This window comes from Streptomyces sp. NPDC040405 (assembly GCF_055595765.1).
The window spans coordinates 1004224-1059700 of record NZ_JBVIVI010000001.1; the positions used below are offsets into that span (position 1 = coordinate 1004224).

Annotated in this window: 54 protein-coding genes and 1 pseudogene (2 of these 55 running past the window's edge); 16 read left to right on the forward strand and 39 right to left on the reverse strand. The window is 70.1% G+C overall.

Going from position 1 to position 55477, the window contains the following annotated elements:
- Positions 1 to 1155 carry the 3' portion of an MFS transporter gene (locus tag ACZ59A_RS04470; RefSeq protein ID WP_470953377.1) on the forward strand. Its footprint begins 345 nt before the window's first position, so the window shows 1155 of its 1500 coding nt (coding positions 346-1500); its start codon lies off the left edge, out of view; the stop codon is at positions 1153 to 1155.
- Here ACZ59A_RS04470 and ACZ59A_RS04475 read toward each other — a convergent pair.
- A complete protein-coding gene (locus tag ACZ59A_RS04475; protein ID WP_468055010.1) occupies positions 1122 to 2003 on the reverse strand; it encodes a helix-turn-helix transcriptional regulator in 882 nt (293 codons plus the stop codon). The genes ACZ59A_RS04470 and ACZ59A_RS04475 overlap by 34 nt on opposite strands.
- A 101-nt stretch (positions 2004 to 2104) precedes the next feature.
- Here ACZ59A_RS04475 and ACZ59A_RS04480 point away from each other — a divergent pair, with 101 nt between their 5' ends.
- Positions 2105 to 3601: an MFS transporter gene (locus ACZ59A_RS04480; RefSeq protein ID WP_470953380.1), complete on the forward strand. Its 1497-nt coding sequence runs from the start codon at positions 2105 to 2107 to the stop codon at positions 3599 to 3601.
- A 95-nt stretch (positions 3602 to 3696) separates the two neighbouring features.
- Positions 3697 to 4716: an aldo/keto reductase gene (locus tag ACZ59A_RS04485; RefSeq protein ID WP_470953383.1), complete on the forward strand. Its 1020-nt coding sequence runs from the start codon at positions 3697 to 3699 to the stop codon at positions 4714 to 4716.
- Positions 4717 to 4729: 13 nt separating this feature from the next.
- On the opposite strand, the gene ACZ59A_RS04490 is transcribed toward ACZ59A_RS04485, so the two are convergent.
- The 3 genes from ACZ59A_RS04490 to ACZ59A_RS04500 all read right to left on the reverse strand — a co-directional run bounded on the left by ACZ59A_RS04490 (position 4730) and on the right by ACZ59A_RS04500 (position 8050).
- Positions 4730 to 5956, reverse strand: coding sequence for an RNA-guided endonuclease InsQ/TnpB family protein (locus tag ACZ59A_RS04490; protein ID WP_470953386.1), 1227 nt, complete (start codon positions 5954 to 5956; stop codon positions 4730 to 4732).
- A 247-nt stretch (positions 5957 to 6203) separates the two neighbouring features.
- Positions 6204 to 6848 (reverse strand): response regulator transcription factor, encoded by a 645-nt coding sequence (locus ACZ59A_RS04495; protein WP_470953389.1) that lies wholly within the window; start codon positions 6846 to 6848, stop codon positions 6204 to 6206.
- Positions 6836 to 8050 carry a sensor histidine kinase gene (locus tag ACZ59A_RS04500; protein ID WP_470953392.1) on the reverse strand — a complete coding sequence of 405 codons (1215 nt, stop codon included), beginning with the start codon at positions 8048 to 8050 and terminating at the stop codon, positions 6836 to 6838. Before ACZ59A_RS04500 ends, ACZ59A_RS04495 begins: the two co-directional genes overlap by 13 nt.
- Before the next feature lie 171 nt (positions 8051 to 8221).
- Between ACZ59A_RS04500 and ACZ59A_RS04505 the strand changes: the two genes are divergently transcribed.
- Positions 8222 to 8734, forward strand: a complete 513-nt coding sequence (locus tag ACZ59A_RS04505) for a hypothetical protein (protein WP_470953395.1) — start codon at positions 8222 to 8224, stop codon at positions 8732 to 8734.
- Here the strand turns inward: ACZ59A_RS04505 and ACZ59A_RS04510 are convergent.
- Together ACZ59A_RS04510 and ACZ59A_RS04515 are read right to left on the reverse strand one after the other, a co-directional pair.
- A complete protein-coding gene (locus ACZ59A_RS04510) occupies positions 8673 to 8975 on the reverse strand; it encodes a hypothetical protein (protein ID WP_470953398.1) in 303 nt (100 codons plus the stop codon). The genes ACZ59A_RS04505 and ACZ59A_RS04510 overlap by 62 nt on opposite strands.
- A 136-nt stretch (positions 8976 to 9111) precedes the next feature.
- On the reverse strand, positions 9112 to 10494 hold the full coding sequence (locus ACZ59A_RS04515; protein ID WP_468055019.1) for a glycine--tRNA ligase: 1383 nt from the start codon (positions 10492 to 10494) through the stop codon (positions 9112 to 9114).
- Between the two features lie 153 nt (positions 10495 to 10647).
- Here ACZ59A_RS04515 and ACZ59A_RS04520 point away from each other — a divergent pair, with 153 nt between their 5' ends.
- The 4 genes from ACZ59A_RS04520 (at position 10648) to ACZ59A_RS04535 (ending at position 13918) form a co-directional block, all read left to right on the forward strand.
- Positions 10648 to 11634 carry a metal ABC transporter substrate-binding protein gene (locus ACZ59A_RS04520; protein ID WP_470953400.1) on the forward strand — a complete coding sequence of 329 codons (987 nt, stop codon included), beginning with the start codon at positions 10648 to 10650 and terminating at the stop codon, positions 11632 to 11634.
- 23 nt (positions 11635 to 11657) lie between these two features.
- Positions 11658 to 12515 (forward strand): metal ABC transporter ATP-binding protein, encoded by an 858-nt coding sequence (locus ACZ59A_RS04525; RefSeq protein WP_470953402.1) that lies wholly within the window; start codon positions 11658 to 11660, stop codon positions 12513 to 12515.
- Position 12516: 1 nt separating this feature from the next.
- A complete protein-coding gene (locus ACZ59A_RS04530; RefSeq protein ID WP_470953405.1) occupies positions 12517 to 13404 on the forward strand; it encodes a metal ABC transporter permease in 888 nt (295 codons plus the stop codon).
- 91 nt (positions 13405 to 13495) lie between these two features.
- The gene (locus tag ACZ59A_RS04535; RefSeq protein ID WP_468055026.1) at positions 13496 to 13918 is read left to right on the forward strand and encodes a Fur family transcriptional regulator; all 423 of its coding nucleotides are present in this window, start codon (positions 13496 to 13498) and stop codon (positions 13916 to 13918) included.
- Here ACZ59A_RS04535 and ACZ59A_RS04540 read toward each other — a convergent pair.
- Together ACZ59A_RS04540 and ACZ59A_RS04545 are read right to left on the reverse strand one after the other, a co-directional pair.
- Positions 13915 to 14334 (reverse strand): VOC family protein, encoded by a 420-nt coding sequence (locus tag ACZ59A_RS04540; RefSeq protein ID WP_470953408.1) that lies wholly within the window; start codon positions 14332 to 14334, stop codon positions 13915 to 13917. The two genes, ACZ59A_RS04535 and ACZ59A_RS04540, sit on opposite strands and share 4 nt — an antisense overlap.
- A 10-nt stretch (positions 14335 to 14344) precedes the next feature.
- Complete coding sequence (locus tag ACZ59A_RS04545) at positions 14345 to 14731, reverse strand: helix-turn-helix transcriptional regulator (RefSeq protein WP_468055094.1); 387 nt, start codon at positions 14729 to 14731, stop codon at positions 14345 to 14347.
- A 166-nt stretch (positions 14732 to 14897) separates the two neighbouring features.
- On the opposite strand from ACZ59A_RS04545, the gene ACZ59A_RS04550 reads away from it, so the two are divergent.
- Positions 14898 to 15572 carry a hypothetical protein gene (locus tag ACZ59A_RS04550; RefSeq protein ID WP_470953411.1) on the forward strand — a complete coding sequence of 225 codons (675 nt, stop codon included), beginning with the start codon at positions 14898 to 14900 and terminating at the stop codon, positions 15570 to 15572.
- 16 nt (positions 15573 to 15588) lie between these two features.
- On the opposite strand, the gene ACZ59A_RS04555 is transcribed toward ACZ59A_RS04550, so the two are convergent.
- Complete coding sequence (locus ACZ59A_RS04555; RefSeq protein WP_470953414.1) at positions 15589 to 16035, reverse strand: DUF2000 family protein; 447 nt, start codon at positions 16033 to 16035, stop codon at positions 15589 to 15591.
- 49 nt (positions 16036 to 16084) lie between these two features.
- On the opposite strand from ACZ59A_RS04555, the gene ACZ59A_RS04560 reads away from it, so the two are divergent.
- Complete coding sequence (locus ACZ59A_RS04560; RefSeq protein WP_470953416.1) at positions 16085 to 16942, forward strand: helix-turn-helix transcriptional regulator; 858 nt, start codon at positions 16085 to 16087, stop codon at positions 16940 to 16942.
- Positions 16943 to 16962: 20 nt separating this feature from the next.
- On the opposite strand, the gene ACZ59A_RS04565 is transcribed toward ACZ59A_RS04560, so the two are convergent.
- From ACZ59A_RS04565 to ACZ59A_RS04630, 14 genes and pseudogenes are all read right to left on the reverse strand, one after another.
- Positions 16963 to 17427, reverse strand: a complete 465-nt coding sequence (locus ACZ59A_RS04565; RefSeq protein ID WP_470954643.1) for a barstar family protein — start codon at positions 17425 to 17427, stop codon at positions 16963 to 16965.
- Between the two features lie 162 nt (positions 17428 to 17589).
- Entirely contained in the window at positions 17590 to 18069 is a 480-nt protein-coding gene (locus tag ACZ59A_RS04570) for a hypothetical protein (protein WP_470953419.1), read from the reverse strand.
- Positions 18070 to 18077: 8 nt separating this feature from the next.
- Positions 18078 to 22367, reverse strand: a complete 4290-nt coding sequence (locus ACZ59A_RS04575) for a DUF6531 domain-containing protein (RefSeq protein WP_470953422.1) — start codon at positions 22365 to 22367, stop codon at positions 18078 to 18080.
- The gene (locus ACZ59A_RS04580; RefSeq protein WP_470953424.1) at positions 22364 to 22723 is read right to left on the reverse strand and encodes a hypothetical protein; all 360 of its coding nucleotides are present in this window, start codon (positions 22721 to 22723) and stop codon (positions 22364 to 22366) included. The genes ACZ59A_RS04575 and ACZ59A_RS04580 overlap by 4 nt, the downstream gene beginning before the upstream one ends.
- 110 nt (positions 22724 to 22833) lie before the next feature.
- The gene (locus ACZ59A_RS04585) at positions 22834 to 24201 is read right to left on the reverse strand and encodes a cytochrome P450 (protein ID WP_470953426.1); all 1368 of its coding nucleotides are present in this window, start codon (positions 24199 to 24201) and stop codon (positions 22834 to 22836) included.
- Between the two features lie 215 nt (positions 24202 to 24416).
- Positions 24417 to 24775: pseudogene (locus ACZ59A_RS04590) on the reverse strand (aminoglycoside phosphotransferase family protein); the annotation flags it as partial.
- Positions 24776 to 24845: 70 nt separating this feature from the next.
- A complete protein-coding gene (locus ACZ59A_RS04595; protein ID WP_470953428.1) occupies positions 24846 to 25364 on the reverse strand; it encodes a hypothetical protein in 519 nt (172 codons plus the stop codon).
- Complete coding sequence (locus ACZ59A_RS04600) at positions 25361 to 29800, reverse strand: DUF6531 domain-containing protein (protein ID WP_470953431.1); 4440 nt, start codon at positions 29798 to 29800, stop codon at positions 25361 to 25363. Before ACZ59A_RS04600 ends, ACZ59A_RS04595 begins: the two co-directional genes overlap by 4 nt.
- Entirely contained in the window at positions 29797 to 30381 is a 585-nt protein-coding gene (locus ACZ59A_RS04605) for a hypothetical protein (RefSeq protein WP_470953434.1), read from the reverse strand. The genes ACZ59A_RS04600 and ACZ59A_RS04605 overlap by 4 nt, the downstream gene beginning before the upstream one ends.
- The gene (locus ACZ59A_RS04610) at positions 30368 to 30718 is read right to left on the reverse strand and encodes an SseB family protein (protein WP_470953436.1); all 351 of its coding nucleotides are present in this window, start codon (positions 30716 to 30718) and stop codon (positions 30368 to 30370) included. The genes ACZ59A_RS04605 and ACZ59A_RS04610 overlap by 14 nt, the downstream gene beginning before the upstream one ends.
- 111 nt (positions 30719 to 30829) lie before the next feature.
- Positions 30830 to 31306 carry a YcxB family protein gene (locus tag ACZ59A_RS04615; RefSeq protein WP_470953440.1) on the reverse strand — a complete coding sequence of 159 codons (477 nt, stop codon included), beginning with the start codon at positions 31304 to 31306 and terminating at the stop codon, positions 30830 to 30832.
- A gap of 69 nt (positions 31307 to 31375) precedes the next feature.
- Complete coding sequence (locus ACZ59A_RS04620) at positions 31376 to 32212, reverse strand: isoprenyl transferase (RefSeq protein ID WP_470953443.1); 837 nt, start codon at positions 32210 to 32212, stop codon at positions 31376 to 31378.
- Positions 32213 to 32256: 44 nt separating this feature from the next.
- Entirely contained in the window at positions 32257 to 33003 is a 747-nt protein-coding gene (gene recO / locus ACZ59A_RS04625) for a DNA repair protein RecO (protein WP_470953446.1), read from the reverse strand.
- Between the two features lie 69 nt (positions 33004 to 33072).
- Positions 33073 to 33813, reverse strand: a complete 741-nt coding sequence (locus tag ACZ59A_RS04630) for a class I SAM-dependent methyltransferase (RefSeq protein WP_470953449.1) — start codon at positions 33811 to 33813, stop codon at positions 33073 to 33075.
- A gap of 451 nt (positions 33814 to 34264) precedes the next feature.
- Between ACZ59A_RS04630 and ACZ59A_RS04635 the strand changes: the two genes are divergently transcribed.
- The gene (locus ACZ59A_RS04635) at positions 34265 to 34468 is read left to right on the forward strand and encodes a hypothetical protein (protein ID WP_470953451.1); all 204 of its coding nucleotides are present in this window, start codon (positions 34265 to 34267) and stop codon (positions 34466 to 34468) included.
- A gap of 141 nt (positions 34469 to 34609) precedes the next feature.
- On the forward strand, positions 34610 to 35917 hold the full coding sequence (locus ACZ59A_RS04640; RefSeq protein ID WP_470953454.1) for a serine hydrolase domain-containing protein: 1308 nt from the start codon (positions 34610 to 34612) through the stop codon (positions 35915 to 35917).
- On the opposite strand, the gene ACZ59A_RS04645 is transcribed toward ACZ59A_RS04640, so the two are convergent.
- From ACZ59A_RS04645 to ACZ59A_RS04655, 3 genes are read right to left on the reverse strand one after another with little or no spacing between them, the layout of a single operon-like run.
- On the reverse strand, positions 35890 to 36405 hold the full coding sequence (locus ACZ59A_RS04645) for a GNAT family N-acetyltransferase (protein WP_470953457.1): 516 nt from the start codon (positions 36403 to 36405) through the stop codon (positions 35890 to 35892). The two genes, ACZ59A_RS04640 and ACZ59A_RS04645, sit on opposite strands and share 28 nt — an antisense overlap.
- Before the next feature lie 59 nt (positions 36406 to 36464).
- A complete protein-coding gene (locus ACZ59A_RS04650; protein WP_470953460.1) occupies positions 36465 to 37028 on the reverse strand; it encodes a Clp protease N-terminal domain-containing protein in 564 nt (187 codons plus the stop codon).
- Positions 37028 to 37237 (reverse strand): helix-turn-helix domain-containing protein, encoded by a 210-nt coding sequence (locus ACZ59A_RS04655; RefSeq protein ID WP_030081114.1) that lies wholly within the window; start codon positions 37235 to 37237, stop codon positions 37028 to 37030. Before ACZ59A_RS04655 ends, ACZ59A_RS04650 begins: the two co-directional genes overlap by 1 nt.
- 220 nt (positions 37238 to 37457) lie before the next feature.
- On the opposite strand from ACZ59A_RS04655, the gene ACZ59A_RS04660 reads away from it, so the two are divergent.
- The gene (locus ACZ59A_RS04660) at positions 37458 to 37649 is read left to right on the forward strand and encodes a YegP family protein (protein WP_468055069.1); all 192 of its coding nucleotides are present in this window, start codon (positions 37458 to 37460) and stop codon (positions 37647 to 37649) included.
- Positions 37650 to 37728: 79 nt separating this feature from the next.
- Positions 37729 to 38826, forward strand: a complete 1098-nt coding sequence (locus tag ACZ59A_RS04665) for a glycoside hydrolase family 18 protein (RefSeq protein ID WP_470953463.1) — start codon at positions 37729 to 37731, stop codon at positions 38824 to 38826.
- Here the strand turns inward: ACZ59A_RS04665 and ACZ59A_RS04670 are convergent.
- Together ACZ59A_RS04670 and leuA are read right to left on the reverse strand one after the other, a co-directional pair.
- Positions 38823 to 39536 carry a TerB family tellurite resistance protein gene (locus ACZ59A_RS04670; RefSeq protein ID WP_470953466.1) on the reverse strand — a complete coding sequence of 238 codons (714 nt, stop codon included), beginning with the start codon at positions 39534 to 39536 and terminating at the stop codon, positions 38823 to 38825. The genes ACZ59A_RS04665 and ACZ59A_RS04670 overlap by 4 nt on opposite strands.
- 166 nt (positions 39537 to 39702) lie before the next feature.
- A complete protein-coding gene (gene leuA, locus ACZ59A_RS04675) occupies positions 39703 to 41481 on the reverse strand; it encodes a 2-isopropylmalate synthase (RefSeq protein ID WP_470953468.1) in 1779 nt (592 codons plus the stop codon).
- A gap of 325 nt (positions 41482 to 41806) precedes the next feature.
- Here leuA and ACZ59A_RS04680 point away from each other — a divergent pair, with 325 nt between their 5' ends.
- Together ACZ59A_RS04680 and ACZ59A_RS04685 are read left to right on the forward strand one after the other, a co-directional pair.
- Positions 41807 to 42889, forward strand: a complete 1083-nt coding sequence (locus tag ACZ59A_RS04680; protein ID WP_470953470.1) for a M4 family metallopeptidase — start codon at positions 41807 to 41809, stop codon at positions 42887 to 42889.
- Between the two features lie 27 nt (positions 42890 to 42916).
- Positions 42917 to 43183 carry a protealysin inhibitor emfourin gene (locus ACZ59A_RS04685; protein WP_468055078.1) on the forward strand — a complete coding sequence of 89 codons (267 nt, stop codon included), beginning with the start codon at positions 42917 to 42919 and terminating at the stop codon, positions 43181 to 43183.
- Positions 43184 to 43253: 70 nt separating this feature from the next.
- On the opposite strand, the gene ACZ59A_RS04690 is transcribed toward ACZ59A_RS04685, so the two are convergent.
- The 11 genes from ACZ59A_RS04690 to ACZ59A_RS04740 all read right to left on the reverse strand — a co-directional run.
- Complete coding sequence (locus tag ACZ59A_RS04690) at positions 43254 to 44267, reverse strand: GTPase Era (RefSeq protein ID WP_470953473.1); 1014 nt, start codon at positions 44265 to 44267, stop codon at positions 43254 to 43256.
- 71 nt (positions 44268 to 44338) lie between these two features.
- Positions 44339 to 44701 carry a cytidine deaminase gene (locus ACZ59A_RS04695; protein WP_470953476.1) on the reverse strand — a complete coding sequence of 121 codons (363 nt, stop codon included), beginning with the start codon at positions 44699 to 44701 and terminating at the stop codon, positions 44339 to 44341.
- 106 nt (positions 44702 to 44807) lie between these two features.
- Positions 44808 to 47771, reverse strand: coding sequence for a beta strand repeat-containing protein (locus ACZ59A_RS04700; RefSeq protein ID WP_470953478.1), 2964 nt, complete (start codon positions 47769 to 47771; stop codon positions 44808 to 44810).
- Positions 47772 to 48084: 313 nt separating this feature from the next.
- Positions 48085 to 49392: a hemolysin family protein gene (locus ACZ59A_RS04705; protein ID WP_470953482.1), complete on the reverse strand. Its 1308-nt coding sequence runs from the start codon at positions 49390 to 49392 to the stop codon at positions 48085 to 48087.
- On the reverse strand, positions 49389 to 49886 hold the full coding sequence (gene ybeY, locus ACZ59A_RS04710) for an rRNA maturation RNase YbeY (RefSeq protein ID WP_123104078.1): 498 nt from the start codon (positions 49884 to 49886) through the stop codon (positions 49389 to 49391). Before ybeY ends, ACZ59A_RS04705 begins: the two co-directional genes overlap by 4 nt.
- A 59-nt stretch (positions 49887 to 49945) precedes the next feature.
- Complete coding sequence (locus ACZ59A_RS04715; RefSeq protein ID WP_470953485.1) at positions 49946 to 50950, reverse strand: PhoH family protein; 1005 nt, start codon at positions 50948 to 50950, stop codon at positions 49946 to 49948.
- A gap of 171 nt (positions 50951 to 51121) precedes the next feature.
- On the reverse strand, positions 51122 to 52234 hold the full coding sequence (locus tag ACZ59A_RS04720) for a PfkB family carbohydrate kinase (protein WP_470953487.1): 1113 nt from the start codon (positions 52232 to 52234) through the stop codon (positions 51122 to 51124).
- 177 nt (positions 52235 to 52411) lie between these two features.
- Positions 52412 to 53332, reverse strand: a complete 921-nt coding sequence (locus ACZ59A_RS04725) for a ribonuclease Z (protein ID WP_470953489.1) — start codon at positions 53330 to 53332, stop codon at positions 52412 to 52414.
- 5 nt (positions 53333 to 53337) lie between these two features.
- A complete protein-coding gene (locus tag ACZ59A_RS04730; protein WP_468050172.1) occupies positions 53338 to 53697 on the reverse strand; it encodes a histidine triad nucleotide-binding protein in 360 nt (119 codons plus the stop codon).
- A gap of 71 nt (positions 53698 to 53768) precedes the next feature.
- Positions 53769 to 54857, reverse strand: a complete 1089-nt coding sequence (locus ACZ59A_RS04735; protein WP_470953491.1) for a tetratricopeptide repeat protein — start codon at positions 54855 to 54857, stop codon at positions 53769 to 53771.
- Positions 54854 to 55477, reverse strand: partial view of an ATP-binding protein gene (locus tag ACZ59A_RS04740; RefSeq protein ID WP_470953493.1) — the final stretch only. The gene runs 726 nt beyond the window's last position; the window shows 624 of its 1350 coding nt (coding positions 727-1350); its start codon lies off the right edge, out of view; it ends in the stop codon at positions 54854 to 54856. The genes ACZ59A_RS04735 and ACZ59A_RS04740 overlap by 4 nt, the downstream gene beginning before the upstream one ends.

The window sequence follows — 55477 nt, forward strand, 5'->3', positions numbered from 1 at the left end:
CTCAACCCCGTGGCCATGTCGATCATCACCAACACCTTCACCGAGCCCCGGGAGCGGGCCCGGGCGATCGGGGTGTGGGGCGGGGTCGTCGGCATCAGCATGGCGGCCGGGCCGATCGTCGGCGGGGTGCTGGTGGAGTCGGTCGGCTGGCGGTCGATCTTCTGGATAAACCTTCCGGTCGGGCTCGCGGCGATGGCACTGACCGCCCGCTACGTACCGGAGTCGCGCGCTCCGAAGCCCCGCAGGCCCGACCCCATCGGCCAGCTGCTGGTCATCGCCGTGCTCGGCTCCCTGACGTACGCCATCATCGAGGCGCCGGAGTACGGCTGGGGCTCGCCGCTGATCGCCGTGTGCACGGCGGTCGCCGTCGCCGGGCTCGTCGCGCTGATCCGATACGAGCGGCGGCGCGACGAACCGCTCATCGATGTGCGCTTCTTCCACAGCGCCCCCTTCAGCGGGGCGACGGTCATCGCGGTGAGCGCGTTCGCGGCGCTCGGCGGCTTCCTCTTCATGAACACGCTCTATCTGCAGGACATCCGCGGGCTCACCGCCCTGCAGGCCGGGCTGTGGATGCTGCCGATGGCGTTCATGTGCTTCGTCTGCGCACCGCTGTCCGGGCGGCTGGTGGGCCACGGCGGGCCTCGGCTGCCGCTGCTGCTGGCCGGGGTGACGATAGGAGCCAGCGGGGTGCTGTTCGCGGTGTTCGACGCCGAGGCCAGCAATGCGCTGATGCTGACCGGCTATCTGCTGTTCGGCATCGGCTTCGGCCTGGTCAACGCGCCCATCACCAATACCGCGGTCTCCGGGATGCCCCGTTCGCAGGCCGGGGTCGCGTCCGCCGTCGCCTCCACCAGCCGCCAGGTGGGCCAGTCGCTGGGGGTCGCGGTGATCGGCGCGGTGCTGGCCGCGGGCGCGGCGGCCGGGGCGTCGGGTGCGGGGGCGGGCCACAAGGCCACGGCCGCGGCCACCGCCGCGTTCGTGGACGCCGCCCGCCCCGCCTGGTGGATCATCGCCGGTTGCGGTGCCGTCATCCTGCTGCTGGGCGCCCTGACCACCGGCCGCTGGGCGCTGGCCACCACGCGGCACGCCGCCGCGCTGTTCGAGGACGGCGGGCCGACGGGTCAGACCTCGGCCAGCTCGAGCGCGCGGGCGTGAAGCGTGTCCAGGCGCTCACGGGACTCCGCGTCCACCGGGGTGTAGGTGAGCAGCTTGGGCCCCTGGCTGGGGCCGGTCCACAGGCTGGTCGAGGTCAGCCGCAGCACGCCCACGCTCGACTGCCGGAAGACCTTGATCTTGTCTGTGGGCCGCAGCACCTCATGCCGCGCCCAGATCTCCCGGAACTCCGGTGACGCCTCCTCCAGCCGCCTCAGCAGCGCCTTCCAGGCGGGCTCGGCGACGTGCTCGGCCATCGCGGCGCGGAACTTGGCGGCCATCACCCGGATCGTCTCGTCCCGCTCGACCAGGCTCGCGCACCAGTCCTCGTTGGTGAAGGCCAGCCACATGCAGTTGCGGTCTTCCGGCGGGAGCGCGTCCAGATCGCACATCAGCAGCCGGTAGGTGCGGTTGTAGGCGAGGAGGTCGAACCGGGCGTTCTGCACGCACGCCGGGAACGGCTCCAGCTGCTCCAGCATCACCTGCAGCGACTGCGGCACCCCGGCGCACTCGTTCCCGGCGGTCGGATCGGCCTCTCCGGCGAGGATGAAGAGATGCGCGCGCTCGCTGCGGTCCAGGAGCAGCGCGCGGGCGATGGCGTCGAGGACCTGCACCGAGACATGGATGTCCCGGGCCTGCTCCAGCCAGGTGTACCAGGTGACGCCCACCGCGGAGAGCTGGGCGACCTCCTCGCGGCGCAGCCCGGGGGTCCGCCGACGGCGGCCGCGGGGCAGCCCCACCTGCTCGGGGGTGATCCGCTCCCGGCGGCTGCGCAGAAAGGCCGCCAGCTCGGTCCGTCTGATGTCGGCGCCGCCCGCGGTGGCCGTGGCACCCTGCACGGTGATGGTCATGGGTCCAGAGTGCCCGAGCGCTCAGCCGGTTGCCAGGTACTTCCAGTACCAGGATAAAGAGACTCTGGTACCCGTCTGAGCGGGGCGGCATCGTCTGAAGCGTGACCGAAACCGAAATTCCCACCAGAAGCCTCGCCCCGGCCGCCCGGGGCACCGCCGCGACCTCGTCCGGGGCGGCCTCGTCCGCCGCGGCCTCGTCCGGCGCGACGCCGCCCGGTGGGGCGCTGAGCGGAGCGGGGCTGTTCACCCTGCTGCTCGGGGCGGCCCTCCCTCTGATCGACTTCTTCATCGTCAACGTGGCCCTGCCCACCATGGAACGCGATCTGCACGCGGGCCCGGCCGTACTGGAGCTGATCGTCGCCGGGTACGGCGTGGCGTACGCGGTGCTGCTGGTCCTCGGCGGACGGCTGGGCGACTCCTTCGGGCGGCGTCGGCTCTTCCTCGCCGGAATGGCGGCCTTCGGGCTGACCTCGCTGGCCTGCGGCCTCGCCCCGGACGCGTGGAGCCTGGTCGCGGCGCGCATCGCCCAGGGCGCCTCGGCGGCGCTGATGCTGCCGCAGGTGCTCGCCACCATCCACTCCTCGACGAGCGGTTCGCGCCGCGCCCGCGCGCTCAGCATGTACGGCGCGACGGCCGGTCTCTCCATGGTGGCGGGGCAGATCCTGGGCGGGGTGCTGGTGGCCGCGGACATCGCGGGCACCGGATGGCGCGCGGTCTTCCTGGTCAACGTCCCGGTCGCGCTGATCGGCCTGGTCCTGGCCCTGCGTACGGTGCCCGAGACCCGCTCGGACCGGCCCGCCCCGGTGGACGTGCCGGGCACGGTGCTGCTGGCCGTCTCGCTGATCACGCTGATGGTGCCGCTGACGGAGGGGCGGGCGGCGGGCTGGCCGCTGTGGACCTGGCTGCTGCTGGGCGCGTTCCCCTTCGCGGCCGTGGCGTTCTACGTGATCGAGCGCCGCGCCGACCGGGCCGGTCGCACCCCGCTGCTGCCGCCGAGCCTGTTCGTGCTGCGCGGGCTGCGGCGCGGACTGCCGATGGTGGTGCCGTTCTCGATCGGCTTCGGCGGCTTCATGTTCGTCATCGCGGTCGCGCTCCAGCAGGGCCTGCGGTACGGGCCGGTCGCGGCCGGTCTGGCGCTGGCGCCGATGGCCACCACCTTCTTCGTGGCCTCGCTCATGGGTCCGCGCCTGGTCGGCCGGTACGGCGCCCGCGTGGTGACCGCCGGGGGGCTGTTCCAGGCGGTGGGCCTCGGGCTGCTGATACTGGCCGTGCTGCGCGACTGGCCGGACCTGTCCCTGGCCGGGCTGCTGCCGGGGGTCGCGCTGGCCGGTTTCGGGCAGGGGCTGCAGCTGCCGGTGCTGATCCGGATCGTGCTGGCCGAGGTGCCGAACGAGCGGGCCGGGGTGGGCAGCGGCGTGATGGTCACGACCCAGCAGTCCTCACTGGCCCTGGGCGTCGCCACGCTGGGCTCGCTGTTCCTCGCGCTGGCGCCGTCGGTGGGGATGGGCGACGCGCTGGTGATCACGCTTGCGGCGCAGCTCGCGGCGGTGGCGCTGACGGTGGTGCTGAGCCTGCGGCTGCCACGCGTGGTGGCGTGAGCGGCGGACAAGGAAGAGCGAGTAATCGCCTCTGCCACGCTGGTTAGCGCGTATCACCCGTCACGCCTCCGTCTCTCACCGCAAGGAGCACCCCCATGCAGATGCGCCAACTCGGCACCACCGGCCCCCACGTCTCCGCGGTCGGCCTCGGCTGTATGGGCATGTCCGCCCTGTACGGCCCCACCGACCGCGCCGAGTCCCTCGCCACCGTCCACGCCGCGCTCGACGCAGGGGTCACCCTGCTGGACACCGGCGACTTCTACGCCATGGGCCACAACGAGCTCCTCATCAACGAGGCCCTGCGCACCGCCCCCGCCGCCCACCGCGAAAGGGCGCTGCTCAGCGTGAAGTTCGGGGCACTGCGCGGCCCCGACGGCGGCTGGTCCGGCTACGACGGCCGCCCGGCTGCGGTCAAGAACTTCGCCGCCTACTCGCTCCAGCGCCTCGGCGTCGACCACATCGACGTCTACCGCATCGCCCGCGTCGACCCCGACGTCCCGATCGAGGAAACCGTGGGCGCCATCGCCGAGCTGGTCGAGGCCGGGTACGTACGGCACATCGGGCTCTCGGAGGCGGGCGCGGAGACCATCCGCCGGGCCGCCGCCGTCGCACTGATCAGCGATCTGCAGATCGAGTACTCCTTGGTCTCCCGCGGCATCGAGGACGAGATCCTGCCGGTCTGCCGTGAGCTGGGCGTCGGCATCACCGCGTACGGAGTGCTCTCCCGCGGGCTGATCAGCGGCCACTGGAGCCGGGACCGCAAGCTCGCCGACACCGACTTCCGCAGCTTCAGCCCGCGCTTCGGCGGCGAGAACATCGACCACAACCTCGGCCTGGTCGAGGCCCTGCGCAAGGTCGCCGACGGCAAGGGCATCAGCGTCGCGCAGACCGCCATCGCCTGGGTGCTCGCCCAGGGGCCCAAGCACGCCGCGGCCATCGTTCCGTTGATCGGCTCCCGCACGCGTGCACAGCTGACGGAGGCGCTGGGCTCGTTGGGCGCTACGCTCGACGCCGACGACCTGGCCGCGATCGAGGAGGCCGTTCCGGCTGGCGCCGCAGCGGGCGACCGCTACCCGGAGACCCAAACCACCTCCCTCGACAGCGAGAAGAATTGACGTGCTCCCCGGACTAATGACCGGGGATGCCTGCCACGGTCGGGTGACCGTCTGGGTGGCTTCCTGCTTCAACGCGCTGTGCCGGGACTGTCGTCCTGGTCTTACCCGCGCTCTGCGAGGCGTTTAGCCTGTCCGCCCGTCCGGCGGCCAGGGTGTTCCGGGAGGCGTTGTCGTCGCGGTCGTGGACGATCCCGCACCCTTTGCACGTCCATTGGCGGACGTGGAGGGGCTTAGGGCCGTCCTTGACGCCGCACACGGAGCACCTCTGCGAAGTCGGCTCGAACCGTCCGATCTTCCCGAAATACCGGCCGTGCTTCACCGCCTTGTACTCCAGCATGTTCACGAACGCCGACCATCCGGCGTCATGCACGGACTTGGCAAGCCGAGTCCGCGCGAGGCCGGACACCGCGAGGTCTTCCACATACACCGCTTGGTTGTCACGGATGATCTGTGTGGAAGCCTTGTGGTGCCAGTCCCGGCGCCGGTCAGCCACCCGGGCATGCTGCCGCGCGACCCGGGCACGGGCCTTGACCCGGTTCTTCGACCCTCTGGCCTTGCGGCTCAGGTCCTTTTGCAACCGTTTGAGCTTCTTCTCGGCGCGGCGCAGGAACTTCGGGGAGTGGATGCGGGTGCCGTCGGACAGGACAGCGAAGGTGGACAGCCCCAGATCGATGCCGACCTCGGTATCCAGCTCAGGGAGGATGTCCGGTTCGGTGTCCACCACGAAGCTCATGAAATACCGGCCCGTACAGTCCCTGGTGACCGTCACAGAGGTGGGTGCGGCCGGCAGCGGCCTGGACCAGGTGACCTTGATTGCGCCGACCTTGGCCACATAGACCGTGCCGTTGTCCTGGAGGGAGAAGGCGTTGGCATTGAGGCGGATGGACTGCCGGGTGTCCTTCTTCGACTTGTATCGGGGCGGTGCGACCTTGCGGCCTTTGCTTGTGCCCTTGAGAGAGTCGAAGAAGTTCTTGTAGGCACTATCCAGGTCGCGCAGTGACTGCTGGAGCACAACCGAGGACACCTCGGCCAGAAAGGCGCGCCCGGTGGTGCGCTTGGCCTGGGTGATGCGACGCCGGGACAGCTCGGCCGACGTCACATACGGCAGCCCCGCCGCATGTGCTTCTTTCCGGTCGCGCAGGCAGTCGTTCCACACCACACGGACGCACCCAAACGCACGCGCCAGTGCGACGCGCTGAGCCGTGTCCGGATGGGCCCTGTAGTTGTAGCGGAGCTGCACGAGCAGGATCGTACGTTGGTCTCATGCGTGGCGAGGACAGATGTCGCCGCGACAGGCGTGTGGTTTCGGCAATGAACGTTCACTTGATCTTTATGACCAATCCACGATCCTGTATGCGCGGCTGAGTGGTCGGCCCCGGGCGTGGAGCTGGCCTTCGCCGCCGTCTGCGACCTGCTGCTGAGCAGCCTCCGGGCGTAGCTGCCCCGCCTGCTGCCGGGCGGCGGTCTGCCCTCCGCCCACCCGGCGCTCAGCGCACGCCCAGGAACCGCAGCACCGCCAGCACCCGGCGGTGGTCCGCGTCGGCGACCGGCAGGTCCAGCTTAACGAAGATGCTGTTGATGTGCTTCGCCACCGCGGACTCGCTCACCACCAGCGCCGCGGCGATCCCCGCGTTCGACCGTCCGCCCGCCATCAGCTCCAGCACCTCCCGCTCCCGTCGCGTCAGCCGGTCCAGCGGGTCGCTGTGGCGGCGGACGAGGAGCTGGGAGACGACCTGCGGGTCCAGCGCGGTGCCACCGCCCGCCACCCGCCGCAGCGCGTCGATGAACTCCTCCACGTCCGCGACGCGTTGCTTCAGCAGATAGCCGATCCCGCTCGTGTGCGCGGTGAGCAGATCGGCCGCGTACCGCTCCTCCACGTACTGCGAGAGCAGCAGCACCGCCGTGTCCGGCCACTGCCGCCGGATCAGCAGCGCGGCCCGGACGCCCTCGTCCGAGAAGCCCGGCGGCATCCGTACGTCCACCACGGCGATGTCCGGGCGGTGCTCCTCCACCGCCGTCAGCAGACCCTCCGCGTCCGACGCCTCCGCGGTCACCTCGAAGCCCGCCATCTGGAGGACTTTGACGAGGCCGATCCGCAGCAGCACCGAGTCCTCGGCGATCACAGCACGCACGGCAGCTCCACGGTGACGACGGTCGGGCCCCCGCGGGGGCTGCTGATCTCGAACGTGCCGTCCACCGAGCCCGCCCGCTTGGCGAGCCCGGTGAGGCCCGTGCCCCGGGCGGCGTCGGCCCCGCCCGCCCCGTCGTCGGCGACGACGACCCGGAGCGTGTCCCCGGTGCGGACGACCGTGACGTCGGCCCGCTCCGCCCGGGCGTGCTTGGCGACGTTGGCGAGGGCCTCGGATACGACGAAGTACGCGACGGCCTCCACGGTCGGAGCGGCCCGCTCCGGCACATGGACGTGCAGCCGAACCGGCAGCGGGGCGCGCGCCGCGATGCCGGAGAGGGCGGCGTCCAGGCCGAGTTCGTCGAGGACGGCCGGGTGCAGCCCGCGCACCAGGCTGCTCAGCTCCTCGATGGCGCCTTTGGCCTCCCGGTGCGCCTCCTCGATCACCTGCCGGGCCTCGTCCGGCAGATCGGTCAGCGTGGCCTTGGCCAGGCCCAGGTTGACCGCCATGGAGACCAGTCGCTGCTGGGCGCCGTCGTGCAGATCGCGTTCGATGCGGCGGCGCTCGGCGTCGGCCGCGTCGACCGCGCCCGCCCGGCTCTCGGTCAGGTCCTCGACCCGGCGCTCCAGTTCCCTGGCCGGTACGGGGCCCAGCAGCGCGGTCGCGGCGCGCGTGTCGATCCGTACGAGGGCGCCGATGAGCGCGTAGGCGAGGACCAGCAGGATCATGCCGCCCGCCGTGACGTAGGCGGCCTGGGTCGAGTACCCGACGTGTTCGAGCCGCCAGGACAGCGGGACGCCCCAGACCCAGATGTACACGGTGGCGGCCACGAGACCGACGAGAGCCATCGTGACGGCCAGCACCCCTCCGAAGGCGACCGCCGGTCCGGCCAGCAGGTGGTACCAGAGCTGCCGCGGGGCCCGTCCGGGTCCGGTGATCCCGACGTCGAGCAGTTCCCTGAAGCGCCACCGCTGGACGTACGTCAGCACGGGCGTGGCCACGGCCGGGATCACGAGGGGGAGGGTGAGGGCGAGCATGACCTCCCCCAGGGTCGAGGTGTCCTCGTAGACCAGCCACGGAACGCTCATCGGTATCGCCCAGGCCACGAACTGCACCGCCGCGCCCGCGAGACCGAAACCGAGGTCGCGCCGCAGCCGGTGAAGCGTCCGCTCGAACGCGGGCCGCGGCACGGTGGGGAGTCTCATACGGCGACTCTAGAGCGGCTCGGTGCGGCCGCGCGCTGAAGCGCGGGCCCGGAAAAGGGGTGCAACCAGTGCCACCCCATATCGGCAACTGCCATGACCGACAGGGGCGGTGGCGCCGACAAGGCTGGGGGCAGGCCCGATCCCCGGGCCGTCCGGAAGGAGACCCACCCCATGACCGCCCTGTACGCCCCCGCCCGGACCGCGCGGCCCGGCCGGACCGCATCGCGCTTCCGCCCGGCGTGGATCGCCCGGGTACGCCCCGAGCCGGTGCTGCTCGCCTCGGGGGTGGCGCTGGTCCCCTGGCTGTACGTACTGGCGCGGACGCTCCCGTCCACCGCCCGGGTCACGCACTGGAACGCGGCCTGGGTGGGGCTGGACGCGCTCGAAGCGCTCGGGCTGCTGTCCATCGCCGTGCTGCGGACGCGCGGGGACGACCGCCACCGCCTCACCGCTGCCGCCACCGGCACACTGCTGGTGGTGGACGCGTGGTTCGACACGGTGACGGCCGCTACGGGCGGGGAACTGGCGGGCGCCGTCGCGATGGCGCTGGGCGCGGAACTGCCGCTGGCCGCGCTGTGCGCGGCGCTCGCGCTGGGCGGCACGCCGAAGGCCACCCGAGAGGTCAGCCCTGCGACGCCGCCCACCACAGCATCACCGCGGCCACCGCGAAGCACGCGAACATGATCAGCAGGGCCTGGCGGCGGGCCGCCGCGTCGGCCGTCATGCTCGGGGAGCCCAGGGCGCCGTGGGCCTGGGCGAGGTGGTCGAGGCCCTTGTGGCGGGCACCGCCGTAGGTGATCTGTTCCTGCCAGTCACAGTGCAGGCAGCCGAGGAGCCTCCGCTGCCCCCGGCCGTAGCCATAGCTGACCTCGAAGACGGTGCCGTCCTCGCCGGTGGCGGTGATGTGATGCGTCACGCCTCGCATGGTTGGTGAACCCCCGTTCCTGCCGAACCCCTGCCGAACCGAACCTGCCGAGCCGACGACGGGCTCCGGCGCCGCGGCATTCTATCCGCGGTGCCGGAGCCCGTCCTCGTGCTGTACGACCTGCCGTACGTGCTGGTCAGCAGCCGATCAGGCGGCCGCCCAGGTACGACTGGATCTGGTCGAGGGAGACCCGCTCCTGCTTCATCGTGTCGCGTTCGCGCACGGTCACCGCGTTGTCGTCGAGCGTGTCGAAGTCGACGGTGACGCAGAAGGGCGTGCCGATCTCGTCCTGGCGACGGTAGCGGCGGCCGATGGCGCCCGCGTCGTCGAACTCGATGTTCCAGTGCTTGCGCAGGTCCGTCGCGAGCCCCTTGGCCTTCGGGGAGAGCTGCGGGTTGCGGGACAGCGGCAGCACCGCGACCTTGACCGGGGCGAGCCGCGGGTCGAGCTGCATCACGGTGCGCTTCTCCAGCTTGCCCTTGGCGTTGGGCGCCTCGTCCTCGATGTACGCGTCGAGCATGAAGGCCAGCATGGCGCGGCCGACGCCCGCAGCGGGCTCGATGACGTACGGGGTCCAGCGCTCCCCGGCCTCCTGGTCGAAGTACGACAGGTCCTGGCCGGACGCCGCGGAGTGCGCCTTGAGGTCGTAGTCGGTGCGGTTGGCCACGCCCTCCAGCTCACCCCACTCGGAGCCGCCGAAGCTGAAGCGGTACTCGATGTCGGCGGTGCGCTTCGAGTAGTGGGAGAGCTTCTCCTTCGGGTGCTCGTACCAGCGGATGTTGCTCTCCTGGATGCCGAGGTCCCGGTACCAGTTGTAGCGCTGCTCCATCCAGTACTCGTGCCAGCTCTCGTCCTCACCCGGCTTGACGAAGAACTCCATCTCCATCTGCTCGAACTCACGGGTGCGGAAGATGAAGTTGCCCGGCGTGATCTCGTTCCGGAAGGACTTGCCGAGCTGCGCGATACCGAACGGCGGCTTGCGGCGCGAGGTCTGCTGCACGGCGAGGAAGTTGGTGAAGATGCCCTGGGCGGTCTCGGGGCGCAGGTACGCGACCGAGCCGGAGTCCTGGGTCGGGCCGAGGTGGGTGGAGAGCAGCCCGGAGAACTGCTTGGGCTCGGTGAAGCTGCCCTTGTTGCCGCAGTGCGGACAGTTGAGGTCGGCCATGCCGTTCTCGGGCAGCTTGCCGTGCTTGGCCTCGTAGGCCTCCTCCAGGTGGTCCGCGCGGAACCGCTTGTGGCAGGAGGTGCACTCGGTCAGCGGGTCGGTGAAGGTGGCGACGTGGCCGGACGCCTCCCAGACCTCGCGGGCGAGGATCACGGACGAGTCGAGTCCGACGACGTCGTCGCGCGAGGTGACCATGGAACGCCACCACTGGCGCTTGATGTTCTCCTTCAGCTCCACGCCGAGCGGTCCGTAGTCCCACGCGGCGCGCTGGCCGCCGTAGATCTCGCTGCACGGATAGACGAAGCCACGGCGCTTGCTCAGGCTGACGATGGTGTCGATCTTGTCGGCGGCCACGGTGCTCTCTTCATTGATGACGACATTGGAGGACGCGAAGCGAATGCTTCAGGTTACCGGCGGCGGCACCCCCCGGATCAAATCGATACCGGAACTGATCAAGAACAAGACCCTTGTTGACAACCGTTTCCATCTTTGTTGAAAATGAGAGTCATGAACATACGCCGCCTCTCGCCCGCGACAGCCCTTGTCGGGGCCGCCGCGATGGGCTTGACCACCCTCACAGCCTGCTCCTCCCACCCCGGAGACGGAAGGACGGACGGCAAGCTCGATGTGGTGGCGTCGTTCTACCCGATGCAGTTCCTCGCCCAGCGCATCGGGGGGAGCCATGTCAATGTCTCCTCTCTGACCAAGCCGGGCGTCGAACCGCACGACCTGGAGATCAGCCCCCGGCAGACGGCCCAGCTCAGCAAGGCCGGGCTGGTGGTCTACCTCAAGGGGCTCCAGCCCGCCGTCGACCGGGCCATCGGCCAGGCCGAACCGCGGCACACCGCCGACGCCGCCTCGTACACCTCCCTGGAGGACCACGGGACGGAGGTGGAGGGCGAGGAGGGCCACGAGCACGGGGACGGCCACGACCACGGACACGAGGCGCACAAGGCCCACGAGGGCGACGCCGCCGCCGATCCGCACATCTGGCTCGACCCGGTGCGCTACGCCCAGGTCGCCGAGGGCGTCGGCAAGGCCCTGCGGAAGGCGGACCCGGACCACGCGGCCGCGTACAAGAAGAACACCGCCGCCCTGGTGAAGCAGCTCGGCGTCCTCAACGACGACTTCGCGACCGGCCTGAAGGGCCGCGGTACGGACACCTTCATCACCACCCACGCCGCGTTCGGTTATCTCTCCGAGCGCTACGGGCTCCGCCAGGAGGCCATCTCCGGGCTCGACCCGGAATCCGAGCCGAGCCCGGCACGGATGCGGGAGCTGCACACGCTCGCCAAGAAGGACAAGGTCAGCACCGTCTTCTTCGAGACGCTGGTGAGCGACAAGACGGCGAAGACCATGGCGGGCGATCTCCATATGAAGACGGGCGTCCTCGACCCCATCGAGGGGATCGGGACGAAGTCCAAGGGCCGCGACTACTTCGAAGTCATGCGGTCGAACCTGACGGCCCTGCGCAAGGCGCTCGGGGCGGGCTGATGCGCGACACGACGGAGGAATCCATGGCGAAGGAACCCGAAGGCAGCGCACGGCCCGGCGAACCGGCGGAACGAGGGCGCGGCGCGGCGACCGCCCCCGCCTCCGGGGCCCCCGACGCCGACCCGGTCATATCCCTGCGCGGCGCCACCGCCTCGCTCGGCGGCCGCCCCATCCTGCGCGGCATCGACGTGACCGTGGGCCGCGGCGAGGTCGTCGCGCTGCTCGGCGCGAACGGCTCGGGCAAGTCGACCGCCGTGCGCGCCGTCGTCGGCCAGGTGCCGCTGACCGGCGGCGAGCTGGCGCTGTTCGGCACCCCCGGCCGCCGCTTCCGCGACTGGGGCCGCGTCGGCTACGTACCGCAGCGTACGACCGCGGCGAGCGGCGTCCCCGCGACCGTCCGCGAGGTCGTCTCGGCCGGGCGGCTCGCGCGCCGCCGGTTCGGACCGCCGCGCAAGGCGGACCGGGCGGCCGTGCACCGCGCCCTGGAGCTGGTCGGCATGGCCGACCGCACCCGCGACCCGGTCGGCTCGCTCTCCGGCGGCCAGCACCAGCGCGTGCTGATCGCCCGCGCGCTGGCCGGTGAACCCGAGCTGCTGATCATGGACGAGCCGATGGCCGGGGTCGACCTGGCCAGCCAGGAGATCCTCGCCGGGACGCTGCGCGAGCAGGTCGCCGCGGGGACCACCGTCCTCCTCGTCCTCCATGAGCTGGGCCCGCTGGAGCCGCTGATCGACCGGGCGGTGGTGCTCCGCGACGGCTGTGTCGTCCACGACGGCCCGCCGCCCAAGGCCGTCGGCCAGCATGCGCTGCCCGGCCACGATCACGTCCACCCCCATGCGGCGCCCGACGCCGAACCGATCCGGACAGGGTTGCTGACCTGACATGCTGGAAGTCCTCGACTACGCCTTTATGCAGCGGGCCCTGCTCGCCGCCGTCCTCGTCGGCATCACCGCCCCCGCCGTCGGCATCTACCTCGTCCAGCGCCGCCAGGCGATCATGGGCGACGGGATCGGCCACGTCGCGCTCACCGGCGTCGCGCTCGGCTTTCTGACCGGTACGAATCCGGTCTGGACCGCCGTCCTCGTCTCCGCCCTCGGCGCCATCCTGATGGAGCTGATCCGCTGGTACGGCAAGACCCGCGGCGACCTCGCGCTCGCGATGCTCTTCTACGGCGGCATGGCCGGTGGCGTCCTGCTGATCAACCTCTCGCCGACCGGCTCCAACGCCAACCTCACCACGTACCTCTTCGGCTCGATCACCACCGTCTCGCAGCAGGACGTGGTCGTGATCAGCCTCCTCGCGGCCTTCGTCGTACTGATCACCCTCGGGCTGCGGCGGCAGCTGTTCGCGGTCTGCCAGGACGAGGAGTTCGCCCGGGTGACCGGGCTGCCGGTCCGTACGCTCAACCTGCTGCTGGCCATCACCGCGGCCGTCACCGTCACCGTCGCCATGCGCGTCGTCGGCCTGCTGCTGGTCAGCGCCCTCATGGTGGTCCCGGTCGCCGCCGCCCAGCAGGCCACCCGCGGCTTCGCGATGACCCTCGCGCTGGCGGTCGCGATCGGGGTCGTGGTCACCCTGTCCGGCACGGTCTTCTCCTTCTACAAGAACGTGCCGCCCGGCGCGAGCATCGTCGTCCTCGCCATCGGCGTCTTCGCCGTCATCACCGCGCTCGCCGCGCCGCTGGCCCAGCGGCGTGCCAGACAACGCGCCGGGCGGCCGGCCGAGGCGGCCGAGGGGCAGTGCACCCTGAAGGACGACGTGCTCGTCTAGCGCACAGCTAGTCCGTAGCGGATCCGTTAGCTGGCACAATGGCCAGGCAGACGACAGACGCTTACGGGCAAGCGAGGTTGAGGAGGCAACTGTGGTGACCGCGGGTCCCCCAGTACGCGGCCGGTCCACCAGGCAGCGCGCCGCGGTGGCGGCGGCGCTGGACGAGGTGGACGAGTTCCGCAGTGCGCAGGAGCTTCACGACATGCTCAAGCACCGCGGCGACTCGGTCGGCCTAACCACCGTCTACCGCACCCTCCAGTCCCTCGCCGACGCCGGGGAGGTAGACGTCCTCCGCACCACCGAGGGCGAGGCCGTCTACCGCCGCTGCAACAGCGAAGAGCACCACCACCACCTGGTCTGCCGCTCCTGCGGCAAGGCGGTCGAGGTCGAGGGCCCGGCGGTCGAGAAGTGGGCCGACGCGATCGCCGCCGAGCACGGCTTCGTGGACGTCGCCCACACCATCGAGATCTTCGGCACCTGCGGCGACTGCGCCGCCCCGGCGACCGACGGCTAACGCCTCGGCTGGTTGAACCGCAGCAGATTCCCCGCCGGGTCGCGGAACGCGCAGTCGCGCACGCCGTACGGCTGGTCGATCGGCTCCTGCAACACCTCGCCGCCCGCCGCCCGGATGTGCTCGAACGTGGCGTCGACGTCGTCCGTCGCGAAGAGGACCCCGCGCAGCATGCCCTTGGCGAGCAGTTCCGCCATGGCCTGCTTGTCGGCGGGCGAGGCGTTGGGGTTCGCGGCGGGCGGTTCGAGGACGATGTTGACGTCCGGCTGCGACGGCGACCCCACGGTCACCCAGCGCATCCCCTCGAAACCGACGTCCTGGCGGACCTCCAGACCCAGGATGTCGCGGTAGAACTCAAGGGCCTTGTCATGGTCGTCGACGGCTATGAAGCAGGTCGAAAGCGTGATGTTGTTGTCCATGTCTGTCACGCTACGACCGGGCGGCGGGATCCGCTTCTCCATTCCTGACCGGATCCCTGACCGGTCGGGTAAAGACCTTGGCCACGCAGGCCGGAATGTCCGCGCCGTGCTCATGATCACGCGCCCGGTACGCGCTCGGGCTCTCGCCCACCAGCTCCGTGAACCGCGAGCTGAACGACCCCAGCGACGTACACCCGACCGCGAAGCAGACCTCCGTCACCGGCAGATCCCCCCGCCGCAGCAGCGCCTTGGCCCGCTCGATCCGGCGCGTCATCAGGTAGCTGTACGGCGTCTCCCCGAAGGCCGCCCGGAAGCTCCGCGCGAAGTGCCCCGTCGACATCAGCGCCCCACGCGCCAGCGCGGGCACGTCCAGCGGCTGCGCGTAGTCCCGATCCATCCGGTCCCGCGCCTTCCGCAACCGGACCAGGTCATCCAGATTCACCCCCTCAGCATCACACGCCGCCGCAGACGGCGGCCGGGCGCCGTACGGGCACGCTGTGAAGCCCCCGGGAAGATCGCGGCGAGCGCGGTTCGGCCGGGGCCCGCTGGGCAGGTCGGCCCTCGTGAAGATAAAGCGCATCGTCCAGCTCGCCCTTTTCGGCGCCCTGGTCGCCTACGTTTCCGTTCAGGCGACCCTCCTCATCGGCCCTTCCACCGAGGAGACGTCCGTCGGGAAGGCCCCCTCGCGAGGTAGGACCGCCGACGTGCCCGCGCTGAAGGATGGAAAGATCCTGCCCGCCGACGAGTGGCCGGACGCCTGCTCATTGGTGACCCAGGAGGACGTCGAGGCGATCCTTCCGGACGCCGAGGAAATCCAGCAGACCGAACGCCCGGTCCCGGCGCTCTCGATCAAGGACTTCGCCGCGGACTCCTCGTGGAAGGAGAGCAACCGGGCTCAGTTCGGCGAGTGCCAATACGTCATGCGGCTGCCGGGCGAGACACACAGCGCCACCCAGGCATGGATCCGCATCGACGCCGTGGCCGACCCCAAGCTGATAGCCGGCTACTTCGAGCGCGCCGCGGTGGGGTCCCCCGGCGGGAGCACGGACGGAGCGGACAAGTGCGTCATGGCCTTCCTCACCGACCAGAACTGGACCTGCCGCAAGGGCCCCCTCATGTACACGGTCGGCGGGCAGACCACCGCGACGTTCGAAGGCCAGCAGGGCCCGGCACCCTTCCAGTGGCGCGACAAGGTGACCCCGAAGCTCGTACGGACCATCGCCTCGAAGGTCCCGTAGCCCTCGCTGCCCTTGCTCAGTGGTGCATCCGCGCGCCCTTGAGGACCTTGTCCACCGCGTTCCGCGGCCCGTAGACAGCCAGCCCCACCAAGTCGAGCTGATCGGTGCCCACGGCCCGTACAGCGGCCCGGTTGTCCCGGTCGTTGCCCGTGCCGAACAGATCCGACGTGAACACGGCCCTCGGCAGCGCGCGGGACAGCGCGCGGCCGTGCGCGGTGGTCAGCGTCTCCTTCGCCCCCTCGAAGACCAGCACGGGCTGCCGGAACATCGACAGATACGCCGTGCCGTCGGCATCCGCGTACGGCTCGCCGATCACCTCGGGAGCCGCCGTGCCGAGCCCGCTGACGAGGAAGGCGGTCACATTGAGCCGCTGCCAGGTCTCCAGGTCGTCGCGCAGCAGTACGGCGATCTTCGTGTCGAAGCGGACGGGGGCGTGCTCGGTCGTCTCATCAATCGTGCTCATGCTGTGAGACTGCAGGCTGCACGCCCTCGCCGTCTTGTACGTTATTTGCATGGCGCCCCGACAGACCATCTCGGCCTGGCGCCCGTCGGTCCCGGGCGTCAGCGAGGTCTTCCACGCCCACTTCACCGAGCACGCCTACCCCATGCATGTCCACGACGCCTGGACCCTGCTGATCGTCGACGACGGCGCCGTCCGCTACGACCTGGACCGCCATGAGCGGGGCACCCCCAACGACACCGTCAGCCTGCTGCCGCCGCAGGTCCCGCACAACGGCTCCCCCGCCACCGCGCACGGCTTCCGCAAGCGTGTGATCTACCTCGACATGACGCAGCTGGACGCCAGCCTCATCGGCCCGGCGGTAGACGGCCCGGACCTCACCGATCCTGTGCTCCGCCGACGCATCGGCCAGTTGCACGCCGCCCTCGCCATCCCGGGGGACGAACTAGAGGCGGAAAGCCGCCTGGCCCTCATCAGCCAGCGCCTCCGCGAGCACCTGCGCCCCAGGCTCGCCATCGCCGCCGCGGCGCCCGACCGTGGCATCGCCCAGAACCTGCGCGACCTCCTCGACGAACGCTTCGTCGAAGCCCCCACCCTGGAAGAGGCCGCACGCCTCCTCCACGCCCACCCCGCCCATCTCGTACGCGCCTTCAGCACCGCGTACGGCATCGCACCCCACCAGTACGTGACGTCCCGCCGCATCGACCTCGCCCGCCGCCTCCTCCTGGACGGCCAACCCCCGGGAGAGGTCGCCCACGCGGTGGGCCTCTACGACCAGTCGCACCTGACGCGCCACTTCAAGCGGGTCGTGGGGATCGCCCCGGGACGGTACGCCCGCACGGGGGCCCATCAGCGGCCTGGTGATGGTCGACGCTCGCTCACGGTACGGTCGCCGGGCGGAGTCGGTTGACCATCGGCTCGGCCATCAAGTCAACACAGATGGGAAGTGGCTTCGTGTACGCGCGAGAGGCCATCCTCGCTGCATTCGAGGACGATCTGGAATCTCGCTCTCTCATTGGCCCCGGAATGCTTTGCGTAGGACCACTTCTCCCCAGCCCTTGCGAGAATTCCAAGGAACTCAAGGAGGTCTTCTGGTTGATCTCCGAGAACATCCTGCGCCTCTTCGATCAGAAGGAAGTACTGGTCCGCCGAGAGCCATGCGAGATCCCGGAGGCAGTCATTCAGCGCGGGAAGGTTCCATCCGAAATAATCCGGAAGCCTGAACTCGTCCCAGAAGCTTTGAAACACTCCATCGAGCGTCCCCATTCGAGCCCCGTCCAACCACGCCGTGAACGTCGACCCCGGCATGGGCAGCAAGCTTCGCACCGGAACATGTGTATCCGGCCCCACGAGGTGAAGCCAAGGCTTGACCTGAACCCAGGAGTTCTTGTCCATCACCACTTCGAACTCTCCACAACGATATAGGTTAGCCTGCGCAGCTGGCGATGGCGTCCTCCATGAAAGACCGTCCACAGATTCGGCCCTCCAGCAGCCGGAGCAGCCCTACCTCTTCCAGGTGCTGTTGGCAGCCATGGCTGCCAACAGCACCTGGATCCTTCACCAACCCGCGAAGGCGTCTAGAACTGCAACGTCTGGGCATGCTCGCTCCAAGGAGATTTTAAAGTCGCGCGCAAAGGCGACAAGCATTCCTTCCACCTCTCCTGGCGGCACCTCTTCAGTGTCCGGGCCGGGGGTCCACGCGGTATTGGACGTACACTTGATGATCACCGACTCCCTGCCAGGAGTGAACGTGACAAGTCGCTCGATTCCCTGCCCATAAAAGTCAATTTGCGCGGGCGCGCCACGCCGCAGAGCCTCCAGTGCCTCTGGCAGCTGCTCGATGACCGATGAAAGATCGTAAGAAATGTCTACCGGCCACGGGTCTTGACCAAATCCAGACACGTGAAATCGACAGTCCGTCTGCGACAAGAGTTGACAAGCATCCATAACCAGGGATTCATAGTCTTCGTCGAGTTCGAAGTCCGGGGTCAGCGTGACAGAGTCCGACGGAGGCGTCACGGACATCTGAAGCTTCATTGGCGCACTCACTTCACGATCGGAAATGCGGTCTTATAGGTCCCGTCGGGCTTGGGAACCAATCTAGCGTGGGTTGCTTCCACTATCTTGCCGTCAGGCATGATAACTTGCCCCATTCCCTTCGGGATCTCCACCTCGCGCACCCCGGCATTAGGGTCATGGTGCGACCTGAGGAGGTCCAGAGCCTTGTCATTGTCCAGCCACTGCCCCTGAGAATTGCCAGTACTGCGGGCGCGATCCGTCAAGCTTTGCGTATTCTTCGCACCGGCGCCATGCTCGCTGAAACTATGACCGAATGTCGGCCGACTCTTGGTGTTCCAGTTCAGTTCACTGGTGGGCTTTTTCTTGCAGGCCAGACCGAAAGGATCAAGCCAGGTGTACGGATTGGGGGTGTAAGAGTAGTGGTTGGGGTATGGCTCCAGCCCGAGGGGATCGGGGCTGACGTAGCGGGCCGTTTCGGGGTCGTAGTGGCGGAAGTAGTTGTAGTACAGGCCCGTTTCGGGGTCGGCGTATTGGCCCGGGAAGCGGAGGGGGCAGTCGGTCGCGCCTGGTGGGCTGGGGAGAGGGGTGCCCCAGAGGGTGGTGCGGGCTTGCCAGGCCAGGGTGCCGTCCGGGGTGACCAGTTCGGTGGGGGTGCCGACCAGGTCGGTGATGATGGCGTGGAAGCGGGGTTCGGTGTCGTAGGTGCCCGCGAATTTCGTGATGAGGGATGCGCCCGGTTGGTGGGTCGGGGCGTGGTGGTTGGTCTGAGTGAGAGGGCGGTGGGTGCCTGGGGTGTAGTCCCAGGTGGTGTGGGTGCCGTCCGGGGTGGACTGTTCCGCCAGGCGGGTGTCTTCCCAGGTGAAGTGGAGGGAGTCGGCAGCGGTGCCGTCCTCGGCCAAGCGCTGCTTGGATATGCGGCGGCCCAGAGGGTCGTACGTGTAGTGCCAGTGCTCGCCGCCGGGGGTGGTCGCGTCGGTGAGGCGGTCCTCGGCGTTCCAGGTGTAGGTCCAGGTGCGGGTCTGGCCGTTGAGGAGCTTGCGGGTGCGGCGGGTCAGGCGGCCCTGGGCGTCGTGTTCGTACGTGGTGCGGCCCGCGCGGTGCAGGATCGTGCCGGTGAAGGACCGGTCGCCGGGGGTTTCGTGGGCGGGCGCGGTGGCGTGGGTGAGGTTGCCCGCCGTGTCGTACGCGTACGTCTCCGTCCAGCCGTGGGCATGGACCGCGGTGACCCGGCCGAGCGGGTCCAGGTCGAAACGGCGGGTGCCGGAGGTGAGTTCGCGGATCTCGGTGAGGTAGCCGTCCGCGCGGTAGGCGTAGGAGCGGTGTTGGAGGAGGCGGTCCGTCGCGTCGGGCGAACTGCCGGTGAGGGACTGGGTGGTGAGGCGGTTTGCCTTGTCCCAGGTCTGGGTCAGGGATACGCCCTCGTTGCCCAGGTGGCGTTCGGTTTCTCGGCCGGAGGCGTCGTGGGTGAAGGAGAGCGAGCCCGCGCCGTTGTCGAGAGTGGTGGGGCGGCCTGCTGCGTCGTGGGTCCAGGTGGAGCGCAGGCCGCTGGGGGTGGTGCGTTCGGTGCGGCGGCCGATGGCGTCGTAGGCGTACGTCGTGGTGCGGCCGTTGACCGTTTCTGACAGGACGCGGCCCAAGGGGTCGCGTTCGATGGTCAGATCCGCGTCCGGGTTGGTCGCTTGGGTCAGGTGGCCGGTGGCGTTGTAGGTGTAGCGGGTGGAGTCGCCTGTGTCGGTGCGTTGTTCCACCGTGCGGCCCCGCGCGTCGCGGGTGAAGTGGAGGGTTTCGTCGGCGCCGTTGGTGCGGGTCAGGAGGTTTCCGGCCGCGTCGTGGGTGTAGGTGAGGGTGCGGCCGTTGAAGTCGGTCTCGGCGGTGAGGCGGCCCGCTGGGTCGTACGTGTACGTCCAGGTCAGGCCCTGGGGGTTGGTGACCTGGGTCAGGCGTACCTCGGTGTCGTACGCGAAGGCGTACGTGGCGCCGTCGGGGTCGGTGCGGGCCGCCGGGACGTCGAAGTGGGTGGCGGTGTGGTGGGTGGTGTTGCCCGCGGGGTCGGTGTGGCTGCGGAGGTTGCCTTCGCCGTCCCAGGTCCACGTCTCCCGCGTCCCGTCGGCGTCCTCCCGCCAGGCGGGCTTGCCCTCGGTCGTCCAGCCCATGCGGGTGGTGTGGCCGAGGGGGTCGGTCACCGCCACCACGCGGCCGAAGGGGTCGCGGCGGGCGGTGGTGGTGTGGCCCAGGGGGTCCACAATCTCGGTCGGCAGTCCGGCCGGATCGAGGGTGACGCGGGTGGTGTGATCCAGGGCGTCGGTGACCTCGGTGAGGTGGCCTTGGTCGTCGTACGCGTAGTGGGTGCTCGCACCGGTCGGGTCGGTGGTGGTGAGGAGGTTTCCGGCCTCGTCGTAAGCGTGGCGCCAGGTGGTGCCGCCCGGTTCGGTGACCGCCACGGGCAGGTGGAGGTCGTTGTACGTGGCCTGGGCCTCGCTGCCGTCGGGAAGGGTGACGGTGGTGAGGTTGCCCGCCTCGTCGTAGGAGTAGCTGGTGGTTTGGCCCAGGGGGTCGGTGACCGAGAGGCGGCGGTCGCCTCGGGGGTTCCACGTGGTGAGGGTGGTGTGGCCTAGCGGGTCGGTCTCCTCGGTGACCTGGCCGTCGGTGTTGTGGCGGTAGGTGGTGCGGTGGCCCAGGGAGTCGGTGTAGACCGTGGTGCGCGACTCGTCGTCGTATTCGAGGGTGCCGTTGTAGACGCCGTCGCTGCCCTCGGTGCGGATCACCCGGCCGTCCGGGTCGTAGACGTACGCGAACGACGTTCCGTTGCGGTCGGTCCAGGTGGTGACGCGGCCCTGCGCGTCGTAGGTGAAGCGCAGGGGCTCGTTGCTGGAGTTGATGACCTCGGCGAGGTTTCCGGCCTCGTCGTACGAGTAGCGCATGACGACCGTGCCAGCGCCCTCGCGGCCGTGCGGCTCGTAGATCGAGGGCGCCTCTTCGAGCAGGCGCAGGGCGGTGACCCGCCGGTGCTCGTCGGTGTCGATGGCCACGTAGTACCCGCCGGAGTGGCGGATCGCGAGGGGGCTGCCGGACAGGGCGCGTTCGATGTCGATGCGGGTGCCGTTCCGGTCCTGGAGGCTGTCCAGCCACAGGTGAACGGCGCCGGACTCCTCCGTCGGGGCGGGGCGGGTGAAGGTCCGTACGACACCGGTCTGCGGGTCGGTGACGGTCATGACCCCGTCCGGTTGCCCGTCCCACTCCAGCGGCCAGCGCGCGCCCTTCTCGGGCAGCGTGGGCACGCCCGGCTCCGGCACCGGGTACACCAGCCGCATGCCGTCCGCTGCGGCGAACACGACACCCTCGGCGTCGAGCTGGATGCGCTCGTCCAGCAGGCAGGACCAGGCGGGGCCGAAGCTGACGCCGCCCCGGTAGGAGGAGAGGTGGGTGCGTTCGAAGACCAGCGGCAGGGAGCCGGGGAGTGTCAGGTCGGTCTGCTCCATCAGCATCGCGCCCGTCGCGATGTCGATGGGTTCGCCGCACTTCGGGCACTCCTTCGTCGGGCGGCCGACGCGGGGCACCTCGATGAGGTCCGGGCGGATGGAGGGCGGCCGCAGATACGTGGGCACGCCCTTGGCGTTCGGGAGCACACCGGGCTTGAGCACACCGGTGCCCGCGCCGAAGAGGGAGCCGAAGACGGCGCCCTCCTTGGCGGCCTGTGCGACCTCGTCCAGGCTGAAGCCGCCCTGCTGCCCAAGGGCGATCTTGATCGGCTGGGCGACGGCGACGTCGACAGTGACCGAGAGGATGGTCGTGTACGCGGCGCTGGTGATCATCTCGGCGGCCACGATCGCCACCGACTCCTCCACCGCGAGCCCGAGACGGCTGGCGAACGCGATGATCTCCGCGGCGGCGGCCGCGTCGGACCCGCCCCCGGTGAAGGGAGTCAGCAGAAGGCCCGCGCCGAGGATGACGGCATCGGCGGCGATCTGGTTCTGCAGCTGGTCAATGGCGTCATCGACATCGTCCGCGAACTTCTCCAGCATCTTCGCCATGCTGCGCGCGGACTTGGCCAGGCCGCTCAGCCAGCCCTCGTCCTTGCCCTTGGCGTAACGCCCCCAGAAGGTCTCGAAGGCGTCGATCGCCTCGCCCTTGTTGTGATGGATGAGCGTCGTGGCCGCCTTGTTGGTCGCGGCCCGTACGTCGTCCACGCTGTCGGCGAAGGTCCGCCAGGCGTCGGCGGCGTGGCGCAGGGTGCCGGAGTCGGCGTCCGGCCACCACATGCCCATCTTCAGCAGAAGCGCCTTGGCCTTCTCCTCGACCTCGCTCCCGAAGCTCACTTATGGCCGCCTTCGCCGGAGGCGTGCTTCGCCTTCGTGAACATGCCCTCGATCAGCTTGTCGTTGTCGAGGTGGCCGTCGGCCATGTCGTGCAGCGCCTCGTAGATGCTGGTCAGGCCGAGGACGAGGATGCCGGTGGCCGACTCGATGTGCTTCTGCGCGGGCTTGTACTTCTCCCCGACCTGCTTGCCGTACTTGTCGTCGCCCCACGGCTCCCCGTAGCCGTCCAGGGTGGTGATCAGCCTGCTCAGCGCCTCGCTCAGCTTGACGGACTGGTGGTGGAACGTCGGCGCGACGGACTTGATGTCCGCCACCTTGATGTCCAGGACCTCGCCCTTGCCATGGCCGTCGCCCATGCCAGGTCTCCCCCTCCGGCCTTCGTGGTGCAAAGTCTCCAGCCTAGAGGGGGCGTGATCATGACCTGTTCAATGTGGGCTCTACAGCGAGTAAAGGGTGCACCGACCCCTTACCCCCGGCGCAGGCTTGCCAGGAAGCGCCAGAGCGCGGAGCGGGGCCGTTCCGGCCGGGGGGTGGTGGGCGCGGGTTCGGGGGCCGGGGTGGCGGTGGGGGCCGGAGTGGGCGCGGGGGCAGGGTGCGCGCGCATCCGGAAGCGGACCGGGAAGGACTTTAGGCCGCGTACGTACGTCGACGAGCGCCACGGCAACTGGTCGGCGGGCAGGCCCAGTTCGAAGTCGCACCGCTCGAACAGCCTGCCCACGGCCGTGGTCACGATCATGTCCGCGAGTTCCCGCCCCGGGCACTGGTGCGGGCCGGTGCCCCAGGCCAGATGGGCGCGCGAGCTGGTCGACCGCTCATAGTCGCTGGTCGTCGTGAACAGCGGGTCGCCGTGGGCGGCGGCGACCGAGGGGATGACCATGTCGCCTGCGGCGAGCCGGAAGTCCCCCAGGGTGGTGTCGGCCACCGGGTAGCGGGCGGTCAGGTTGACCCACGGCGGCGAGGCGATGTGCACGCGGTTGACCAGTTCCTCGGTGGGGCCCGCCATGAGACCGGCCTGCGCGCCCGCCTCGCCGTCCAGAACTTCCAGCACGCTGTTGGTGATGGCGTTGCTGACGAGCTCGGAGATGATGACGAGGATCGCGTACAGCTCGAGGCCGATCTGCTCCACCGTCAGCGCGGGTTCGACGGCGAGCAGCCGGGTGGTCAGGTCGTCGCCCGGGTTCTCCCGCTTGTACGCGGCCAGTTCGGTCGTCGCCGCCACCAGCCGCCCGACGGCCGCACCGGCGTCCGGGCCGCCGTCCACCATTCGCCAGGAATCCATGAAGACGTCGTCACCCTGGTCGACCGGGAAGCCGAACAGCCGGTTGATGACCATCAGCGGCAACGGCCGCGCGAACTGCGCGCCCAGGTCCACCCACCCGTTGTCGCTGCCGTCCGCGAAGAACGTGATCAGCTCGTCGGCGTGCCGGGCGATGGCCTTCTGCAGATCCCAGGACTGTGGCGCCTGGGTGTCCTGGAAGGGACCGAGCGCCTCGTCCACGGCGGCGCGCGTGGCCTTGCGCTCCTGGTCGTCGCTCAGCAGCAGGTGGCTGACCTGATAGGCGGGCAGATGCGGCCAGTCGGACGGCACTCGGCCCTCGCGCAGCAGCCGCCAGTGCTTGACGTCCTTCTTCCACACGCTCTCGTCCCGCAGGACCTCCCACACCTCGCGGTAGCCGAGAACCAGCCACACCGGGACCCCGTACAGCTCTACGGGCGCCACCGGCCCGTACCGCCCGCGCAACCGGGCGTAGACCGCCGCGGGGCGGGTCTCGAAGTCCCGGGTCATCAGCGGCTCAGCGGCCAGGGAGGCCAGCTCGGACGGGGGGTATTCCATGTTCGATGTCCTTGGTGCGACAGCAGTGCTCGTTCCGGCCAGGCCTTGAGGTCCGTGGGTGGGGAAGAGCCACAGGGCGTCCTGTCGCGCAACACGGAGCGAAAGCGACCCGCTACGGGGCAGCCACACTATCGGCCACGCGCAGTGGCTGAACAGCGCAGCGGCCGAGCGGAAGGAGTACGCCGCCCAACCCTGCCGGAGGACGTCATGCTGGCCAGCCGCCCCAGCGTACGGCCGGTCACCTGCGCACGGTCCAGGCCGAGAACCTCGGTGAGCAGATCGAAGCGGCGACGTGGGTCGCCGGTCGCCACGGCATCATCCCACCGGCTGTCCGGGGCAGGTCACAGGTCGAATCCAGGAACCCCGGGAGGCCGCTCAGGATTGATGGCGACCCACGACTCTCCCTCTGCGGCAAGAACGTTGCGTGGTCCAGATCCCAGTGCAGCGTCTGGTCGCCCGGCTCGCCGACCAGCTCGGCCGCCGCCGATGTCCAGCCGCGCAGTTGTCGCCAATCGACCGAGCCGACCAGAGCCATGACCGCCGACAGCACCTGCTTCAGAATCTCGGCGGCGAGGGTGCGGGCGGCATCCGATGTTCAGAATTGACGGGAACCGATCGTGGGAGGCTTCCGCTGTCAGGGCTTTTTATAGGCCATCACGAGGACCAAGGTCAGCGGTTACCTCGCACAGCATCCCGTCTTCCGAAATTCCAACACCAATCCGATCGCACCGGAATAGCCGCACCACAGGCTTCGAGGAAAAGGCGAGACTCAGCTCTCCGCGTCGCCGCGAGAAATGCATCTCCTCAACCGATTGAACATTCCTGACAGCAGGCGTCGTGTAATCAGGGTTCACCTCTACGCCCCATTCCGCGCGATCGATCTCGGGAACGCTCTGATCAACTACCTCAATCGCTCCAGAGCGTTCTACCGGCGGACCAGATGGAGGCATATCGATCATTACGACTTGCAGAAGCGCCCCAGTATCCGGATCCACCTTAAGCTCCACGGATCCGCCATACGCGCCATCGATAACCCAATAAAGAGGCTGCCGAGGACCTGCAACATCCCAGACCACCTTGAATTCAATCCAAGGGTCAGACTCCAAAATCGCTTCGCGGCATTCGAGTCGACTCAGGACGCGAGGCATCTTTTTCTCACTCATCCTTTATAGAGGGCATGCACAACCGCAGGAAGGGGGTCAGTAGGACGCTGACTGAACTTCAACTCCCAATCCCCGACGGTTATTTTTTTCCCTAGGGGTACGCCATCTCTCGTAGCTTCCGTCACCGCCGACTGCAGGCTCTTCAGCTGAGACTGAGTTGCCAGGCCCACCTGCTCCGGGCTGGCCATTCGCTCAGCCTTCCCCTTAGCATATTCGAATATATGCTCACTCGCATTTCCGTGTACCCATACTTCGTTTTCCCCGGCCTTCATTCGAAAGGACTTAGGAAGGTCGGTTCCTGGATAGTTGGGCTGAGTAGCCTCAATGTCGTCCCAGACGGTTCCCGTCCCTTTCGGGTGACTGCATAGGCCAAACGGATCTGCCACGTTGAGTGCATTTGAAACATAACCGTGGTGATTCGGCGCAGGTTCAAGCCCGGTAGGATCTGGAGTAATGTAGCGGCCAACTTCCGAGTCATAATAGCGGAAGTAGTTGTAGTGCAGGCCGGTTTCGGGGTCGGCGTATTGGCCGGGGAAACGGAGGGGGCAGTCGGTGGCGGATGGTGGGGCGGGGAGAGGGGTGCCCCAGAGGGTGGTGCGGGATTGCCAGGCCAGATCGCCGTCTGGGGTGACCAGTTCGGTGGGGGTGCCTACCAGGTCCGTGATGACGGCGTGGAAGCGGGAGGTGCCCAGGTCACGGTTGGTCTGGGTGAGGGGGCGGTGGGTGCCTAGGGTGTAGTCCCAGGTGGTGTGCGTGCCGTCTGGGGTGGACTGTTCCGCCAGGCGGGTGTCTTCCCAGGTGAAATGGAGGGCGTCGGCCGCGGTGTCGTCGTCGGTGACACGGTGTTTGGATATGCGGCGGCCCAGGGGGTCGTACGTGTAGTGCCAGTGGGCGCCGTCGGGGGTGGTGGCGTCGGTGAGGCGGTCCTCGGCGTTCCAGGTGTAGGTCCAGGTGCGGGTCTGGCCATTGAGAAGTTTGCGGGTGCGGCGGGTCAGGCGGCCCTGGGCATCGTGTTCGTACGTGGTACGTCCGGCGCGGTGGATGATCGTGCCGGTGAAGGTCCGGTCGCCGGGGGCCGCGTGGTCCGGAGCGGTGGCGTGGGTGAGGTTGCCCGCCGTGTCGTAGGCGTAGCTCTCGGTCCAACCGTGGGCATGGACGGCGGTGACCCGGCCGACCGGGTCGAGGTCGAAGCGGCGGGTGCCGGAGGTGAGTTCGCGGATCTCGGTGAGGTAGCCGTCCGCGCGGTAGGCGTATGAGCGGTGTTGGAGGAGGTGATCCGTCACATCGGACGAGCTGCCGGTGAGGGTTTGGGTGGTGAGGCGGTCGGAGGTGTCCCAGGTCTGGGTGAGGGTGATGCCGTCGCCCAGACGGCGTTCCGTTTCGCGGCCCGCCGCATCGTAGGTGAAGGTCAGTGCCCCGGCGTCGCTCCGGAGATCGACAGGGCGGCCTGCTGCGTCGTGGGCCCAAGTGGAACGTAGGCCGCTGGGCGTGGTGCGTTCGGTGCGGCGGCCGACGGCGTCGTAGGCGTAGGTCGTGGTGCGGCCGTTGACGGTTTCCAAGAGGACCCGACCCAGGGCGTCCCGTTCGATGGTCAGATCGGAGTCGGGGTTGGTGGCTTGGAGCAGTTGGCCTGTGGGGTTGTAGGCGAAGGTGGCGGTTTCGCCGGTGTCGGTACGTTGTTCAGCGAGGCGGCCGAGGGTGTCGCGGGTGAAGTGCAAGGTTTCGCCCGCGCCGTTGGTGCGGGACACCAGGTTTCCGGCCGCATCGTGGGCGTACGTGAGGGTACGACCGTTGAAGTCGGTCTCGGCGGTGAGACGGCCCGCCGCGTCATAGGTGTAGTCCCAGGTCAGGCCCTGGGGGTTGGTCACGGTAGTGAGGCGCAGCTCGGTGTCGTAGGTGAAGGCGTAGTGGGCGCCGTCAGGGTCGCTGCGGGTGGCGGGGAGGTCGAAGTACGTATGGGTGTGGGTGGTGGTGTGGCCAGCCTGGTCGGTGCGGTGGGCGAGGTTGCCCTCGGTGTCCCACTTCCACTCCTCCCGGGTGCCGTCGGGGGCCTCACGCCACGCGGGTTTGCCTTCGATGGTCCAGCCGTGGCGGGTCGTATGCCCCAAGGGATCGGTGACGGCCGTGATGCGGCCGTGCGGGCCCCGGCGGACCTCGGTGGTCTGTCCCAGCGGGTCGGTGACCGCGACCGGTAGACCCGCCGCGTTCGGGGTGACCTCGGTGGTGTGGCGCAGGGCGTCGGTGACAGCGGTGAGGTGGCCGCGCGCGTTGTAGGCGTAGTGGGTGGTGGCGCCGGTGGGGTCGGTGGTGGCGGTGCGGGCGCCCCGCTCGTCGTAGGTGTGGCGCCAGGTCGCGCCGCCCGGCTCACGGATCTCCAGCGGCAGGCCCCAGTCGTCGTAGACGGCTTCGGCCACGGTGCCGTCGGGGCGTTCGACGGCGATGAGCCGGTCATCGTCGTCGTAGCGGTAGCGGGTGGTGTGGCCCAGCGGGTTGGTGACGGCGATGGGGTGGCGGTTGCCGGGGTCCCATTCGGTGCGGGTGGTGTTGCCCAGCGGGTCGGTCTTCGCGATGACCTTGTAGGCGTCGTTGCAGACGTACGTGGTGGTGTTGCCCTGGGAATCGGTGTAGCGGGTGGTTCGGGCGGCTGTGTCGTAGTGGAAACGGCCCGATATGAAGCCGTCGGGGCCGATGCCGCGCAGGACCCGGCCGCGGTGGTCGTAGACGTACGCGTAGCAGGTGCCGTTGCGGTCGGTCCAGGAGGTGACGCGGTGCTTGTCGTCGTACTGGTACCGCAGCGGCAGCCCGGTGGAGTTGATGACCTCGGTCATGTCTCCGGCCTGGTTGTAGCCGAAGGAGATCAGCGTCGTGCTCTGCTCGTGTTCCTGGCCGTGCAGCAGCCGCAGAGCGGTAATCCGCAGGAGCCCCGGGTCGGTGTCGACGGCGATGCGGTAGCCGCCGGAGTGGGTGACCTGCGTCGGCGCGCCGTGGGTGTCGTAGGCGATGTCGATGCGGTCGCCCGCGCCCGTCCGGTCGGTGATCGCGGTCAGGGCCAGCTCCCGGCCACCCACCGGAAGGGGTGCGAAGTGCAGGGTGCGGTTGCGTTCGGGGGCGGTGACGGTGAACGTGCCGTCCGGTTTGCCGTCCCAGCACAGCGGCCAGCGTGGCCCGTGGGTGGGCAGTACGGGGACGTCGCGCTGCGGTACGGGATAGGTGAGGAGCATGCCGTCGTCGGTGACGAAGACGACGCCCTTGTCATCCAGCTCTAGGCGCTGATCGAGCGTGCCGGCCCAGGTGCGGCCGAACCAGCCGCCGCACGGGTGACCCGAGACGTAGTGCCGCTCCAGCACCAGGGGCAGCGCACCAGGAAGGGTGACGTCGGTGGCGGACATGACCATCTCGCCGGTCGCGACGTCGACCGGATCGCCCTCGCAGTCCTTGTCCTCATCCGGGGTGGCGCTCTTGTCCGGGTCGCTGTCGGCGTGCTCGCGGGCGCTGCCGTCGCGGCGCAGTCCGCGTTCGCGGCTGACGAGGCGCTGGGCGGCGCTCTTGGCCGCGCCGGCACCGCGGCGTGCGGCTCCGGCGCCGCCGGAGGCCAGGGCCAGGAGGATTTCGGGGGTGAGCTGGCCGGCGGCGCGGGCGGGGTTCTTCTGCCATTCCTCCCAGTTGACGACGGCCTTGGCGAACTCCTTGGGGTGCTGGGCGGCGTAGGCGACGCCGTCGACGGTGCCGGCCAGCCGCAGGCCGACGCCGTCGGGCCCGTCGTGGACCATGTCGTCAAAGCCCTCGTACCAGCTGCCCAGGGTGTCGCCCGTGCCACCGAGGAAGTCCTTGAACCTCTGCATTCCGCTGGGGCCCGGGGGCTCGTTGGGGGCCTTCTCTGCGGCTTTATCGATTTTGCGCTTGGCCGCGTCGATGACGGGCTGAAGCTCGCCCTCGAGCTTGTCCAGTCGGCCGTAGCACTTCTTCAGCGCGGACAGTCCCGGGTCGTCGTCCGGCGGACGCTCGGGCAGTGTCTCGTCCTTGCGGTCCACTGCCGCGTTGTAGTCGGTGACCTTGTTCCAGTAACTCTTGGACTTTGCCCGCGCGTCATCGGCGTCCTCGATGATCGGCTTGACCCGCTTCTGGACGGACCTCAGCTTCTCCGCGTAGTCGTCCAGCGCGTTCGCGGCGGCTTTGAAGTAGGTCTGCGCGGATTCCAGTTCGCGGGGCAGTTTCCGAGTGGTCTGCTGGAACTCCTCCGAAGCCGCGCCCGTCCAGTCCATCAGCGACAGAACATCGAGTTGGTCGTGACCGTCCTTGAACGCCCCCGCGTACGCGCGCAGCTTGACCGCGAGGTCCTCGATGTCCGAAGGCTTTCCGGGAATGACGTCGGATGGCTTCGCATGCGGCGGTATCCGCTCGGCCGTCCCGCCTTCGGTCGCATCACGCTGCGTCATGCGATCGTCCCCTGTGATCCGCCGTCATCCACCCATCCCCCGTTGTAGAGCTTGCGGGGATTCTTGGGCGGCTCGTATGTCCCGCCGGTGCCCCCGCTGTCGTTGCCGCCGCCGCCATCGTCGAGCCACGGTTCCTGATAGATCTCCGGCGGCGGATCGAACTTCGGCCGCGAACCTGCCTCCCACGCCTTCATACCGGCCTCGCCGAAGGGCAGTTTCGCGATGTTGTCCTCGGTGGGCGCGAAGTCCTTGATGTGCAGCAGATCCGCCAGCATGTACGCGGCGATCACCTGGCGCAGCGTCGACACCACCGTGTCCGTGTGCTCGGCGACCCGGCCCATGCCGAAGCCCCAGGACGAGAGCATCTTCTCGGTCGAGTCGTAAATGTCGAAGTCGGCCGAGTTCTGGATGTGTTCGGCCAGCTTCTTCCAGTCGCCCTTGATCTTTCGAGCGGCGACCACGGACTCCTCCAGCGGAGTCAGCACCTTCCGCACCGAAGCGATCTCGATCTTGTAGCCGTCACCCGGCTTCGGACCATCGGCCCCACCAGAACTCGCCGCCCCGCCCTCATGCTCCGCCATCGCGATCCCCCTGGTCGTCCGCGGCCCTCAGCGCTTCGGTATCCAGCACAAACGCCCTGGGTCCCAGCGGATCCACCAGCGCGCGCACGCCCTCGGGCAACAGCTCCACCAGATCCGCCACCGTCGTCGACGCCCACCCGCACGCCCCCGCGAACAGCGCGAGCCCCTCCCAGGACGTGAACACCGCAACCATCGGACCCTCTTCGGTCTCGGAGACCAGAAAGCCCGGCTCCTCCGGCCGCTGGAAATACAGACGCCACTGCCGCATCGCCGCCAGCCGCTCCGCATCGGACATCGACGCGGCCGCTTCCGCACGCACCAGATCGCGCAACGACATATGTTCCCCCGTTTCGCCGGCGCCGCCACCGGATCATCCCCAGCGCGTATGGTCGCACGTAGGTTCCATGTTCCGTCTGAGGCTGTGGACGCCGGTGTGGCCCCGGACGATTCAGGCGAGGCGGGTCAGGTGCTGATCGAAGACGTTCCGGAGCCGGTCGACCTCGTACGGGCCCCCGGTGACGCCCCGCTTCGGTAGCACCGCCAGCCCCGTCGCGCCCTTGTCTCCGCTCAGCAGCACGAACAAGCCCTGGGTCTCCAGATAGCGCGGATACATCTGCCAGCCCAGGGTCGTGGTGCTGTTCGCCGTCGCCATCTCGATGCCGGTCTCGCTGACGACGACCCGGTGCTCACCCTGCTTGTCGAACAGCTTCTGAAGCTGTTTGGCCTGCATCACGGGCGCCCTGAAGTACACAAAGCTCACCGCCAGGCCTGCCACAACCAGCATCCAGGGCTCCCGCATGCCACCACGCGTCGTGATCACGGTCGCGATCCCGATGCCGAGCAACACCGCCCCGACGCCGCGCGCCACCCGGGCGACACGGCCCTGGGTGGTGTGCCGCGCCCTGGCGCGCAGGGCCTCGGTCATGTCGTCCACGGTGGTCCGGTAGACCAGTTCCACAGCGCGCTGTTCCCCCATGTGTCCCCCGTCGTCGTGTTATGCGGGCTGCGGGCCGTCCTTCTTCAGCTCCTCCTCGTTCGGGATCGCCCCGCCGAAGCGGCGGTCGCGGGAGGCGTATTCCAGGCAGGCGCGCCACAGGTCGCGGCGGTCGAAGTCCGGCCACAGGACGTCCTGGTAGACCATCTCGGCGTACGCGCTCTGCCAGATCAGGTAGTTCGACGTGCGCTGCTCGCCCGAAGGGCGCAGGAAGAGGTCCACGTCCGGCATGTCGGGGTAGTAGAGGTACTTGGCGAGCGTCTTCTCGTTCACCTTCGACGGGTCGAGCTTGCCCGCCTTGACGTCCTCGGCCAGCGCCTGCGCCGCGTCCGCGATCTCGGCGCGGCCGCCGTAGTTCATGCAGAAGTACATCGTCATGGCGTCGTTGTCCTTGGTCTGCTCCTGCGCGACCTGGAGCTCCTTGGCCACCGACTTCCACAGCTTCGGCATCCGGCCCGCCCAGCGGATGCGGATGCCCAGCTCGTCCATCTCGTCGCGGCGGCGGCGGATGACGTCACGGTTGAAGTTCATCAGGAAGCGCACCTCGTCGGGCGAGCGCTTCCAGTTCTCGGTGGAGAAGGCGTAGAGGGAGAGGTTCTTGACGCCCATCTCCAGGCAGCCCTTGAGCACGTCCAGTACGACGCCCTCGCCGACCTTGTGGCCCTCCGTACGCGGCAGCCCGCGCTCCTTGGCCCAGCGGCCGTTCCCGTCCATCACGCAGGCCACGTGGTTCGGCACCAGCTCGCCCGGGATCTTCGGCGGGCGGGCGCCGGACGGGTGCGGGTCCGGGGCCCGGTACTCGCGCCGCTGTCGGCCCAGAATCCCGCGTCGTGCCATGGCTTCGGGTCTCCTCACATACTTCGTGCCGTGTGTGCTTGGTGCTACTTCTCTACGTACCGGAGCGACCTCAGGCCCCGCTCCAGGTGCCAGTGCAAGTACGCCGCGACGAGCCCGCTGCCCTCCCGGGCATGGCGCGGCTCGCAGGCGTCCGCCGTCTCCCAGTCCCCGGTCAGCAGCGCGCCCAGCAGCGTCAGCGACTCCGCAGAGGGTACGACGCTTCCCGGCACTCGGCACTCTCCGCAGATGACGCCGCCCGCGCCGACCGAGAAGAACCGGTTCGGACCGGGCATCCCGCACTTCGCGCAGTTGTCGAAGCTGGGCGCGTAGCCGTTCACGGCGAGTGAGCGGAGCAGGAACGCGTCCAGGATGAGATGCGGCTCGTGCTCCCCGGAGGCCAGCGTACGCAGCCCGCCGACGAGGAGCAGATACTGCTGCACGGCGGGCTCGCCCTCGTGGTCGGTGAACCGCTCCGCCGTCTCCAGCATCGCCGTCCCGGCGGTGTAGCGGGCGTAGTCGGTGACGATACCGCCGCCGTACGGAGCGATCGTCTCACTCTGCGTGCACAGCGGCAGCCCGCGGCCGATCAGCTCGCCGCCGCGGGCGAAGAATTGCACGTCCACGTGGGAGAACGGTTCGAGGCGCGCGCCGAACTTCGACTTCGTACGGCGCACCCCGCGGGCCACGGCCCGGACGCGGCCGTGGTTGCGGGTGAGCAGGGTGATGATCCGGTCCGCTTCACCCAGCTTCTGGGTGCGCAGCACGATGCCGTCGTCGCGGAACAGACTCATGCGGCTCATTGTCCCCCAACGGGGCGGGTGGTCGTACCGCCCGAGCCCCGCCCGAACCGGCCTGAACCGTCACCGGTCCGCCGTGGCCGTGACGGACTCCCGGCCCGCCCCCGGGGCGCGCTCCGCGGGGCGCTGCAGCTGCCAGACGTGGGCCGGGGGCAGGTTGGCCCACACTGTGCTGCAGGCGGTGGCGTAGTGGCGCTGGTAGCCCTCCAGCACCTCCTCGGCGGCCTGCTGCCGCCGCGCCTGGGCCCGGGAGGCCAGCGCCAGCAGGGGACGGGCCTGCCGGGCGCCGCGGTACGCGAAGTAGGCCAGGATGCCGCCGGGGCGCAGCAGCTCCAGATACCGGCCCATGATCGCCTCGACCTGTTGGGGGTCGAAGTTGGCGAAGGGCAGGCCCGAGATGATCGCGTCGTAGCGGCGGCCTATGTCCAGCTCCTCCACATACGCGTGGTGCACCCGGGCCTGCCCGGGCTGTTCGGCCAGGCACGGGTGCGTACGGACGAGGTGGCGCAGCCGGTCGGTGAACCGGGGATTGGCCTCGACGATGTCCAGGCGGCTGCCCGCCGGGAGCTGTGGGATGAGGGAGCGGGTGACCGAGCCGGTACCCGCTCCGGCCTCCAGGACGTTCAGCCGCCGCCCCGCCTGGGAGCGCACCGGTTCGGTCAGCGCATGGGCCAGCGCCCTGCCGCTGGGGGCGAGGGCCCCGGTGGTGCGGATGTCCCGGGCTGCCTCGAGGAAGAACATCCAGCCCCCGGGAGCGCTCTGGGGAAGGACACGTTCGTGCGAGGTGGTGGTCGAGTCGTCCATGGCACGACGCTACAAACCGGCCACCTTCAGGCCGATGGTTCTCCGTGTGACGGTGCCCACCCCCCGGGGGCGGGCGTGTCGACGCGGAAGGCCGCCCGAGGGCATCCGGAAGGCCGACCTCCGGTCACACCAGGGCGAGTTGGGGCGGAACCCGGAGGGGCGCGCACGCGGGCGCGTACGAGCACCACGCCCGGTGGCGCTCCTCACACTCGCCACCGGCCTGGACGGTCCATCGACCGACCGTGTTCCCTACCCCACGGTACGCACAGCGGACCCCGGTTCCGGGGACGATGTCACGGCCCCGTGCCGGACCGGGCCTGGTCCGGTTACATTCCGTGCCAGGGACGGGAGTTGGGGGCAGGGAAGCGGGACACATTCCGCACACTGGATGCCACGGAGCGGTCGGCGCGTCGTCGCTGACCTGCGGAGAAGCGAGCCTGGGGAGGACGCCATGGCGGCTGGTTGCCGCGACTGCGAGAGGTGTACGAAGTCATGGCTGGGACGGGTGGTGGAAAACGCGGGCGTGGGGCTGATGCACCTGTGCACGGTCGGCATCAGCTATCTGATCAAGAGGGGCTTCAGGCGGCACTGTCCGCAGTGCAAGCACCTGCTGTCCCGGCATGCGCGCAGGGCGGACGGCTCGTTCCGGGACTAGCACCCATCTCAGGGGCGCGTCGGGGTTGGCCCAGGGGCGGGCCAGGGTTCTTCCGGAGGCCCACGGAAGCGCGGCTCCGGAAGAGTCGTGCCCAGGCCGGAGCGACCGGCCTGATCACGAGCCCCTGTGGAGCGTCCCGACGTGCATCCGTCCTTACGCCGTACCTCGTTAGGCCGCACCTCCTTACGCCGCACCCCGTGGAGAGCCCTCGCGACGGCCACCGCGCTGCTGGCCGTCGTATCGGCCGGGGCCGCCACGGCCACGTCCGCCACCGCCGCGGCGCCCGCGGCCGCCCGCCGGGCGCCCGTGCCGCCGCTGAACCCCACGGCACTCCAGCAGGCGCTGGACGAGCTGCCGAAGCACGAGGCCAGCGGGGCGCTCGCCCGGGTCTCCGGCCGGGACGGGCAGTGGACCGGGACATCCGGCGTCGGGAATCTACGGACCGGGGAGCCTGTGCCGTCGAACGGGTCGTTCCGGATCGGCAGCGTCTCCAAGGTGTTCACCGCGGCCGTGGTGCTCCAGCTCGACGCCGAACACGAGCTGAGCGTGGACGACTCCGTACGGGACTATCTGCCCGGCCTGCTGCCCAAGAGGTTCGACAAGGTGACCATCGGGCAGCTGCTGAACCACACCAGCGGGCTTCCCATCGACGCGGACGCCGGCAAGGAATTCTGGGGCGACGGGACGGGCCAGTGGTTCGTGGACCACCGCTTCGAGAGCTGGCCCATCGAGCGCATCGTCAAGACGCTCGTCAGCACAAACGAGCCGATGTACGCGCCCGGAAGCGCCCAGACGTACAACGGGGTCAACACCTTCGTCGCCGGGCTGGTCGTCGAGAAGGTCACCGGGCACTCGTTCGCCGAGGAGGTACGGTCCCGGATCACCCGGCCGCTCGGGCTGCGCCACACCTACGTCCCCGAGATCGGCGACGCGCGGCTGCCCGGGCCGCACTCCCATGGCTATCTCACGGTCACCAGGAAGGACGGCGGGAGTCGTCAGGCCGATGTCACCGAGCAGGCGGCCTGGCCGTGGGCCGAGGGCGGCATGATCTCCACCGCCGCCGACCTGGACCACTTCATGACCGTCCTCTTCCGTGGCCGTCTGCTGCCGCCCGCCCAGCAGAAGCTGCTGTTCACCGTGCCCGATGTGCCCAACGTCGACAACCAGAACTGCGAGAAGGCCGACTCGGAGCGGAACAGGGCCTGCCTGAGCATGGGGCTGATGAGGATCAGGCAGGGCGGCCAGGAGGTCTGGGGCAAGACCGGCTCCCGCCCCGGCTACACCAGCGGCATCTTCGCCACCCGTGACCTCGGTCGCCGCATCGTCTACTCGATCAACCCGACGACCCTGGCCGGAGTCGAGAGCCAGTACCTCAACCAGCTCGTCATGGCCGCGTTCCTGCCCATGGATCAGACCGCCGATCAGACGCGGTCGAACGGCTCGGCGTAGGCGAACGGCCCCTTGAGGGTGGGCTGATACGCGGTCAGGGGCCGGACCTGGAAGTAGTCGCCCCAGGCCGGATCGGGGGCCGCGATGCCGTACGCGGCCGCGGGACGGAAGCCGAAGCGGCCGTAGTACGCGGGGCTGCCGAGGAGCGCGACCAGGGACTCGCCGAACGCGTCCGCCGCGCCCAGGATCGCGTGCATCAGCGCCAGGCCCACGCCCCGGCGCTGATGGGCGGGGCGCACGCTGAGCGGGCCGAGCCCGAGGGCGAGATCGGGGCCGACATGGCCCCGGGTGCACACCACATGGCCGATCACCTCACCGCGGTCGCCCTCCGCGACGAACGACAGGGCCGGTAACCACGCGTCGCCGGTACGGAGTTCATCGAGGAGGGTGACCTCGACCGGGACCGCGGCCTCCGACTTGCCGAACGCTGCCGCCGTGACGTCGCGTACACCGGCGATGTCGGAGGGGGTTTCTCGTCGGATCAGCATCGGCACAGGATGCGTGGCGGATCACGCTCGGGGCAACCCATTTGTGCGGCACGGAGCCCCTACGCGGAGCGCGCGCGGGTGGCGAGGGCGCGTTCGGCCCGGACGTACGTCACGTCGTGATCGGCGAGGACGTTCGCGGCGACGCCGGGGCGGGCGAGGAGGGCGAGCAGCAGATGCTCGTCGCCGATGTGCTTGTCGCCGCGGCCGAGCGCGATCCGCAGCGACCGTTCAAGCACCGATTTGGCCTCGGCGTCGAAGCGCCTTCGGGAGCGGCGGCGCCGAGGGGCGGCCAGAGCGCCGACGCCGTGTTCCTCCTCCACGCGGGAGACGATCGCGTCCACGTCGATGCCGAGCCCCGCCAGCGCCTCCGCGTCCACGGGCGACATGCCGCCGCGGCGGCGGACGTCGGCCAGGGCGCGTTCGATCGAGGCGCGCCGTGCGGTGGCGCCCAGGGTGGCCAGGATGTCGGCGGCGGGGCTGGCGGGGCTGCCCGTACGGTCCGCACGGTCCAGGAGCGCGAGCAGCAGCTCGGGCTCCCCGACCGCGGCGACGCCCGTCTCGTCCGCCTGCCGGACGGCCCCGCGGACGATCTCGCGGGCACTGGTGGTGAACCTCTCGAACATCAACGCCTCCCGTGCTTCTTGTGAACCGCCTGACGACTGACGCCCAGCTCGGCCGCGATCTCCTGCCACGACCAGCCCTTGGCGCGGGCGCTGCGCACCTGTACGGCCTCCAGCTGCTCCAGCAGCCGCCGCAGCGCGGCGACGGCGCGCAGCCCGATGCGGGGGTCCCGGTCACCGGCGCGCTCGGCGAGATCCGTTGCTTCGGTCATGCCGTCAATTTAAGTTGACGCACGGAAGGCCGTCAACCTTAATTGACAAATCACGGCGGTAATCGGCTGGACGCCGTCGCCGCGGCCTTCGCCAGGCCGGGGGTGCGCAGCCTGACGTCGAGCGCGTTCCTGCCGCGCCCGAGCGCCCCTGATGCGAGGACCTATGGCCCGATTTACGGTGGTTCGAGGGGGTCGCGACGAGCCATGGAGGTGGCATCACATGGCGGGCAAGTTCGAGATCTACGAGGACAAGCGCGGCAAGCACCGCTTCCGCCTGAAAGCGGGCAACGGCGAGATCATCGCGGTCGGCGAATCGTATGACTCCAAGTCCGCGGCCCAGAAAGGCGTCGAGTCGGTCAAGAAGAACGCGCCCGAGGCCGAGGTCAAGGAGATCCCGACCGACAAGTCGTAGGGCCTGCGGGGCAGGCCCGGCGCGGTAGCCGCGCCGTACGGCCGACGGCGTCCGTACGGCGCTCGCTACTCTCCCGTACGTGACCAAGCCCCCGATATCCCAGGCCCTCGCCGCCGCCCGCGCCCGGCTCCGCCGGATCCGCGCCGGAGCCGCCCGTCGCTGGTCGCATCCCCGGCTGAGGTGGCCCAAGCGCGTCGTGGCGGCCCTCGTGGGGTGCCTGGTGCTGTCCCTGCTCGCCGCCGGGATCGCGCTGCGGCTGAATTACGCGGGCGACCCGGGGCCCGACACCCGCACCCGGGGCCGGGACGCGGTGTGGCTCGGCCACGCCTGGGTGGACGGCCGCAACGGCGACGCCGAACTCGCCTCCCTGGCCCGGCGGATACGCGGCACCGGCATCCGCGACCTGTACGTCCACGCAGGCCCCCTCGACCACGACGGCACCCTGCCCGCGAAGCGCTACCCGCGCGCCGGGTGGCTGCTGAAGGCCGTCCACCGCAAGCTGCCCGGCGTACGCGTACAGGCGTGGCTCGGCGACGTCCTGGCCACCGAGGGCCCGACCGGGCTCCGGCTCACCGACCCGCGCAGCCGGGCCCATGTGGTGCGCTCCGCCCGCCAGGTGCTCGACGCGGGCTTCGACGGCGTCCACTTCGACCTGGAGCCGCTGCACTCGGGCGACCGCGACTACCTCACCCTCCTCGACGACCTGCACGCCCTCACCCGCGCCCGCCGCGCCCCGCTCTCGGTCGCCGCCCACCAGATCGACCCGCTGCCCGCGCTGCACTCGGTGGCGGACTTCTTCACCGGCCACCCCAAGTGGTGGTCACAGGCGTTCTTCGGACAGGTGGCACGGCGGGTCGACCAGATCGCGGTCATGTCCTACGACACGTCGATGCCGCTGGAGAGCCTGTACGGCGGCTACGTGGCCCAGCAGACGGAATTGGCCCTGGAGGCCACCCCGCCGGGAACGGACCTCCTGATGGGCCTTCCCGGCTACCACACCAACAACCTGGGCCGCCACGCCTGGGCCGAGACCGTCACCGCCGCCACCCGGGGCACCCGCCTCGGCCTCGGCCGCGAGGACCGCCCGCGCAAGCGCTTCGGGGTGGCCCTGTACGTGGACTTCGCCGCCACGGACGCGGACTGGGCGGCGTACCGGGAGGGTTGGGGCACGCCTTAGAAGGCGGCCCGGGTGGCGGCCAGGAGGCGGGCCGTGTCGTCGGGGCAGATCATGAGGGCGCGGCCGACGGTTTCGAGGACCGCGCGCTCGGCGGGGCGGTAGGGGCCGTCGGCTACGGCGATGCGGGCGCCCTGGAGGAGGATCGCTTCGCGGCCGGTGGGGGCGAGGTGGGGGGCCAGGGGCTCCAGGGCCTCGTGCAGTTCGATGGCGAGCGCCGTACCGCAGGGGTCGAGGCCGTCGCGCTCGCCGGTGGCGGCGCCGGGCAGGCGGCCGGTGTCGGCGGCGAGCGCCTCGATGAGCGCGAGGAGCTGGTCCTCGTCGCAGTCGGCGAATCCGGCGGCGCGCACGGCGCCGACCGCGACCTGGCGCACCGCCGTGGCCTCGGTGCCGCCCGCGGCGAGGACCGCGAGGGCGACGGTGTGCACGGCGTCGCGCAGCATCGCGGAGAAGCGGGTGGTGGTGGGGTGGTCCAGGACTTCGGTGCCGAACCGGGTCGCGCAGGCGGCGCATTCGACGACGGGCGCGACCGGACCGCGGGGCAGCAGCGGCAGGCCGAGCACCACGATGCGGCGACGGCCGGTGCGGCGGCGGTAGTTGCGGTCGCCTCCGCAGTCGGGGCAGAAGAACTCACCATCGCCGACGGTCCGCCACAGAGTGCGTACGCCTACCACACACAGGTCCCGGTCACGGCGGGCTCGCGCACACACCACGTCACACCTCCATAACGCTTCGGCCACGTTGCCGCGTTGACGTGATGCTAGCCACATCTGTGATGTGCCGTCAGTACCCCGAACGGAGACAACAGGCCAAACCCGAGGCCCCGCCCACCTCACGCGGTGAACGGGGCCCCTTGTGGGTGACAGGATCAGCCGGTGTTCACCGCCGTGCGCGGTTGACCGCCGAGACGACGGCCTTGAGGGAGGCGCGCACGATGTTGGCGTCGACCCCGACGCCCCACAGCACCTTCCCGTCGATCGCGCATTCGATGTACGCGGCGGCCTGGGCGGCCGCGCCCTCGCTCAGGGTGTGCTCGGAGTAGTCCAGCAGCCGTACGTCGATGCCGATGGCGCCCAGGGCGTCGAAGAAGGCCGCCAGCGGGCCGTTGCCGGAACCGGTCAGGACGGTCTCGGCGCCGTCCACGACGGCCTCGACGGTGAGCGCGTCGGTGCCCTCGCTGGTGCTGGACGTCTGGGCGGTGCGCAGCGCGATCCGGCCCCACTGGTTGTCTTCCGTCGGCAGGTACTCGTCCTGGAAGGTCGCCCAGATCTGGGCCGGGGTGACCTCGCCGCCGTCGGCGTCGGTCTTGGCCTGAATCGTCTTGGAGAACTCGATCTGCATGCGGCGTGGCAGATCCAGGTTGTGGTCGTTCCGCAGGACATAGGCGATACCGCCCTTGCCGGACTGCGAGTTGACCCGGATGACGGCCTCGTAGGAGCGGCCGACGTCCTTGGGGTCGATGGGCAGGTACGGGACGGCCCACTCGATGTCGTCGACCGTCTTGCCCTGCTCGGCCGCGCTGGCCTCCAGCGCCTCGAACCCCTTCTTGATGGCGTCCTGGTGGGAGCCGGAGAAGGCGGTGTAGACCAGATCGCCCGCGTAGGGGTGGCGCGGGTGGATCTGCATCTGGTTGCAGTACTCGGCGGTGCGGCGGATCTCGTCGATCTGCGAGAAGTCGATCTGCGGGTCGACGCCCTGGGAGAACAGGTTCATGCCCAGGGTCACCAGGTCGACATTGCCGGTGCGCTCGCCCTGCCCGAACAGGCAGCCCTCGATGCGGTCCGCCCCGGCCATGATCGCCAGCTCGGCGGCGGCGACGGCCGTGCCGCGGTCGTTGTGCGGGTGGACGGACAGGCAGATGTGCTCGCGGCGGGACAGGTTCCGCGACATCCACTCGAACCGGTCCGCGTGGGTGGAGGGCGTCGAGCGCTCCACGGTCGCGGGCAGGTTGAGGATGATCTCGCGGCCGGCCTCGGGCTGCCAGACGTCCATGACGCCCTCGCAGACCTCCAGCGCGAAGTCCAGCTCGGTGTCGGTGAAGATCTCCGGGCTGTACTGGTAGCCGAAGACCGTGTCGTCGCCCAGGATCTTGTCGGCGTACTCGACGACCAGCCGGGTGCCGTCCACCGCGATCTGCTTGACCTGCTCACGGGTGCCGCGGAAGACGACGCGGCGGAAGGTGGGCGCGGTGGCGTTGTACAGGTGCACGGTGGCCCGGTGCGCCCCGCGCAGCGACTCGACGGTGCGCTCGATCAGCTCTTCGCGGGCCTGGGTGAGGACGGAGATCGTCACGTCCTCGGGGATCGCGTCCTCCTCGATGATCGACCGTACGAAGTCGAAGTCGGTCGAGCCGGAGGAGGGGAAGCCGACCTCGATCTCCTTGTATCCCATGCGGACCAGCAGGTCGAACATCTCGCGCTTGCGCACCGGGGACATCGGGTCGATCAGGGCCTGGTTGCCGTCCCGCAGGTCGGTGGACAGCCAGCGCGGCGCCGCGGTGATCCGGTTGTTCGGCCAGGTGCGGTCGGGGATGTCGACGGCCTCGTAAGAGCCGTACTTGTGGATCGGCATGCCCGAAGGCCGCTGGGTGACGGTCGCGGCGGTGATGGGCGTGGGACGGCCTACAGCGCGCTGACCGGGATTGTCGGACGTGCTCATGATGCGTGGGCTCCTCTGAGATCCGCTCGTGGTGTCCGCTCGGACGAAAGTCCATGGGGCGGCCGACGGGGCGAAATCACCGCAACACCGAACTCCGCGGGGAGGGGGTCGGCCTACGACTACAGGCCCTCGCCGCGGCAGCTAAGAAGAAGCAGCCCGAAACGCATGATGCCAAGCAGCGTAACCGAGACGCGCGCGACGTGTGGCCCCGTATCACTATGCGGACCACGGCATCTCGCGCGGAGGAATAACCATCAACCACTCGATTTCATCAATCATGACCGCAAGGCGTGACAAGCGATGGACACGGTGCGACATTGCCTGGATGGATGTCAACGTGAACTCCCGCAGGCGCGGTGTCTTCTGCACGATCGTGCCGCCGCATGTCCTCGACAAGCTCTCCCAACACGAGGACTCCGCCCTCGCCGACCCCGCCCGCCGCACCCTGGAGCGGGACGCGCTGGAGCGCACGCGCCGCCGGATCACCACCGTCCGCGGGATCGCCGCCCCCACCCTGGAGGGCGCGCCCTCCGACCGGCCCAAGCGGACGATCTACGACTCCCAGCACCAGGACGCGCTGCCGGGCAAGAAGGTCCGCGGCGAGGGCGACACCGCGACCTCGGACGAATCGGTGACCCGCGCCTACAACGGGCTGGGCGCGACCTTCGAGCTGTTCCTCAAGGTGTACGGCCGCCACTCGATCGACGACGCGGGCCTGTCGCTGGACGCGAGCGTCCACTACAGCCAGGACTACAACAACGCCTTCTGGAACGGCGAGCAGATGGTCTTCGGCGACGGCGACGGCGAGGTCTTCCTCGACTTCACCATCCCCGTCGACGTCATGGCCCACGAACTGACCCACGGCGTCACCCAGTACACCGCCAACCTGGACTACTTCGGCCAGTCCGGGGCGCTCAACGAGTCGATGTCCGATGTCTTCGGCTCGCTCGTCAAGCAGCACGCGCTGGGCCAGAGCGCCGACGAGGCCGACTGGCTGATCGGCGCCGGGCTGCTGGCGGAGCGGGTCACCGGGGTGGCCCTGCGCTCGATGAAGGCCCCCGGCACGGCGTACGACGACGACGTCCTCGGCAAGGACCCGCAGCCGGGCACGATGGACGACTACGTGCGCACCTCGCGCGACAACGGCGGCGTCCACATCAACTCCGGCATCCCCAACCACGCCTTCTACCTGGCCGCCACGGCCCTCGGCGGCAACGCGTGGGAGAAGGCCGGGCGGGTCTGGTACGACGTGCTGACCGGCGGCGAGCTGTCCCAGGACGCGCAGTTCGACGACTTCGCCCGGCTCACGGTGGCCGCGGCGCAGGCCCGCTACGGCGAGGGCGAGGAGCGGGACGCGGTGCGGGCGGCCTGGGAGGGCGTCGGGATCACCGACCTGGACGCGCGCTGAGCCTCACCCTCGGGTACTGATGGACCTATGCGTATCTCCGTGACCCGCTCCGGCGGATTCGCCGGAATCGAGCGCCGGGCCGATCTGGACACCTCCGGACGGCCCGACGCCACCCATCTGGCCGCCCTGGCCCACCAGGCCGTCGAGTCCGGCGCCCCGGCGGCCACGCGCGGCGTCCCGGACGGCTTCCACTACGAGATCACGGTGGACGGCCGCACGGTCCACGCCGCGGACCCCCACCTCAGCGACGCCCAGCGCGAGCTGGTACGGACGGTCCTGAAGGAGGGCACGTAGCGGCAAGAGGGCCGGGGCCCTCAGAAGCCCAGCCTCCGCAGCTGCTTCGGGACCCGCCCGCTCTGCGCCCTCAGAAACCCAGCCGACGCAGCTGCTTCGGGTCCCGCTGCCAATCCTTGGCCACCTTGACATGAAGGTCGAGGTAGACCGGGGTCCCGAGCAGCGCCTCGATGTGTTTGCGGGACTTGGAGCCGACGTCCTTCAGGCGGCGGCCCTTGGGGCCGATGACGATGCCCTTCTGGCTGGGGCGCTCGATGTAGAGGTTGGCGTGGATGTCCAGCAGCGGCTTGTCCGCCGGGCGGTCCTCGCGCGGCAGCATCTCCTCCACGACCACCGCGATCGAGTGCGGCAGCTCGTCCCGTACGCCCTCGAGCGCCGCCTCGCGGATCAGCTCGGCGACCATCACCTGCTCCGGCTCGTCGGTGAGGTCACCCTCGGGGTAGAGGGTCGGGCCCTCGGGGAGCAGCGGGACGAGCAGATCGGCCAGCAGACCGACCTGGCCAGCCCCTCTCCCACCACCACCCTCATCCGAGGGACTGCGTCCCGCCCTCTCTTTTTCCGCGCCGACGGCCGAGACCGGGACGATCTCGGCCCACTCGATGCCCAGATCCTTGCCGAGCCGGTCGATGGCCAGGAGCTGCTGGGCCAGTTGCTCCGACTCGACCAGGTCGGTCTTGGTGACGATGGCGACCTTGGGCGTCTTCTTGATCCCGGCCAGCTCGGTGGCGATGAAGCGGTCGCCGGGGCCCAGCTTCTGGTCGGCGGGCAGGCAGAAGCCGATGACGTCGACCTCGGCCCAGGTGGTCCGCACGACGTCGTTCAGCCGCTCGCCGAGCAGGGTGCGCGGCTTGTGCAGACCGGGGGTGTCGACGAGCACCAGCTGTGCGTCGGGGCGGTGCACGATGCCGCGCACCGTGTGCCGGGTGGTCTGCGGGCGGTTGGAGGTGATCGCGACCTTCGTCCCCACCAGCGCATTGGTCAGGGTCGACTTGCCCGCGTTGGGGCGGCCGACGAAGCAGGCGAAACCCGAGCGGTGCGGGGTCTCCCGCTGCTCGGTCGGGGACGGGGAGGTACCGGCAGTCATGGCCACCATTCTCCCCGATGCCCCGGACACCTCCGACCAGCCGCCCGTCCCGCCCCGTTCCCCGCTGGTGGTCACACCGGCAGCGTGGCACGCAGGGTGCCGTCGGTGGCCGCCAGCAGGATCGGGGTCCCGGCGCCGCCGAGGTCCCGTACGGCCGCGCGGTCCTCGTCGGAGGCGGTCTCCGCCTCGGTCACCACGGCCGCGGCCTCCAGCGACTTCGCCCCGCTGGCGACCGCCATCGCGACGGCGGTGCGCACCGCGCTGAGCTGGAGCGAGTCGAGGGCGACGGTACCGGCGACGTACGTACGCCCCGTCTCGTCGCGCACGGCGGCGCCCTCCGCGACGCCGTTGCGGGCCCGCGCGGAGCGGGCCAGCGTGATGATCTTGCGGTCTTCGGGGTCCAGCTGCGCTGCTTCGCTCATACGGATGAGCATAGGACGGAGCACTGACAGGGCGCTGACCGGGCATGACACCCGGTTGTGCGCATGAGCCCGCGCCGGGCCGCAGTGGCAACGGCCCGGCGCGGGTGTACGGGATCCGCTACGGGAGCAGCGGCAGCGGCTGGAACGTCAGCGAGGCCGACGCCGTGGCCGGGCTGAGGCCCGGGCCGCCCGCGAAGGTGGCGGTGTAGGTGGCGGCGGTCAGTACCGAGGGCGGGACGACGACATTGGTCAGCGTCGCCACGCCGGAGGCGTTGGTGACCGCGGTGCCCAGGGGGATCGGCCCCAGCGCGGTGTTGGCCGTGAAGACGATGCTCTGGCCGGGGACGGGGTTGTTGGACTGGTCCTTGAGGGTGGCGCTGAGGGTCGGGATGATGAGCTGGCCGTTGAGCCGCAGCCGGATGAGGGCCGGGGTGGCGGTCAGGGTGGTGGTCGTCGAACCGGCCACGGTCTGGGTGAGCGACGCGGTCGACGGGTTGTAGCAGCTGTCACCGCTGTAGGTCGCGGTGACGGTGTGCGAGCCGGTGGTGAGGGCGTTGGTGCTCACGGTGGTCTGCCCGGCCGCGTTGAGCGTCCCGGTCAGGGTCGGACCGCCGCTGATCACGAACGTGACCGTGCCGGTCGGGGTGCCGGTCCCCGGCGCCACCGGGGCCACGGTGGCGGTGAAGGTCACCGTCTGGCCGGGGGCGGAGGGGTTGGGGGCGGAGGTGAGCGTGGTGGTGGTGTTCGTCGTGTTCACCGTGGCCGTACCGCTGGCCGTCGACCCCGAGACGCCGGTGTTGCCCGCGTACGTGGCCGTCACCGGGTGCGAGCCCACGCTGAGCCCGGTGGTGGTCACGCATGCCTGACCACTGGCGTTGAGCGTTCCGGTCAGGGTGGGACCGCCGCTGATCGCGAAGGTGACCGTGCCGGTCGGGGTGCAGGTGCCCGGGGACGCGACGGTCACCTGGGCGCAGAGCGTCACCGACTGGCTGCACACGGACGGGTTGGGCGTGATCGTCAACGCCGTCGAGGAAGTGGCCTGGTTGACGGTGACCGAGCCGCTGCCCGTCGAGGCTGCGACGCCGCCGCCTCCCCCGTAGGTCGCCGTCACCGTGTGGGTGCCGACCGGGATGGCGGTGGTGGAGACGCAGGCCATGCCGGTGGCGTCGACCGTGGCCGTGAGGGTCGGGCCGCCCGAGACCGCGAAGGTCACCGTGCCGGTCGGGGCGCAGGTGCCCGGCGGCACGGTGGTCACCTGGGCGCACAGCAGGACCGACTGGCCGCAGACCGAGGTGTTCGGTGTGGCCGTGACCGTGGTGGTCGACGCGGCCTGATTCACCGTCACCGTGCCCGTGGCGGAGGAACCCGCGATGTTGGTGTTGCCCAGGTACGTGACCGTCACCGTGTGCGTGCCCACAGGGATGGCACTGGTCGTCACGCATGCCTGCCCGCTGCCGTTCAGCGTCCCGGTCAGGGTCGGACCACCGGAGATCGCGAAGATGACCGTCCCTGTCGCTGTGCAGGTGCTCGGCGGCCCCACCGTCACCTGCGCGCAGATGGTCACCGCCTCACCGCAGACCGACGGACTCGGCGACACCGACACCGAGACCGCGGACGCGCCCTGGTTTACGGTGACGGGTGTGGTGTCCGACGAGCCCGATACGCCGGCGTCCCCCGCGTACGTCGCGGTGACCGTATGGGCCCCCACCGGGATGGCGCTGGTGGACACGCACGCGTTTCCGGCGCCGTCCAGCGTCGCGGTCAGCGTCGGACCACCGGAGACCGCGAACGATACCGTCCCGGTCGGGGTACACGTCCCCGGCGCCACCGTGGCCACATGGGCGCACAGCAGCACCGACTGGCCGCAGACCGATGTACTCGGTGTGGCCGTGACCGTGGTGGTCGACGCGGCCTGATTCACCGTCACCGTGCCCGTGGCGGAGGAACCCGCGATGTTGGTGTTGCCCGCGTAGGTGGCCGTGACCGCATGCGTCCCCACCGGGATGGCACTGGTCGTGACGCATGCCTGCCCGCTGCCGTCCAGCGTCCCGGTCAGGGTCGGGCCACCGGAGATCGCGAAGATGACCGTCCCTGTCGCTGTGCAGGTGCTCGGCGGCCCCACCGTCACCTGCGCGCAGATGGTCACCGCCTCACCGCAGACCGACGGACCCGGCAGCGTCAGCGTCGTCGTGGACGCCCCCTGGCCCACCGTCACCGAACCCGTGGTGGACGAACCCGCGATATCCGTGTTGCCCCCGTAGGTGACCGTGACCGCATGCGTCCCCACCGGAATGGCACTGGTCGGCACACACGCCTGCCCGCTGCCGTCCAGCGTCCCGGTAAGCGTCGGACCGCCCGCCACCGCGAACGTCACCGTCCCCGTCGCCGTGCACGTACTCGGCGGATCCACCGTCACCTGCGCGCACAGCGTCACCGGCTCACCACACACCGGCGACGCGGGAGAGGACGAGAACACCGTCGTCGACGCCCCCTGCCCCACCGTGAGCGGGGTCAGGCCGGAGTTGGACGCGGCGAACTCGGCATCGCCGAGGTAGAACGCCGCGACCTGGTGGGTGCCCACGCTCAGGGCGGGGACCGTGACGGAGGCGTTTCCGGCACCGTCGAGCGTTCCGCTCACCGTGGGCCCGTCCGCGCTGATGATGAACGTGACCGTACCGGTGGGTGTGCCGCTGCCAGGGGGCACCGCCGCCACGTGCGCGGTCAGCGTCACCGTCTCCCCGCAGACGGGGGCCGCCGGTGTGAAGGTGACGGTGGTCGTGGTCGCCGCCTGGCTGACCAGTTGGATGGTCGTGCCCGACGAGTTGTCCAACGGAGCGACGAGGCTGACGAAGTTCGCCGTGACCACATGGGAGCCGACAGCGAGTGACGCGTCGGTCACACTGGCCTGGCCGGAGAAGAGGCCAGTGGGGGTGAGCGGCACGGGCCCCAGGGTCGGGCCGCCGGAGAGGACGAAGGTGACGTCCCCAGCGAGGGCGGTCAGGCCGGTGACGGTGGCCGTGTAGGTGACGGATTCACCGGAGACGGAGGGGTTCGGCGTCGAAGTCACTGTGGTGGAGGACATGAGGGCGCCCCTTCCTGATGACAGGTAGGGGTGGGCCGCCCGGCCCCGCGGCGTGCGCCTGCAGAACCATGGCCTCCGAACGGGGGTGCCCATACGGCCGACTGTCTACGTCAAGCAGACAAGTCGGCTGTCCCCCGACAGAGGTATGGGCGACCCACCAGTCGGTATCTGTAAGTAAGCAGGGGCCTACGTCAGATGGGCTAGACCGGGGAGGGCGAATCCACTCGTATGGCGCAGCGCGGCCCGCGCGCGTCCGTGCGCCGTCGTGCCGGGGTGTGTCCCCCCGCGCGGCCGGAGGGGGCCGGGGCCGCGGCTACGACTCGGCCGCCGCCGTCTCCCGCACCGGCTCCACGAGCACCGTCACGATGCGGTTGCGGCGCCCCGCCGGGGATTCGGCGGTCAGCCGCAGCGCCTTCAGGGCCGGGTCGGTGCCGCCCTCGGGGACGTCGACCTGGACCGTGGCTCCCGCGATCGGCACGCGGCCCAGCGACTTGGCGAGCAGCCCGCCCACCGTCTCGACGTCCTCGTCCTCCAGGGCCGTGCCGTACAGCTCGCCGAGGTCGCCGAGGCCGAGCCGGGCGGTGACCCGGTGGCTGCCGTCGCCAAGGTCCTCGACGGGCGGCAGTTCGCGGTCGTACTCGTCGGTGATCTCGCCGACGATCTCCTCGAGGATGTCCTCGATGGTGACGATGCCCGCCGTGCCGCCGTACTCGTCGATCACCACGGCCACGTGGTTGCGCGCCTGCTGCATCTCGCGCAGCAGATCGCCCGCGTTCTTGGTGTCGGGGACGAAGGCGGCGGGCCGCATCGCGGTGGAGACCAGCTCGGACTCGGACTCGCGGTTGATGTGCGTCTTGCGGACCAGGTCCTTCAGATACACGATCCCGACGATGTCGTCCTCGTTCTCCCCGGTGACCGGGATCCGGGAGAAGCCGGAGCGCAGCGCGAGGGTGAGCGCCTGCCGGATGGTCTTGAAGCGCTCGATGGCCACCAGATCGGTGCGCGGCACCATCACCTCGCGCACCAGGGTGTCGCCCAGCTCGAAGACGGAGTGCACCATGCGCCGCTCGTCGTCCTCGATCAGCGACTCCTGCTCGGCGAGGTCGACCAGCGCGCGCAGCTCGGCCTCGGAGGCGAACGGGCCCTTCCGGAAGCCCTTTCCGGGGGTGAGCGCGTTACCGAGGAGGATCAGCAGCGGCGGGATGGGGCCCATGATCCGGGCCAGCGGAATCAGCACATAGGCGGCGACGGTCGAGGTGTTGAGCGGATGCTGCGCGCCGATCGTGCGCGGCGAGACGCCGACGGCCACGTACGACACCAGGACCATCACGCCGATCGCGACGGTCAGCGCCTTCCACGTCTCCGGGAACGCGTGCAGACAGCCGTACGTGACGACGGCCCCCGCCGCCACCTCGCACGCGACGCGCACCAGCAGCGCCACGTTGAGGTAGCGGGTGGGGTCCTCGGCCACCAGCATCAGCTTGGCGCTGCCCCGCCGCCCGGTCCGCACCGCTTCCTCGGCGCGGAACCGGGTGGTGCGGGCGAGGCCCGCCTCGGCGCAGGCCGCCAGCCAGGCGACCACCACCAGCAGGACGGCCGCCGTGAGGAGCTGCCCGTTCATCGCGTGGTGGGGGCCGGGGAGGGCCCGGTCAGGCCGTACTCCGCCCGCCAGCCGTCGATGATCGCGGCCTGGAGGCCGAACATCTCGGCGCGCTCGTCCGGCTCCTCGTGGTCGTAGCCGAGGAGGTGGAGGACGCCGTGGACGGTGAGCAGTTGCAGCTCCTCGTCCATGGAGTGCCCGGTCGGCGCCTCCTCGCCCTGCTTCTTGGCCACGTCGGGGCAGAGCACGATGTCCCCGAGGAGGCCCTGCGGGGGCTCCTCGTCGTCCTTGGCGGGCGGCCGCAGCTCGTCCATCGGGAAGGACATGACATCGGTCGGCCCCGGCAGGTCCATCCACTGGATGTGGAGCTGCTCCATGGCGTCGGCGTCGACGACGATCAGCGACAGCTCGGAGAGCGGGTGGATACGCATCCGGGCCAGTGCGTAGCGGGCGACGTCCAAAATCGCGCGCTCGTCGATGTCCGTGCCGGATTCGTTGTTGACGTCGATCGCCATGGGGTGGTTCGTCTTTTCTCGGGGTTCTCGGTCGGGGTTCTCGGTCTTCTCGGGTACGGTCACTGCCCGTTGCGGCTGTCGTACTGCTCGTACGCGTCGACGATACGGCCGACCAGCTTGTGCCGGACCACGTCCTTGCTGGTGAGCAGGGAGAAGTGGACGTCCTCGACGCCGTCCAGGATGTCCCGCACCTGGCGCAGACCGCTCTTGGTCCCGCCCGGAAGGTCGACCTGGGTGACATCGCCCGTGATCACGATCTTGGAGTCGAAGCCGAGCCGGGTGAGGAACATCTTCATCTGCTCGGGGTTCGTGTTCTGCGCCTCGTCGAGGATGATGAACGCGTCGTTCAGCGTCCGGCCGCGCATGTACGCCAGCGGGGCGACCTCGATCGTGCCCGCGGCCATCAGGCGCGGGATGGAGTCGGGGTCGAGCATGTCGTGCAGCGCGTCGTACAGGGGCCGCAGATACGGGTCGATCTTCTCGTAGAGCGTGCCGGGCAGGAAGCCCAGCCGCTCCCCCGCCTCGACCGCCGGCCGGGTCAGGATGATCCGGGTGACCTGCTTGGACTGCAGGGCCTGGACCGCCTTGGCCATGGCCAGATAGGTCTTGCCGGTACCGGCCGGGCCGATGCCGAAGACGACGGTGTGCTTGTCTATAGCGTCGACATAGCGCTTCTGGTTGAGCGTCTTGGGGCGGATGGTGCGGCCGCGGTTGGAGAGGATGTTCTGAGTGAGCACCTCGGCGGGCGTCTCGGCCGACTCGCCCTCGCCGTTCTCGGCTGCGCGCAGCATGGAGATGGAGCGCTCCACCGCGTCCTCCGTCATCGGTTGACCGGTGCGGAGCACCAGCATCATCTCATCGAACAGACGCTGGACCAGGGCGACTTCCTCAGGGTCCCCGGTCGCGCTGACTTCATTGCCCCGGACATGGATATCGGTCGACGGGAACGCCTTTTCGATCACACGCAGCAGCGAATCCCCGGACCCCAGGACCATGACCATCGGATGCTTGGTCGGGACCGTGAACTGCGCATGCGCCTGCGGTGCTGTGGTTGGTTGCGTCATGGGCTCGGCTCTACGGCCTGCTCCTACCTCCTGCGACAAGGGTTCTCGCTGCTCGACAACCTTGAGATACCAGGGTACGACGGGCCACCGACAAGACCCGAGTGCTTTTACTCCACACCCTTCATCGCACCGGGCCTCCACCGCCCCGTGCCTGGTACGGGGCACGGGTGTTCACGCCCGGCGGAAACCGATCGTGGGGACGGCCCGGCGCAGGAGGCCGGGGCGGGCGACGCTGGGCAGCAGGCGGTCGAGGAAGCCGTAGCGGCGCAGCGCGCTCGGGACCTGGTCGTCGTAGGAGCGGGCGTGCTGCCACCAGGCGCCGATCTCGCACCAGCCGGGCGCGGAGAGCGAGCCGCCGAACTCCTGGACGGACAGCGCGGCGGTCAGCCCGGCGAACGCGAGCCGGTCCGCGAGCGGCCAGTCGGCCAGGGTGCCGGTGACGAAGCCCGCGACGAACACGTCCCCGGCGCCGGTCGGATCGAGCGCCTCCACGGCGATCGCGGGCACCTCGGCGGTCTCGCCGGTGCGGCCGTCCACCGCGTACGCCCCCTCCGAGCCCAGGGTGACCACGGCGAGCGGCACCAGGTCGGCGAGCGCGCGGGCGGCGGCGCGCGGGCAGTCGGTGCGGGTGTAGGACATCGCCTCGGCCGCGTTGGGCAGGAACGCCTCGCAGTGCTCCAGATCGGCGAGGTCCGCCGGGTCCCAGCGGCCGGTGTCGTCCCAGCCGACGTCCGCGAAGACCCGGCTGCCCTGCCGGGCGGCCTCGGCGACCCACTCCTCCCGGCGGCCGGGGACGAGCGAGGCGATGGCGGCCCGGGCCGGGGGCGGGCAGCTGGGCGCGGGTTCCTCGGGCGGCGGCGCCTCGTGCCCGTGGCTGACCATCGTGCGCTCGCCCTCGTACGCCATGGAGACGGTCACCGGGGAATGCCAGCCGGGGATGGTGCGGGACAGCGACAGATCGATGCCCTCGCCGCGCTCCAGCGCGTCCCGGCAGTAGTCGCCGTAGTGGTCGTCGCCGAAGGCGGCGGCGAGCGAGGTGCGCAGCCCCAGCCGGGCCAGCGCGGTGGCCATGTTGGCGACGCCGCCGGGGCTGGAACCCATGCCGCGGGCCCAGGATTCGGTGCCGCGGACGGGCGCGGAGTCCAGGCCGGTGAAGATGATGTCGAGGAAGACGGTGCCGGTGAGATAGACGTCGCAGCCCGGGTCGCCGGGGCCGCGGACGGCCGCCAGCGGATCGAGCAGGGGGCGGCAGGGCGAGGGCTGGTCACCGTCGTGTGTCGTCACCGTGTGCTCCCAGGTCGGACCGTTCTGTTCCCGCCGCCTTGTTCGCTGCTGCCGTGCTGTCGCTGCCGTTCCCGTTGCCGGCGTTCCGTTGGGGCTGCCGGGGCGGATGCGGCCAGTGTGCCCGATGCCACCCGGTGCCCGCGGCGGAACGGCCGCGCTCGCGGCGGAACAGCGGGGCTAGCGGCGCTTCGGCACGGCCACGCGCGTCAGGTCCTGGGCGACGGTCAGCTCCCCGTCGAAGCCCGCCGCCCGCGCCTGGCGCTCGAACTCGGCCGGGTCGCCGTACCGCTGCGAGAAGTGCGTCAGCACCAGGTGGCGTACGCCCGCCTGGGCCGCGATCCGGGCCGCCTGCCCGGCCGTCAGATGGCCGTGCTCGGTCGCCAGCGGCTCGTCCTCGTCCAGGAACGTCGACTCGATCACGAGGAGATCGCAGCCCTCCGCCAGCCGTTCCGCCCCCTCGCACAGCCGGGTGTCCATGATGAACGCGAACCGCTGGCCGCGCCGGGCCTGGCTGACCTCCTCCAGCGTGACCGTGCGCCCGTCCCGCTCGATCGCGCCCTCCCGCTGGAGCGTGCCGATCTCCGGCCCGCGCACCCCGTGCGCCGCGAGCCGCTCCGGCAGCATCCGGCGGCCGTCGGGCTCGACGAGGCGGTATCCGTACGACTCGACCGGGTGCGAGAGCCGGGCCGCCTCCAGCGTGTACGCGGTGGTACGGGCGATCACCTCGCCGTCACCACCGACCGGCTGCTCGGTCAGCGGGACCGTCTCGCGGTAGGCCGTGGCGTACCGCAGCCGGTCGAAGAAGCGCTGTCCGCTCGCCGGGTAGTGCGCGGTCACCGGATGGGGAACCCGGTCGAGGTTGATCCGCTGGATCACCCCGGACAGCCCCAGCGAGTGGTCCCCGTGGAAGTGGGTGACGCAGATCCGGTTGATGTCATGGGCGGCGACCCCGGCCCGCAGCATCTGCCGCTGCGTTCCCTCGCCGGGGTCGAACAGAACGCCTTCGCCGTCCCAGCGCAGCAGGTATCCGTTGTGATTGCGGTGCCGGGTGGGCACCTGGCTCGCGGTGCCGAGGACGACCAGTTCGCGTGCGGACAACGGAACTACCCGGGGGGCCAGTTGAGGCCGCGGCCGCCCAGGACATGGGCATGCGCGTGGAAGACGGTCTGCCCGGCGCCCGAGCCCGTGTTGAACACCACCCGGAAGCCGGTGCCGTCGATCTTCTCGTCGGTGGCGACCGCGTTCGTCTCGCACAGCACGTCCGCGGCGATCCGCGGCTCGGCGGCCGCCAGGGACGCGGCGTCCGGATAGTGCACCTTGGGGATCACCAGGACATGCGTCGGTGCCTGGGGGTTGATGTCGCGGAACGCGACCGTGGTGTCCGTCTCGCGGACGACGGTCGCGGGCACCTCCCCCGAGACAATCTTGCAGAACAGGCAGTCGGCCTGCGGTTCTCCCGCCACCGGTGGCTCCTTACGGATCGTCGGCTGGATCATGGGCACTTCTGGATCATCAACGCTCTCGCAACGGGATGCTACCGGGCCTCCCGCAGGGCAGCCCGCTCGAACCAGATGGTGATCAAGGGGGGCACCCAGCCCGCGTGCGTGAGCACTTGGAGGAACACCCGGTCCGTCCACGGCACGGTCACGATCAGCACGGCGCACACCGTGCACCACACCGCCTCGTAGAGCGAGACCTTCGCCCAGAACTCCCGCCGCACCAGCGACCAGACGCCCAGCCTGGCGCCCTGCGGCAGCTTGCGGTACGCGCGCCAGGCGCCCAGCGCCCAGACGACCGCCATCAGCGCGAGGGCGTAGAGCCTCGTACCGAGCGGCGCGGGCAGCGCGGTCGCGTCGTCCTCGGTGGGGAAGACCCTGGCCGTCAGCACGGCGATCAGCAGGCACAGCAGGGCCAGCCAGCGGGTGCCGCGCAACATCCTGAACAGGGTCCCCTCCAGCCCCTTGCGCAGCCCCGGGTCGCTCGGGGCGGCGGCCAGCGCCTGGGCGTAGCCCTGGGCGACCTCCGGGAGCTTGGCCTCCTTCGAGACCGCCTTGCCGGTGGCCCTCTCGTGCAGCGCCCAGGCGTTGGACGGGTCGATGCGCAGCACCTCGCGCACCGCCTGCTGGCACACGTCGTGCCGGCCGAGGGCCAGGGCGGCCTTCCACAGCGCGCGGTGGGTCGCGGTCTCCTCCGGGCCGAGCCGCACCGCGGTAACCGCCGCCTCGTACGCCTGGGGCCAGCGGTCGGGCGGGTAGATCAGCGCCTCGGAGAGCGCCGCGTACCCCGCCCAGTGGTCCGGCAGGACGCGGACGGCCTCGCGGGCGGCGGCGACCGACTCGTCCGAGCGGCCGAGGCGGCGCAGGGCGAACGAGCGGAACTGGTGCGCGTCGAAGTCCTCCGGGGAGCGGCGCAGCGCCTCCTCGGTCGCCTGCAGCGCCTCCTCGAAGTCCTTGGTGTTGGCGTGGCATATGGCCATCCGCACCCAGGCCCGGACGTCGTCCGGCTCCCCGGCCAGCCTGCGGGCCAGCTGCTCCTTCGCCTGGTCGAACCTTCCGAGTTCGATCAGCGCGGCCGCCTGGGCGGTCAGCGGGTGCTCGGTTCCGGCCCCGTTCGCGGCGCTCACAGCATCCGCTTCCGCTTGAGGTAGGCCAGCAGATCGTTGTACGTACCGCCCTCGTTGGCGAACTGGGCCACATTGCGGGCCGTGTCGAACCACGGGCGGGTGGAGGGCCGCACCTGCTCCAGCCCGGCCAGCAGATCGTCCTGGCCGATCATCCGGGGCTGTCCGGTCCGTACGGAGTCCATCAGCGCCCGCTCGGCCGCCGTCTCGCACAGATACCTGAGGTCCGCGCCGGAGAAACCGTCGGTCCGCTTGGCCAGTTTGCGCACGTCGACGCCCGCGATCGGGCGGTCCGCCAGGTGGTGGCGGAGGATCGCCTCACGCGCCGGCTGGTCGGGCGGCAGCACCAGCAGGGTGCGGTCGAGGCGGCCGGGGCGGCGCAGCGCGCCGTCCACGTCCCAGGGGTGGTTGGTCGCGGCGAGCACGAACAGCCCCTCGTTGGCGTCCGCGTCGACCCCGTCCAGCTCGGCCAGCAGCTGGGTGACGGTGGTGCGCAGCCCGCTGTGGCGGAGCTGGCTGCGCTTGGCCCCCAGGGCGTCCAGCTCGTCGAGGAAGAGCACACAGGGGGCGCTTTTGCGGGCCGTCTGGAACAGCTCGCGCACGTTCCGTTCGGAGTTCCCGAT

Excerpts from the sequence above, each read along its gene's own strand:
- ACZ59A_RS04655 (WP_030081114.1), bottom strand. The coding sequence starts at position 37,237 with ATGACCGAAGCAACGGATCTCGCCGAGCGCGCCGGTGACCGGGACCCC.
- ACZ59A_RS04510 (WP_470953398.1), bottom strand. The coding sequence starts at position 8,975 with ATGCGAGGCGTGACGCATCACATCACCGCCACCGGCGAGGACGGCACC.
- ACZ59A_RS04630 (WP_470953449.1), bottom strand. The coding sequence starts at position 33,813 with ATGGACGACTCGACCACCACCTCGCACGAACGTGTCCTTCCCCAGAGC.
- ACZ59A_RS04610 (WP_470953436.1), bottom strand. The coding sequence starts at position 30,718 with ATGTCGTTGCGCGATCTGGTGCGTGCGGAAGCGGCCGCGTCGATGTCC.
- ACZ59A_RS04595 (WP_470953428.1), bottom strand. The coding sequence starts at position 25,364 with ATGAGTGAGAAAAAGATGCCTCGCGTCCTGAGTCGACTCGAATGCCGC.
- ACZ59A_RS04520 (WP_470953400.1), top strand. The coding sequence starts at position 10,648 with ATGAACATACGCCGCCTCTCGCCCGCGACAGCCCTTGTCGGGGCCGCC.
- ybeY (WP_123104078.1), bottom strand. The coding sequence starts at position 49,886 with ATGGCGATCGACGTCAACAACGAATCCGGCACGGACATCGACGAGCGC.
- ACZ59A_RS04605 (WP_470953434.1), bottom strand. The coding sequence starts at position 30,381 with ATGGCGGAGCATGAGGGCGGGGCGGCGAGTTCTGGTGGGGCCGATGGT.
- ACZ59A_RS04505 (WP_470953395.1), top strand. The coding sequence starts at position 8,222 with ATGACCGCCCTGTACGCCCCCGCCCGGACCGCGCGGCCCGGCCGGACC.
- ACZ59A_RS04615 (WP_470953440.1), bottom strand. The coding sequence starts at position 31,306 with ATGACCGAGGCCCTGCGCGCCAGGGCGCGGCACACCACCCAGGGCCGT.
- ACZ59A_RS04680 (WP_470953470.1), top strand. The coding sequence starts at position 41,807 with ATGGATGTCAACGTGAACTCCCGCAGGCGCGGTGTCTTCTGCACGATC.
- ACZ59A_RS04695 (WP_470953476.1), bottom strand. The coding sequence starts at position 44,701 with ATGCTCATCCGTATGAGCGAAGCAGCGCAGCTGGACCCCGAAGACCGC.
- ACZ59A_RS04660 (WP_468055069.1), top strand. The coding sequence starts at position 37,458 with ATGGCGGGCAAGTTCGAGATCTACGAGGACAAGCGCGGCAAGCACCGC.
- ACZ59A_RS04715 (WP_470953485.1), bottom strand. The coding sequence starts at position 50,950 with ATGACGCAACCAACCACAGCACCGCAGGCGCATGCGCAGTTCACGGTC.
- ACZ59A_RS04565 (WP_470954643.1), bottom strand. The coding sequence starts at position 17,427 with ATGGACAAGAACTCCTGGGTTCAGGTCAAGCCTTGGCTTCACCTCGTG.
- ACZ59A_RS04690 (WP_470953473.1), bottom strand. The coding sequence starts at position 44,267 with ATGACTGCCGGTACCTCCCCGTCCCCGACCGAGCAGCGGGAGACCCCG.
- ACZ59A_RS04485 (WP_470953383.1), top strand. The coding sequence starts at position 3,697 with ATGCAGATGCGCCAACTCGGCACCACCGGCCCCCACGTCTCCGCGGTC.
- ACZ59A_RS04645 (WP_470953457.1), bottom strand. The coding sequence starts at position 36,405 with ATGCTGATCCGACGAGAAACCCCCTCCGACATCGCCGGTGTACGCGAC.
- ACZ59A_RS04620 (WP_470953443.1), bottom strand. The coding sequence starts at position 32,212 with ATGGCACGACGCGGGATTCTGGGCCGACAGCGGCGCGAGTACCGGGCC.
- ACZ59A_RS04540 (WP_470953408.1), bottom strand. The coding sequence starts at position 14,334 with ATGGACAACAACATCACGCTTTCGACCTGCTTCATAGCCGTCGACGAC.
- ACZ59A_RS04525 (WP_470953402.1), top strand. The coding sequence starts at position 11,658 with ATGGCGAAGGAACCCGAAGGCAGCGCACGGCCCGGCGAACCGGCGGAA.
- ACZ59A_RS04475 (WP_468055010.1), bottom strand. The coding sequence starts at position 2,003 with ATGACCATCACCGTGCAGGGTGCCACGGCCACCGCGGGCGGCGCCGAC.
- ACZ59A_RS04570 (WP_470953419.1), bottom strand. The coding sequence starts at position 18,069 with ATGAAGCTTCAGATGTCCGTGACGCCTCCGTCGGACTCTGTCACGCTG.
- ACZ59A_RS04685 (WP_468055078.1), top strand. The coding sequence starts at position 42,917 with ATGCGTATCTCCGTGACCCGCTCCGGCGGATTCGCCGGAATCGAGCGC.
- ACZ59A_RS04530 (WP_470953405.1), top strand. The coding sequence starts at position 12,517 with ATGCTGGAAGTCCTCGACTACGCCTTTATGCAGCGGGCCCTGCTCGCC.
- recO (WP_470953446.1), bottom strand. The coding sequence starts at position 33,003 with ATGAGTCTGTTCCGCGACGACGGCATCGTGCTGCGCACCCAGAAGCTG.
- ACZ59A_RS04500 (WP_470953392.1), bottom strand. The coding sequence starts at position 8,050 with ATGAGACTCCCCACCGTGCCGCGGCCCGCGTTCGAGCGGACGCTTCAC.
- ACZ59A_RS04580 (WP_470953424.1), bottom strand. The coding sequence starts at position 22,723 with ATGGGCGACGGCCATGGCAAGGGCGAGGTCCTGGACATCAAGGTGGCG.
- ACZ59A_RS04700 (WP_470953478.1), bottom strand. The coding sequence starts at position 47,771 with ATGTCCTCCACCACAGTGACTTCGACGCCGAACCCCTCCGTCTCCGGT.
- ACZ59A_RS04635 (WP_470953451.1), top strand. The coding sequence starts at position 34,265 with ATGGCGGCTGGTTGCCGCGACTGCGAGAGGTGTACGAAGTCATGGCTG.
- ACZ59A_RS04555 (WP_470953414.1), bottom strand. The coding sequence starts at position 16,035 with ATGAGCACGATTGATGAGACGACCGAGCACGCCCCCGTCCGCTTCGAC.
- leuA (WP_470953468.1), bottom strand. The coding sequence starts at position 41,481 with ATGAGCACGTCCGACAATCCCGGTCAGCGCGCTGTAGGCCGTCCCACG.
- ACZ59A_RS04600 (WP_470953431.1), bottom strand. The coding sequence starts at position 29,800 with ATGACGCAGCGTGATGCGACCGAAGGCGGGACGGCCGAGCGGATACCG.
- ACZ59A_RS04545 (WP_468055094.1), bottom strand. The coding sequence starts at position 14,731 with ATGGATCGGGACTACGCGCAGCCGCTGGACGTGCCCGCGCTGGCGCGT.
- ACZ59A_RS04585 (WP_470953426.1), bottom strand. The coding sequence starts at position 24,201 with ATGGAATACCCCCCGTCCGAGCTGGCCTCCCTGGCCGCTGAGCCGCTG.
- ACZ59A_RS04650 (WP_470953460.1), bottom strand. The coding sequence starts at position 37,028 with ATGTTCGAGAGGTTCACCACCAGTGCCCGCGAGATCGTCCGCGGGGCC.
- ACZ59A_RS04705 (WP_470953482.1), bottom strand. The coding sequence starts at position 49,392 with ATGAACGGGCAGCTCCTCACGGCGGCCGTCCTGCTGGTGGTGGTCGCC.
- ACZ59A_RS04560 (WP_470953416.1), top strand. The coding sequence starts at position 16,085 with ATGGCGCCCCGACAGACCATCTCGGCCTGGCGCCCGTCGGTCCCGGGC.